The sequence below is a fragment of the Bacillus cereus group sp. BfR-BA-01453 genome (genome assembly GCF_022662915.1).
GTDB classification, from domain to species: Bacteria; Bacillota; Bacilli; order Bacillales; family Bacillaceae_G; genus Bacillus_A; species Bacillus_A paranthracis.
In genome coordinates, this window is record NZ_JAKUEN010000004.1 from 172190 (window position 1) to 229860 (window position 57671).

Consider the following 57671-nt stretch of genomic DNA (forward strand, 5'->3'; position numbering starts at 1 on the left):
AGAAATACAAAGGAAACTGATAGCGAATGAATTAGAAGATGTAAAAGAAGAACTGGATCGTGCGTTTGCAATGTATCAAAGGGACCCTGAATTATTACGTATGCAAGGTATTTATTATTTACGTATAGACAATAAGGAGAAGGCATTACAAGCATTTAGCAATATTCTGTTAATTGATAAAGACGACCCAGATGCATTATTATATCGTGCCCGTATTCAGCATAATCTTGGGCAATTTCACGATGCTATCAAAGATTGTGAACATCTTCTTTCTGTCTACCCAGAGCATATGGATGCGATGTTCATGATGACAAAATGCTTAGAAAAAGCGGGAGAAGTAGAGAAAGCTGAAAAAATAGTGCAGGATGCTTTTCAAATAAATAGGAACCATGTTGAGTTTCTATCATATTTCAATTCGTTTTTGGCACAAAGCGGAAAGAAACCAAATAAACCAGGGGTTACAATGGCTTATGTATTTGGTTGGATATTGATGTATATTGGCATGTTTTTAAGACGTACTTGGGTGTATATTTTATTTTTTATTCTTGCTATTATTACGCGATTACCTTTCAAATATATCCTTCTTCTTCCGGTTGTTTGGGAAGCGTGGAAGTTTTATAGACTGAAAATCAAAATGTAAGGAGGAGCTTAGGTGTTCGTTTCAAGAAAGAAAAAACAGGTAAAACAATATTTACGAAGCATGTCTACTATATGTATGGGTACTTATTTTCTTATTCATTATTTTACAAAATATGAATTTACATTTATAAGAGACCGTATACTTGGGAAAAAGTTTTTGAAGAAACAATTACAAAGATTTGATTGTAACGAACCAGCACAATTGAAAGAAATGATTGAGTGGTTATTAACAGAAGGATCACGTCAAGAATTTCAAACGATGTACAATCAATTAACCCCTCTTTCAGAAGCACAGCGAAAGCTATTACTTCCAAGACAATCAAACGATGAAAAAATGTACGTTGTGAATTACTCATTGCACATGTTACCTGATGCTGGGATTGCTGCATTTGATTATGCATGGTGTATTTGTTTAAGTCGAATTGGTAAAAGATTAGGTTATTTATCTAAAAAAGAAGCGGAACATTATATGATACAAGCGGCAAAACTTGCTCAAAACTCCTATTCAGATTGGCATGAGTACTTTCTTGCTTTTCATATCGGTAGTCACTTTAATAAATTGGACATAGAGTTCATAAGCAAAGATAAATACAATATTTTTTACACACTAGGTATGTTTAGAGTTAAAGATTCTTATGTGCATACAATTGCATGGAAAAATGACCTCCTTACAGATATGAGGGAAGGATAATGTTTGAGAGGAAAGCCTTACAATTGGACTGTATGATATTAAGATTGATGATAAATACTACTTCACCAGATGAAGAAGTAGTAATATGGTCGTTTGAAAATCTAAATGTAGTTCCATAACAGTGTTTTATGTTAAAGCAATAGAGAAATGAGAAGGTGTTTCAAAGAGTCTTCGGTTAGAGTTGATACTTCTTATTTCGTATAAAAATAGTACGTTATCCTATTTACGAGAACCATAGTAAGGATAACGTACTATTTTTTCTATTATGTAAATACATTCAGATACAATGATTTGATTGTTAAGGAACTACAAGTATATTATCTACAAGATAGGAAAAGAGGGGACTGAGATAATAGAAGGATGAAGCGTTTAATAGAAAGCAGTTCATCTCCATTTACTATTCGATAACTTTTAAATTTTGTTATGGGAAAGAAGGGAATGTTATATTAATCAAAAAAACTTGATTAATAAGTTGCATAAAGACTGAATCAACGTATATACTATAAATATCAAAAAAAATTGATGAAGGGAGAGTGAACTACAGTGGCGCAAAATTTCCAGCTCTATGAGAAAAAATTCAAAGCATTAGCGGATCAAAAGCGTTTAGAAATCATGTATGAACTTTGTCAGCGAGGCCAAACGTGTGTATGTGATTTAACAGAGATTTTTGAAATGACACAATCTAAGTTGTCCTATCATTTAAAGATTTTATTAGATGCAGGTTTGATTGTAAAAGAAAAAAAAGGTACGTGGAGTTATTATGATTTAAATGATGCGGAAGTGAATAATTTATTATCAGAAGAATTGTGCTGTATCTTTAGAAAAACAGGGAAAGGTAGTTGCTGTTAAAATTTTGAGTTATTAATCAAAAAAAATTGATTAATGATATGTAAAGAGGAGGAATAAGGTATGAGATATGTTCACGTCGGTATAAACGTTACGAATTTAGAGAAGTCTATTGAATTTTATGAAAAAGTATTTGGTGTATCACCAGTTAAAGTGAAAACGGATTATGCAAAATTTTTATTAGAGACGCCAGGACTTAATTTTACGCTGAACGTACGAGATGAGGTGAAGGGAAATCAGGTAAATCATTTCGGTTTCCAAGTGGATACAGCTGAAGAAATTACATTACATAAAGAAAGATTAGAAAAAGAAGGTTTCTTTGCGCGTGATGAAATGGATACGACTTGTTGCTATGCAGTTCAAGATAAGTTTTGGATAACGGATCCTGATGGAAATGAGTGGGAATTCTTTTATACGAAAGCACATAGTGATGTTCACAAAATTGAAGAGTCATCATGTTGCACGACTGCAAATGAGGTAGCTAAAAATTCTTGTTGTTAATAGGAGATGGAAAATAAAATGAAACGCTTATCTTTTCTAGACCGATATTTAACACTATGGATTTTTCTAGCGATGGCTGTTGGGATTGGTTTAGGGTTTGTATTCCCTAGTGTAGTAGACGGACTGAATACATTACAAGTTGGAACGACGTCTATTCCACTTGCTGTTGGTTTAATTGTCATGATGTATCCACCATTAGCAAAAGTTCGCTATGAGGAAATGGGCCGAGTATTTAAAGATGTAAAAGTGTTAGTTCTATCTTTAGTACAAAACTGGATTATTGGTCCGGTACTTATGTTTGTGTTAGCAATTATTTTTCTTCCTGATAAACCAGAATATATGGTCGGTCTCATTATGATTGGATTAGCACGTTGCATTGCAATGGTAATTGTTTGGAACGATCTAGCTGATGGTGATAAAGAATATGCGGCAGGTTTAGTTGCTTTTAATTCGGTATTCCAAATGCTCTTTTTCTCAGTTTATGCATACGTGTTTGTAACCGTAATTCCAGAATGGTTAGGAATTGAAGGTGCTATTGTCGATATTACAATGATAGAAGTAGCAAAATCAGTATGTATCTATTTAGGAATTCCTTTTATAGCAGGTATGTTGACACGCTTTGTACTCGTTAAGTTAAAAGGAAGACAGTGGTATGAAAAGGTGTTTATACCGAAGATTAGTCCACTTACACTACTTGCATTGCTATTTACAATTATCGTTATGTTCTCTTTAAAAGGAGAGATGATTGTTAGCGTGCCATTAGATGTAGTAAGAATAGCGATTCCGTTATTAATCTATTTTATTGTAATGTTTTTTGTTTCTTTCTTTATGGGAAGAAAAATTGGTGCAAACTATCCGGTAACAACAACGTTAGCATTTACAGCAGGTAGTAATAACTTTGAATTAGCGATTGCTGTAGCAGTTGGTGTGTTTGGTATTCATTCAGGCGCAGCATTTGCTGCTGTGATCGGTCCTTTAGTTGAAGTCCCTGTCATGATTGCACTTGTAAACGTCGCTTTTTGGTTTAAGCGTAAATATTTTAATGATCAACCAGTATAATTTAAAAACAAAGGCGGAAAACAACATGGAAAATAAAAAGAAAATCTATTTCTTATGTACAGGAAATTCATGCAGAAGCCAAATGGCAGAAGCATGGGGGAAACAATATTTAGGGGATAAGTGGAATGTGTATTCTGCGGGAATCGAAGCACATGGAGTGAATCCAAACGCAATTAAAGCAATGAACGAAGTAAATATCGACATAACAAATCAAACATCAGATATAATTGATGCAAATATTTTAAATCGTGCTGATTTAGTCGTTACGCTTTGTAGTCATGCGGATTCTGTTTGTCCTTCGACACCTCCGCATGTGAAGCGTGTTCACTGGGGATTTGATGATCCAGCAGGAAAAGAATGGTCTGAGTTTCAACGTGTTCGTGATGAAATAGGAGAACGTATAAAGCGATTTTCTGAAACAGGAGAGTAAAATAAAGAGTCAATCTTCTATCGTATAGGAGATTGGCTCTTTTTTATTGATTTAAAGCAACTATTAAAATGAATAGAGAATATTCTGTCATGATGGTAAAGTTAGAATAGAGCAGTTTCAGGGAGGGGCGTAACGTATGATTTTTGAATTGAAAAAGGATGATTATTATAAATGTAACAGTTTACTAAATGAAAAAGGGCAATTAGAAGTAAAGGCTGTAATTGCAGGAGTGAATCCTGGTCGTATATTTGTAGATAGCATCTATTCTCCTAATTCAGGACTTATTTGGTTAGGGAATAACGATGGCTTCTTTTTTATAGGAAGTGCAGTAAATGAAAAGTTTAATAATGAAATGAATCGTTTTATTGATAATGTGATAGAACCTGAGGCGAGAAAGGCTGGATTAAATTGCTTTGAAGCAATTGGTAATCATTCAAAGTGGAATAAAACAATCGAAAAAATATTTCAATATCGTAAATTAAAGAGTTGGAATCAAAGAGTGTATACGCTAAAGGAAGAGGATTATGAGGGGAATCATGAACCTAAAATTGAACAAGGGTATACAGTGCTAAAAATGAGTAAAGCTCTCTATGAAAATCAAGGGAATGTATTGAAGAATATTGAGTTTTTACAATCAAAAATTTTAGAGTTTTGGTCCTCACCTGATGAATTTTTTAACGAGGGAATAGGCTATTGCATAGTTTTTGAAAACATGATTGTAAGTGTTTGTTTTTCGGGGTTCGTCTTTGACAATATACATTGCATAGATATTGAAACGATAGAAGATCACCAAGGGAGAAAATTAGCTCAAACGATAGCTCATAGTTTCGTAAAAGAATGTTTGGAGAATAATATTATTCCATATTGGGACTGCATGGAAATAAATAAGCCTTCTGTGGCCGTTGTAGAAAATGTAGGTTTTACAAATGTTTTTAATTATGTAGGTTATTATTTTCCTTTTGAGTAAATGAAGTGTATGTTAAAAAACTATCATCGAGGGTTTTCACAAGAAAGGAAAATAGTATGAAACAAATAATAAAAAACATATTAATAAACTACTTTAAAGAAATTCATACATTACTAGTGGAAGAAGAACTACATAAGAATAGTTGGCATACAGATTTGCATTATAAAATCATCGTAAATGGAGATCGATATTCCGCACGATTTATAAATAGCGATCGAACAATCAATCCGGCCTTTGGGACGTTATCAAATGAACAATTGAAAGAGCAAGTACGGTTTACGTATTATTTACGAGAGCATGGAATTCCATTTATGCAGATTAAGGAGAATAGGGCGGGGGATTCATTTACATTAGTCACTTGCAATGAGGAACAGTACCGATTTGTATTGTCTACTTGGATGGAAGGGGAACATATTACTCATTGTACAGAAACGATGGCAGAGGTCTTTGGAAAGGAAGCAAGAAAGATACATGATATTTCTAGTACATTTCAAAGTTCGACTTTTCAAAAGAGATCTCATTTAGATGGATATGGTGAATTTATAAAGCTATTAGACAATAAAGGTGGTACATGCAAGGAATTGCGGGGGTATATAGAGCTCGCTAAGTATCATATAGAATGCGCACATACGAGCGATTTAGAGTTTATTGTACAAACCGATTTAAATCCTTTAAATGTCATTTGGGATTCAAATCAATCTGTAAAAGGAATTATAGATTTTGAATCCATTGCATATGTTGATCGTATGGAAGGTTTAGCCTTTTTAATAAAGTGGTATTCCCGGACAGAAGGAATACAGTCACATGTAGTATGTCCGAAAGTTACTAAAGCATTTTTAAAAGGGTATGGAGCTAATAACATTTTAACTTCAAATGAGTATGAAAGACTTTCTTCGTTGCTATGGTTATCCGGTAGTTTAAATTGGAACTTTGTTAAAAAGACGATGAGTCTATTAGGTGACGAGAGAAAAGTAGAGGAACATTTGAGAGTTTATAAAATAAGAGGAGAAAATCTATCTGTATTAGTAAATAGAGAAAGAGCCAACTCACACGAGTAGGCTCTTTCTTTTTATGTACTACGAATCTTCGTAATAGAACGATGTTGCGGCATTCCTTTCATAGAATATAAGTGTGAAAAACGCACATTTCATCATAAAAAAATGATCTTTTTCACGCTTTACAGGTTATCTGATGTATAGTCGTATTTTTTATAAAAAAATGTTTTTAAAAAGTGTTGAAATATTTAGAAAATTAAATTATTATTTTCCATGTAAACTACTAAGTAATCGTTTACATGGATGAAATAAGGGTTTAAACAAAACTGAAGTAAACGATTTCTTGAAAATTTAGAAAGAGTGATGATATGGCTAAGTCTACAATTAAAGATGTTGCATTGGAAGCGAATGTGTCTACAGCTACAGTATCTCGTGTGTTAAACGAAAGTGGATTTGTAAGTGACGACATTAAAGATCGTGTTCATTTAGCTGTGAAAAAATTGAATTATCAACCAAATGCGATTGCTAGAAGTTTAAAGCAAGATAAAACATACACGATTGGTGTTGTGATTCCAGATATTACAAACCATTATTACATGACAATTTCAAAGGCGATTGAAGATATTGTGCAGCAAAAGGGCTATAACCTTATTTTTTGTAGTAGTCATGAAAATCCTAAAAAAGAGGATAAATTGTTGCAGCTACTAGTGGAACAACGGGTAGATGCGATTGTGTTGGCGACTGCTGGCGGTTGTGAAGAAAGAGTAAGGAGTATTCATCAGGCCGGTGTACCGATTGTTTTAGTTGACCGGACTGTTGAGATTGGGGATTCGAAATTAGATTCGGTTATAGAAAGTAATTTTGAAAGTGCTTATACATTAACGAGCTATCTTTTAAAACAGGGTCATAAATCGATTGGTCTTGTGAATGGATTGTTGAACGTTAGTACAGGTAAAGAGCGCTATGAAGGATTTCAGAAAGCTTTAGAAGAGTTTGGGATTCAAGAAGATGAAAACTATACGTTTAATAGCACTTTCACAAGAGAAGGTGGTATGAAAGCGGTTGATTATTTTCTGAATTTTACTGAGAAACCGTCAGCTATTCTATCTTTGAACAATGAAATGGCATTTGGTGTTCTTCTTGAATTAACGAGGAGGGGTTACTCTGTACCAGAGGACATTGTGATCGCTTCTTTTGGTGATGTGGAGGCAGCACAATTATTACGAGCACCTGGTATTATATCAGTCGCTCACAAACCATATGAAATGGGAGAAAGGGTAGGTGATATATTATTGAAACGTTTAAATAATGAAGAAGGTCCCTTTCATGAAATATTTACACCAAAGTTATTAATAGATGCACAAAGTGTAAGTAGTTGAAACGTATTTTCGTTAAGTTAAAAATCGGAAGGGAGATAAAAATGCTAAAAGGAATACCGAAAATAATTAGTCCAGATTTAATGAAAGTTCTTTTAGAAATGGGGCATGGGGATGAGATTGTTTTAGCGGATGGCAATTTCCCTGCTGCCTCTTGCGGGAGGAAGCTCATTCGATGTGAAGGTCATGGGGTTCTTGAAGTACTACAGGCAATTTTACAATTCTTCCCGCTCGATACGTATAGTGATCATTCCGTTTCATTAATGAAGGTTGTAAAAGGGGACTCTACCAAGCCCGTCATTTGGGAAACGTATGATGCGGCGATCAAACAATACGATACACATTTTGATAGTTTTGAGATGATTGATCGCTTTGCGTTTTATGAGAGGGCAAAGAAGGCGTATGCGATTGTTGCAACGAGTGAAAGTGCTCTCTATGCCAATATGATTTTAAAAAAGGGCGTTGTCACCGATTAACGCCGTAGTTACTATTTGGTGGATTAAAAAATTGATAAGGTTGTAGGTGATAGGATGAGTGAATTGCTACTGAAAATGGATGGAATTGGTAAAGTGTTCCCTGGAGTGCAAGCGCTTTCTAATGTGCAGTTTGAATTGAAAAAAGGCGAAGTTCACGCACTTTTGGGAGAGAATGGAGCCGGAAAATCTACATTAATGAAAATTTTAACAGGGATTTATCAAAGGGATACTGGAACAATTGCATACGAAGGAAGAGAAATCGAGGTTCCCGATACAAAAGCAGCACAAAGACTTGGAATCAGTATAATCCATCAGGAACTTAATTTAGCTCCGCATTTAACAGTTGCCCAAAATATTTTTATAGGAAGAGAACCTAAAGGGCTATTTAATCTTTTTTTGGATGAAAAAGAACTAAATAACAGAGCAAAAAAACTATTTGAAAGGTTAAACATTCATCTAGATCCTAAAGAATTGGTAGGTGATTTGACAGTTGCGAAACAACAAATGGTTGAGATTTCCAAAGCTCTTTCCTTTGATTCGAAAATATTAATTATGGATGAGCCAACCGCAGCTTTAACGGATACGGAAATTGATGCATTGTTTGTTATGATTCGAAAATTACGACAAGATGGTGTGGGAATTGTATATATCTCTCACCGCATGGAGGAGCTTAAGAAAATTACGGACCGTGTATCGATTATGCGAGATGGTACATACGTAGGAACGATGAACACGAAGGATGCAACGATTGAACAAATTATCTCGATGATGGTTGGAAGGAAAATTGATAACAATCAAAAACCAGAAATGAAAGAGAGAACGAGAGAAAAAGTGTTTGAAGTAAAAAATTTAAAGAGAGGGAAAACGATAAAGGATGTAAGCTTTGAACTGTATAAAGGGGAAATCGTTGGCTTTGCTGGATTGATGGGAGCTGGAAGAACAGAAGTAGCCCGTGCTATATTCGGGGCAGATCCACTTGATTCAGGGGAGATTTTTATTAAAGGAAAAAGACAGAATATTAAAAATCCTTCTGATGCAGTGCAACATGGAATTGGATATTTATCTGAGGATCGAAAGCAGTTTGGACTTCTAGTTGGGATGGATGTCAAAACAAATATTGCAATGGCATCGATGAAAGATTATGTGAAACCTTTTGGCTGGATGCATGTATCTAAAGTGGATCAACAATCTGAGGAATTAATTAAGAGGTTAAAAATAAAAACACCATCAGGTAATCAATTAGTGAAAAATCTTTCAGGAGGGAATCAGCAAAAAGTTGTTATAGGCAAGTGGTTGACTAGAGATTCAGACATTTTAATCTTTGATGAGCCTACTCGTGGTATTGATATTGGGGCAAAAGATGAAATTTATAAGTTACTACACGATTTAGCACAGCAAGGAAAATCTATTATTATGATTTCCTCAGAACTTCCTGAAATTTTAAGAATCAGCCACCGCGTAATTGTTATGTGTGAAGGCAAAATAACAGGAGAATTGAAAAATGATGAAAAAGCATCACAAGAAGCGATTATGACGCTTGCAACAAAACGAATTATGTAATGAATAGTAACGGATGATAAAGGAGTGAACAGGAATGGAAATGCCAAAAGCAGTAGAGTTTCCGGTTGAAGGGAAGATGAGGAAAGGGATGAATTCAAACGCCCTTCAGCAGCTTCTAGCATTTGCAAGTTTAATCGTACTTGTTTTTATTTTTTCAATTGCTTCAGCTAATTTTCTACAATTTGATAACATTATAGGAATCTTTTTATCGACAGCTGTTACAGGCATACTTGCTTTAGGAGCAACGATGATTATCGTTACAAGTGGAATTGATTTATCGTGTGGAACCGTACTGACGTTGTCTTCGGTTATGACAGGTGTTTTTGCTGTCAACTTAGGTTTACCGGTTTGGGTAGCTGTTATAGGAGGCATTTTAATAGGCGCCGTAGTAGGTTTGATTTCGGGAGCTGCGATTGCAAAATTGAAGATTCCGCCATTTATTGCAACGTTAGCTATGATGATGATCGCGAAAGGATTGGCACTTGTTATTTCGAAAGCCACTCCAATCTATTTCACTTCTATACCAAGTTTTAACAAAATTGCGATGGGTTCTATTATTCCTGGGTTTGCTATTCCAAATGCTGTTTTCATCTTTTTTGGAATGGCTATTTTCGCAAGCTTAATTTTAAATAAAACGATTATCGGAAGGTATACATTTGCACTAGGAAGCAATGAAGAAGCGACCAGGCTTTCTGGAGTGAATGTTGATAAGTGGAAAATCATTATCTACATGCTTGCAGGTGTTTTTACTGGTGTTGCAGGGATTATCATGGCATCTCGTCTAAATTCTGCCCAGCCAGCTTTAGGTGCAGGATATGAATTAGAAGCAATCGCAGCAGTCGTTATCGGAGGAACTTCTTTAAGTGGTGGTAAAGGAACAATTCTTGGTACTGTTATCGGTGCATTGATTATGAGTGTGTTAACAAATGGTCTTCAAATCCTTTCCGTACCGCAAGAGTGGCAAACAGTAGTTGTTGGAGCGGTTATCTTATTGGCAGTTTACGCAGATGTGTTACGAAACAAAAAAGCAAAGAATTAACTGCGATACTGTTTTTAAAATAAAACAATATATAGGGGGAGTTTTGGATGAAGAAAGCAAAAAAGGGCATCGTTTTATCATCAATTCTTGCAATTTCAATGTTTATGGGAGCGTGTTCTTCAAACAATGCAAGCACGGGAAGTAAGGATAGTGATGCTCCTGCAAAAGATGACGGGAAACGTTATGTGGCTATCATTTCAAAAGGGTTCCAGCATCAGTTCTGGCAGGCTGTTAAAAAAGGAGCTGAGCAAGCAGCAGATGAATATAAGGTGAATATTACATTTGTAGGTCCTGAAACGGAAGCGCAGGTTGATAAGCAAGTTGAAATGCTCCGTAGCACACTTGATAAAAAACCAGATGCGATTGGTTTTGCGGCATTAGATTCTAAGGCTGCTCTTCCATTATTAGAACAAGCAAAAAACAAAAAAATTCCGGTTGTTGCGTTTGACTCAGGTGTTGAGGGAGATATACCTGTGGCAACAGCAGCAACAGATAATAAAGCGGCGGCAGCTCTTGCAGCTGAGAAAATGGCTGGATTAATTGGTGAAAAAGGAGAAGTAGCAGTAGTTGCTCACGACCAGACAAGTAAAACAGGTGTTGAACGACGAGATGGCTTTGTAAATACAATCAAATCAAAGTATCCGAACATTAAACTTGTCGATATTCAATATGGTAGCGGCGATCAATTAAAATCGACTGACGCTGCTAAGGCAATTATGCAAGCGCACCCAAATGTAAAAGGTATTTTCGGTACAAATGAAGGTTCTGCGATAGGGGTAGTAAATGCTGTTAAAGAATTGAACAAAAAGAGTGTAGTAGTAGTTGGCTTTGACTCTGGAAAACTACAAATTGATGCGATTAAGAGCGGAGTAATGGCAGGTGCGATTACGCAAAATCCAATTGGAATCGGTTATGAAACTGTGAAAGCAGCTGTTGAGAACCTAGATGGGAAACAAGTATCCAAAACAATTGACACTGGTTTCTATTGGTACGATAAAAAGAACATTGATGATCCAAAGATTAAGGAAGTTCTATATCAATAAAATCTAAAACGAAACTAGCGGTGCAAATAAGAGAGAAACTGAGGTGCATACTATTGCTGAGTGTAATAAATGATTTGAAATTATATGCAAATAAGATTGTCCAAACGGGTCTTGTAGTAGGAGCAGGTGGAAATTTAAGTATGAGAGACGGAAATATGATGTATATCTCTCCTAGCGGTTTTGATTTGCAAGAGATAGAAGACCACGAGTGGGTACGTGTCAATATTGAAACGGGTGAGATATTGGATGATTTAAAACCATCTTCTGAAATATTAATGCATCTGGAATGTTTTCGTAAACGTCCTGATATAACAGCTGTTTTACATGCTCATCCAAGTTATTCGGTAGGTGTATCATGTACTGGTCATACCATTCCGAGTCTATTCCCAGATTTTCCAGCAATGATCAAAAGCGTATCTTATCTTGAATATATGATTCCGACTACAGAAGTATTGGCTAACGCTGTATCAAATGTGATTGAAGAAAATGATGTAGTCGTAATGAGGAATCACGGGGTACTTACGGTTGGTAAAACAATGAAAGAAGCATATTTTCTAATGCAAATTCTAGAAGAAGCGGCCAAAGTATATACGATTGCATCGACGGTGGGCGTGCCAAGAATTTTGACAGAGGAAGAATGTCACGAATTAAGAAATCTATCTTCTGAGAAATATAGATTACAACTATTAAAAGATGCGGAGTAATTGAAGTGTTTCCGAGGGGTGTGAAGGAATGGAAAAAGTTTGGGCTTTTGATTTAGGTGCATCTAATGGGCGTTTAATGGTAAGTGGATTTGATGGGAAACGCCTTTATCTTGAAGAAGTTCACCGGTTCTCCAATCGCCCTATTTACGCAACTGGTCATTACTATTGGGATATTTTAAGGATCTTCCAAGAAATGAAGAATGGAATAGGGAAAAGTATTCAAAACGGTCATAAGTCGATCGAAAGTTTATCTATCGATACGTGGGGCGTTGATTTCGGACTTCTTTCTGCAACAGGAGAATTGCTTAGCAATCCTTATTCTTATAGAGATCCGCATACAAATGATAGTTTAAAAGAAATCACGGAAGTCATTCCGAGGGATGTTTTGTTCTCTCGAACAGGAGTCACGCCAGCAACAATTAATACGATCTGCCAGCTTTATACGATAAAAAAGAATAACCCAGATTTGATAGAAAAGGCAAAAACTCTATTATTAACACCAAACTTATTGAGTTATTTATTTTCCGGCGAAAAGGCGAATGAATATACGATTAGTACAACGACATCATTATTTCACATTCATGAGCATAATTGGGATACCGCCCTTATGACTAAGTTAAAGCTACCTAAAGAAATCATGGGAAATATTGTGATGCCAGGAACAACTCTCGGTCCGACACTTTCTTCTATTCATAATGAATTTGGCATGAAGCCTGTTAAAGTTATTGCTGGTGCAGGACATGATACAGCCTGTGCTCTTGCCGCATTGCCTATAAAGTCAGAATATTCCGCTTTTATGAGTTGTGGTACATGGATCTTAATGGGAGTTCAAGTGAAGGATCCAGTCATTAATGAACAGGCTTTGGAATGGGGCTTTACAAATGAAGGAACGGCAGATGGCGAGTTTCGGCTACTTAAAAATATTATGGGGTTATGGCTCATGCAAGAATGTAGGGGGACTTGGGCAAAAGAAGGCAAGCTTTTTACTTACGAAGAAGAAGAAACGTTGATTCGAAATACAAAGCCATTTGCACATTCCATAGATCCAGATGATCCTTCTTTCTTCAATCCGGAAAATATGCTAAAACAAATCCGAGATTTCTGTATAAAGAGTGGTCAACAGCCCCCTGAAACGGAAGGGAGTTTCCTCCGCTGTATTTTGGAGAGTCTTTCATTCAAGTACAGATGGGTGTTAGAGAAGCTGGAAGTGTTAACTGGTAAGTCAATAGAAGTCATCCACATGGGCGGCGGTGGCATTCAGAATGATCTTTTTTGTCAATTTACCGCAAATGCGACTAACCGCCCTGTTGTAGCGGGGCCAGTTGAAGCGAGTGCGATTGGAAATTCATTATCGCAATGGATCGCGCTAGGAAAAATAAAGGATTTAAAGGAAGGTAGAGAGATTGTTGAAAACTCGTTTCCTGTTAAACATTATCAACCTCAAAATCAATTAGAATGGCAGGAAGCATACGGCCGTTTTCTTGAAATAATCGATAACAATGTAGTAAGAAGGGAGCTTTAAAATGAAAACAGTTCATAATAGATTTTACAATAAATTACCAAAAATCGGAATTAGACCAACGATTGATGGCAGAAGAAATGGTGTACGTGAATCTCTTGAAGATATGACGATGAATCTTGCAAAATCGGTAGCAAATTTATTAACTGAAAATTTACGTCATTACAATGGCGAGGCAGTAGAATGTGTCATCGCTGATACATGTATTGGCGGTGTGGCGGAAGCGGCCAAAGCGGCTGAAAAATTTGCGGTAGAGGGAGTTGGTGTTTCTATTACTGTTACACCATGCTGGTGCTATGGTTCTGAAACGATGGATATGAATCCAGACATTCCAAAAGCAGTATGGGGGTTTAATGGAACAGAACGTCCAGGGGCAGTGTATCTTGCAGCTGTCTTAGCTGCCCACAATCAAAAGGGTATTCCGGCTTTCGGTATATACGGGAAAGATGTGCAAGATTTAAGTGATACATCTATTCCTGAAGATGTGCAGGGAAAATTACTTCAATTTGCAAAGTCTGGTCTTGTCGTTGCTACTTTAAAAGGAAAATCGTATCTTTCGATGGGATCTGTATCTATGGGGATTGCCGGTAGTACCGTTAACCCCGAGTTTTTCCAAGATTATTTAGGAATGAGAAATGAATATATTGATATGACCGAATTTGTCAGAAGAATAGATGAGGAGATTTATGATAAGGAAGAATATGAAAGAGCTTTAAACTGGGTGAAGGAGTATTGCCCAGAAGGTCCAGATAATAATGCGGAAGAGATGCAACGATCAAGGGAGCAAAAGAATAAAGACTGGGAAACGAGCGTGAAAATGACATTAATTGCAAGAGATCTTATGGTTGGAAATCCGAAACTAGAGGAACTTGGTTATGGTGAAGAAGCGCTAGGGCATAACGCGATTTCTGCAGGTTTTCAAGGCCAGCGTCAATGGACGGATCATTTCCCGAATGGAGATTTTATGGAGACGATTTTAAATTCTTCCTTTGATTGGAACGGAATTCGCCCGCCATACATTATGGCTACTGAAAATGATAGTTTAAATGGGGTTACGATGTTATTTGGCCATTTGTTAACAAATACGGCTCAAGTTTTTGCAGATGTAAGAACGTATTGGAGCCCGGAGGCGGTAGAACGCGTGACAGGACATAAACCGGAAGGATTGGCGGCAAATGGATTTATTCATATGATTAATTCCGGTTCCGCTGCGCTTGATGGTACAGGACAACAAACGAAAGATGGAAAGCCTGCTATAAAACCATTTTGGGAAATTACGGAGGAAGAAGCGCAAAAATGTTTGGCAGCTACTTCCTGGCGACCAGCTTCAACAGGATATTTCCGCGGGGGCGGGTTCTCGAGCGATTTCTTAACGAAAGGAAATATGCCTGTAACAGCAGCTCGTCTCAACCTCGTGAAAGGATTAGGACCTGTTTTACAAATTGCAGAAGGTTACACAGTTGAAATACCAGAAGAGGTTCACGACGTATTGGATGGGAGAACAGATCCAACTTGGCCAACAACTTGGTTTGTACCAAATTTAACAGGAGAAGGTGCCTTTAAGGACGTTTACACCGTGATGAATAATTGGGGTGCCAACCATTGTGTAATTAGCTATGGACACATTGGCGCTGATTTAATTACTCTTGCTTCCATGCTCCGAATTCCTGTAAATATGCATAACGTCAAAGAAGAGAACATCTTCAGACCGAGTGCATGGGGCATGTTCGGAACGAAAGACCCAGAAGCAGCAGATTACCGCGCCTGCCAAAACTTTGGCCCATTATACCATTAATGATAAGATCCCCTGATTACATATCGGGGGATTACTATAGGGCATTGGAATACAAGTGTAATAGGAAACTCTTAAACATACGGATACACACTATTTTCGTATCCGAAATAATAGAACAATAAAAAATAACGGGGGTAAGAATATGGTTAATAGTTTATGGAACGAAACGAAGGCAACACAATTATCGCAAGGAGTAGACGAATTAGTGTATCGATCGAATTTAATTGGAACTGACCGTGCAGTATGTAATTGGGGCGGCGGAAACACATCGGTAAAGACATTTGAAAAAGATTTTCGTGGTCGTGATATAGAGGTCATGTGGGTGAAAGGAAGCGGATCTGATTTAGCGACTATGAAAGCGCAAAACTTTACTGGTTTAAGAATGGAAGATATTCGTTTATTAATGGAGCGCGAAGAAATGCCAGACGAAGAAATGGTAGAGTACTTAGCGCATTGTATGATTGACAGCAAGCATCCGCGTGCGTCCATCGAAACTTTATTGCATGCTTTCTTACCTTTTAAACATGTGGATCATACACATCCAGATGCCATTATTAGTCTTTGCTGCGCACATAATGGAAGACAAATTGCGGAGGAGATTTACGGTAATCGATTCGTTTGGGTTCCGTACGTGCGCCCTGGGTTTACGTTATCTAAAATGATTGCAGAAGGCGTGAAAAATAATCCAAATGCTGAACTCGTGTTAATGGAAAAACACGGCTTAGTCGTTTGGGGAGATACGGCGAAGGAAAGTTATGAAAAAACGATTGCGGTTATTAATGAGGCAGAACAATATATCAATGAGCGAGTGAATGAAAGTACTGTATTCGGAGGGCAAAAATACGAAGCACTTTCAGTAGAAGAGCGTAGAAGTATTCTTGCAAAAGTAATGCCGATTATTCGCGGGGCAGTTAGCGATGAAAAGAAAATGCTCTTAACTTATGACGATACAGATGAAGTACTTCAATTTGTAAACAGCTACAATGCACGAGAGCTTTCGCAAGTTGGGGCAGCTTGTCCTGATCATTTAGTTCATACGAAGCGCAGTCCCCTTTATATCAATTGGGATCCGCAAACGAAAGACGTGGACGGATTAATAGAGAAAGTGAAAACTGGTGTGGAAAGCTTTAAAGAAGAGTATAAAGCTTACTTTGAACGTAACAAATACGAAGGAGACAACATGTTCGAATCTGCACCTCGCGTTATTTTAATTCCGGGTATCGGTATGGTGAATACCGGTAAAAATGTGGCAATGTCAAAAGTAAGTGGTGCGCTGTATCATAGGGCGATTTCGGTAATGAAAGGTGCTACAACGCTCGGACGTTTCGTTTCTTTAAATGAAAATGAATCTTACAATGTGGAGTACTGGCCGCTAGAGCTGTATAAATTATCGTTAGCACCGGCTGAAGCGGAATTTTCTCGCAAAGTTGCGTTTATTACAGGCGGTGCTGGCGGAATTGGAAGTGAAACGGGACGCTGCCTCGTTTCAGAAGGTGCGCATGTCGTGCTTGCTGACTTGAATTTTGAAGGGGCAGAAAAAGTTGCGGCTGAAATTAACGAGAAGTACGGCGAAGGTCGTGCTACTGTTGTGAAAATGGATGTAACAAAAGAAGAAGAAGTAAAGGCGGCATTTGAAAAGGCAGCTCTTACTTATGGAGGCATTGATTGTATCGTGAATAATGCAGGACTTGCGACGTCTAGTCCATTTGATGAAACGACACTTCAAGAATGGAATTTAAATATGAACGTACTTGGAACAGGCTACTTTTTAGTGGCGCGTGAAGCGTTCAAGCAAATGAAACAGCAAGGAATTGGCGGGAATATGGTATTTGTCGGCTCGAAAAATTCTGTGTATGCCGGGAAAAATGCTTCGGCATACAGTTCTGTAAAAGCACTCGAAACGCATTTAGCGAGATGTATTGCAGCTGAAGGCGGTGAGTATGGCATACGTGTAAATTCAGTTCTTCCCGATGCGGTGTTGCAAGGGTCAGCTATTTGGGGTTCAAAGTGGCGCGAAGAACGTGCCGCAGCATATGGTATCGAACCTGATCAATTAGAGGAACATTACCGTAAACGTACAACATTATTAGTTAATATTTATTCGAGAGACATTGCTGAATCAATTGCTTTCTTTGCCTCCTCAAAGGCAGATAAAACAACGGGATGTATGATTACAGTGGATGGTGGTGTAACAGCAGCATTTACTAGATAATCATGTCGCGTATATAACAAGAAGTATAATGGGCAAATGTTTTTTGCCTATTATACTTTCATATAAAAGAATAGCGAATTTCATGGGGAGAATAGAATAAGTCAATGTGCAGAAGGGGACATTTTACATTCGCTTTTCAAAAGGGGATGGAAATTTGAAACTTAAAAACGTATTAACAGGAGGATTGCTTTTTGGTACTCTATTATTCTCTTTAGGAAGCACAGGAGAGTTTAATAAAGTCGAGGCAACATCACCTATTACAATTGAAACTCCAAAACCAGAGGAAAAGAAATTAACACTTTGGTACAATGAGCCGGCAAAAGATTGGGAAAAACAAGCATTGCCAATTGGTAATGGTTATATGGGCGGAATGGTCTTTGGCGGCGTCCAGCAAGAGCGTATTCAGTTTAATGAAAAAACGCTTTGGACTGGCGGACCAAACAGTACGAGTGAGTATACGTACGGAAATCGTGATGGAGCAGCGAGTCACTTAGGTAGTATTAGAGAAAAGTTAGCAAAAGGTGATAAGTCAGGAGCAGAAAGGGAGTCTTCACAATTTCTGACAGGTCTTCAAAAAGGTTTTGGTTCCTATCAAAATTTTGGAGATATATACTTAGATTTTAATATGCCAGATGCGTCTGCATTTTCTAATTATCGCCGAGAATTAAATTTAAATGAGGGAATTGCTACGGTTTCCTATAACTATAAAGATGTTCAATACAATAGAGAATATTTCACAAGTTATCCTGATCGCGTTATGGTCATGCGTTTAACAGCTAGTGAAGCGAAAAAGATTTCATTAGATGTTAGACCAACGAGCGCACAGGGAGGGCAAGTAACGTCTGTAGATAATAAAATCACGATGAAAGGGCAAATAACGAATAATGGAATGAAATATGAATCGGAATTTAAAGTACTGAATGAAGGCGGTACATTAACAGCAGAGAATGGGAAAATTAAAGTAGCAAATGCAGATCGTTTAACAATTATTATGACTGCAGCTACTGATTATGAAAATAAGTACCCGAGTTATAAGGGGGAAGATCCACATCAAAAGGTTGAAAAAATTATGTCCGCTATTTCTAACAAGAGTTATGAGGTTTTAAAATATACACATATAAAAGACTATTACTCTTTATTTAATCGTGTTTCTTTAAATTTAGGAGGAGAAAAACCATCCGTTCCAACAAATGAATTACTAGCATCTTACAGTAAAGAAAACAGTAAGTATTTAGAAGAACTATTCTTCCAATATGGAAGGTATTTGCTCATTTCTTCTTCAAGACCAGGAACGCTTCCTGCAAATTTACAAGGGGTATGGAATAATTCGAACACACCACCGTGGGAAAGTGATTATCATTTTAATATTAATCTCCAAATGAATTATTGGCCTGCAGAAGTGACAAATCTGTCTGAAACAGCTGAGCCATTAATGGATTATGTTGATTCATTGAGAGAACCGGGAAGGGTTTCAGCAGAAAAACATTTTGGTGTTACAGGCGGCGGATGGATCGTTAACACGATGAATAATCCATTTGGATTTACTGCGCCTGGATGGGGATTAGGCTGGGGATGGGCACCTAGTGCGAATGCCTTTATTGGTCAAAACCTTTGGGAGCATTACAAATTTACGGATGATAAACAATACTTACAAGAAAAGATTTATCCGATACTGAAAGAAGCGGCAGAGTTTCATAGTAAGTTTTTAGTAGAAGATCAAAATAAGAAGTTAGTTGTTTCTCCGTGCTGGTCTCCAGAGCTTGGTGGAATTTCTAATGGATGTGCCTTTGACCAACAGTTAGTATATGAATTGTTCTCTAATGTAATTGAAGCGAGTGAAGTTTTACAGGTTGATAATGTATTTCGGGATGAGTTAAAGGCGAAAAGGGATAAATTATTCCCGCCAATTCAAATTGGTAGATATGGTCAGGTGCAAGAGTGGAAGGACGATATAGATGATCCTGGTGAAACGCATAGGCATATATCCCAGTTAGTTGCGCTATATCCAGGAAGTATGATTAATCACAATACACCAGAATGGCTAGAGGCAGCTAAAGTTACTTTAAACCATCGTGGTGACGAGGGAACAGGCTGGAGTAAAGCGAATAAAATTAACCTATGGGCACGTTTGTTAGATGGTGACCATGCGTATAAAATCCTGCAAGGTCAACTGACAGGAAGTACGCTCAGCAACTTATTTGATACGCATCCACCGTTTCAAATTGATGGGAATTTTGGCGCAACATCAGGAATTGCTGAAATGTTAATTCAAAGCCATACCGACTCCATTCAACTATTGCCTGCACTTCCGAAAGCTTGGAAGGACGGTTCTTATAAAGGATTAAGAGCACGCGGTGCTTTTACAATTAATGCAGACTGGAAAAACGGTGTTCCTACAGTCATTCAGGTGACTTCGGATCATGGAAATGATGTAAAGTTAAAAAGTCCGATGTTTAATACACCATTTACTGTGACAAGAGTTGGAACAAATACACCGGTACAATATACGAAGGATGGCGATACGATTTCATTTAAAACGGAACAAGGTAAATCTTATAAAATTGAATCTATGCTTAGTTTCGATTTAGAATCTGCGAACAGTGTAACGGCAGGAAATACAGTGAAGGTAAAAGCCCATGTATCAAACTTCGGTACATTGAAATCTTCTTCAGGTGAAGTGGTTATAAAGGGGCCTGAGAGCTGGAATGTAAAACCGATTACAGTAGCTTTTGAGGGTATTGAACCAGGAGGATCTAAAACAATCGAGGCGGATTTACCTGTTCCTATCGATATAGTTGCTAACAAGTACGCCATTGAAGCGGAAGTGAATACAGATAGTGGAACAGTTCGTAAATCGAATCAAATAGAAGTAACTCCAGCAGTAAAGCTCATTTCGGCAAAGGTAGAACCAAATCCAATTGTTGTTGAAGGTGGCTCTACTACATTAAAAGTAAAAGTTCAAAATGAGATAAAGGAAAAAGTGACACCTGGAAAAATTGAATTGCAATTACCAGAAGGATGGAATGCACAACCATCTACAACAGACTTTCAATTACCGGCAGGAGGAGAAGAAACCTATTCGTTTGTTATCACTCCGCCAACTCAGTTTAAAGGAATGAAAGAAGTTGGTGTCTCTGTAAAATTGGGGAATGCGGTGGTAACTTCAACGAAAGTGCAAGTCGCTTCTGGTGGTATGTATCTGAGTGATATCTCGTGGGTAAAAGCAACTGCTGGATGGGCAACCGTTCAAAAAGATAAAAGTACTGACGGAAACCCAATTTCATTACTTGGAACGACAGGACCGATTACGTATAAAAAAGGAATCGGAACGCATTCGAAGTCAGAAATTACCTATGATATATCAAATGCAACTTACAAACGATTTAATTCATATGTAGGAATTGATCAAGAGCCTGGTGGTAAAGGCGGTTCGGTCGTGTTTAAAGTACTGCTTGATGGAGTAGAAGCATTTAATAGCGGTACAATGTACTATAATACGCCAGCAAAATTTGTTGATGTTGATCTTACTGGCAAGAAAGAATTAAAATTAGTCGTTGATGATGCAGGTAACGGTAATGGAAATGATCATGCGGACTGGGCGGATGCTTGGTTGAGTTTTAAATAAGGATGATGTAATAATAGTTACTCTTTTTCGTCATACCGATTATATGTTCCCAACTATACCCTCACATGTTTATTTGGGATTTGATAATCTGGTAGGAAAAAGAGTAGTCTGAGCTTCAATGTATGAAACAATTTTTATACATAGACTACATTGATTTACAAAAAACACTAAATTAAATAGAGAATATTCTGACGTAATGATAAAGTTAGAATAGATTGGTTTAGGAAAGGTGGTTTAACTTATGATTTCTGAATTAAGCAAGAATGATTTTTATAAATGTAGTAGTTTAATAAATGAACAAGGTCAGTTAGAAGTCAAAGCTGTAATTACGGGAGTGAATCCTGGTCGAATATTTGTAGATAACGAGACTTCTCCTAATTCGGGACTCATTTGGTTAGGTAATAATGATGGCTTCTTCTTTATTGGAGATGCTGAAAATGAAGAGTTTAATAAAGAAATGAATCGTTTTATTAATCATGTAATAGTACCTGAGGCGAGGAAAGCAGGACTAGATTGCTTTGAAGGAATCGGGAATCATTCGAAGTGGAATAAAACAATCGAAAGAATATTTCAGCACCGTAACTTAAAGAGTTGGAATCAAAGAGTGTATATGCTAAGAAAAGAGGATTATGAAAATCATCATGAGCCTAAATTTGAACAGGGATATACTGTGCTAAAAATGAGTAAAGCTCTCTATGAAAATAATAATAACACATTTAAGAACATTGATTTTTTACAATCAAAAATTTTAGAGTTTTGGTCTTCACCAGATTGTTTTTTCAATGAAGGAATCGGTTATTGCATTGTGTATGGTGATCTAATTGTGAGTGTTTGTTTTTCAGGATTTGTATTTGAAAATATACACTGTATAGATATTGAAACAATAGAAGAGCACCAGGGGAGAAAATTAGCTCAAACGATAGCTCATAGTTTTGTGAAAGATTGTTTGGAGAATGACATTACTCCATATTGGGACTGTATGGAATTGAACAAGTCTTCTATCGCAGTTGTGGAAAATGTAGGGTTTACAAATGTGTTTAATTACGTAGGATATTATTTTCCTTTTGAGTAAATTAAGTGTATTTTACAAACCTATCATCGAGGATTTTTACATGTAAGGAGAATAGGATGAAACACATAATAAAAGACGTATTAATAAATTATTTTAAAGAAATTCATACATTAGCAGTGGAAGAAGAATTACATAAGAACAGTTGGCATACAGATTTACACTATAAAATCATCGTAAATGGAAAGCGATATTCCGCAAGATTTATAAATAGCAAGCGAACAATCAACCCAGCTTTTGGAGCGTTATCAAACGAACAACTGATAGAGCAAGTATGGTTTACGTATTATGTACGCGAACATGGAATTCCTTTTATGCAGATAAATAAGAATAGGGCAGGAGAGCCATTTACACTTGTCGCTTGGAATGAGGAACAATACAGATTTGTCTTGTCTAATTGGATTGAGGGAGAACATATTACACATTGTACAGAAGCTATCGCAAAAGCCTTTGGAAAGGAATCAAGAAAGATTCATGACATATCTTGCGCATTTCAAAGCTCGATTTTTCAAAAGAAATCACATTTGGATGGGTATGCCCAGTTTATTCATATGTTAGAAAGTAAGGCAAGCGCATGCAAAGAATTACGGGAGTATATAAAGCTAGCTACATATCATATAGAGTGTGCATATACGAGTGAATTAAAGTTTATCGTACAGACAGATTTAAATCCTTTGAATGTTTTATGGGACTCAAGTGAGCAGGTAAAAGGAATTGTAGATGTTGAATCGATTGGATATGTTGATCGTATTGAAGGACTAGCCTTTTTACTAAAGTGGTATTCTCGAACAGAAGGAATACATTCTCATGAAGTATGTTCAAGTGTTGCTAGTGCATTTTTAGAAGGGTATAAGGCTCATAATATTGTAACATCAAATGATTACAAAAGACTTTCTTCGTTACTATGGCTATCCGGTAGTTTGAATTGGAATTTTGTGAAGAAAGCGCTAAGTGTATTAAGTGATGAGAGGGAATTAGAAGAACATTTGGAAGTTTATAGAGTGAGGGGAGAAAGGTTGTCTTCATTAATAAGTAGAGAAGAAAGAGCCAACTCGTTTGAGTAGGCTCTTTAACGATAAGTAGGTTGAATATAACCTAATTTTATCCCTTTAGTGACAGCTTCTAAAGAAGATGAAACATTTAATTTATCAAATACGTGCTGAATATGATTGGAAATTGTACGTTCGCTAGCGTATAACATAGAAGCAATTTCTTTGCGCTTATAGCCATCACACAGTAATTGTAAAATTTGTTTTTCACTATGAGTCAATTCTTCAATTGTTTCTATAGGGGGTGGAAAATGAGATGCGCCTTTATTAATATCGTGTAGTACTTTCACCAATACTTCAGGTAAAATATTTTTATTAATAAAACCACTTACACCTAGTTTTTGAGCTTCATACTGGTAAACAGGTAAATCATAACCGGTTAATATAACAATTTTTGTATCACATTTACTATCCAATATTATTTTTGCTATTTCTAAACCATCTTCACTACTTATATTGCTTAAATTAATATCTAATAAAATAATATCTGGTTTAAACTGGTTGATAGTTGTAACGACATTTTCAACATTTTGTAATGAACGGAATTCATCTATTTCAGGATAATCTTCTAAGGCTATTTCCAAGCTTTTAGCAAACAAAGCATGATCATCTATTAATAAAATGTTTATAGGAATCGTCTCCTTTCATAGGAATGATAATAGTAATGCATAAACCAGAAGGGTTACTATTTGAAATGGTCATTTTACCATTTAATAAAAATAGCTGTTCTTTAATCGAATTCAATCCTTTATGACCATTCAAAATATCTGCTTCGGTAGTTGTTAAACCTTTGCCATTATCTTTCACAACAAGTTTTATTTCCCCATCTTCTTGTACTAAATGTAAATGTAACTTTGAACAATTTGAATGTTTGAATGCATTTGTTACTAGTTCTTTTAATATTCGATATACGACAAGGTGATAAGGTTCTACTAAAAACAAGTCGTCGTTACACGTAAAGGATATATTAACATGTTTCGTTTCATATTTTTTTTGTATCATTTTAAGTAAATTACGATAATTTTCTTTTAATGTAAGTGTTTTTAATAGAGTTGGATGATACTCTTGCATTTCAATGCGTATTGTATGACTTAAGTTATCCAGTGTCGCTACGATCATATTATGAATTTGTTTTTTGTTAGATTTGTTCATCATATTTTTAACAGCTAATATGTCTTGTAGTATTTCATCATGTAAATAATTAGAAAAATCACTTTTTAATTGTTCTTCTTTTACGATTTGTACTAAGCTATGAACATACGAACTGTCTGGCAAATTTTTTAATTTTTTTGTATTCAAATTGGAGATAGTGTTTTTTGTGTCTTGAAATAATAATGTGAAATAAAGCTGAACGAACCAAATAATTGTATGTATAAAAATGAAATAAGTAATCATATTAAATTGAAATAGTACTCCAAGTGAACTCATAAAAATAAAAATGCATACAAACATAAAAGCAATTGCACTTTTTTTTAAGTGGAAATATTGTTTCATAGATATATGATTTTTAAAAGCTATTGCATGAATACTAAATAGGGGGAACAGAATTATTGTGTACCATCCTAAATTATTTACATATTCGGGACTCTTCCCAAATAACGTAACATATACGATAAAGGGGAAGATAAGAATTGCAGTAGATGTAAGTAAATGCTTTTTTTCACTTTTAAAAACAAATTTAATTCGTTTGTTATGTTTCAGGAATAGAAAAATAATCCCACTAACACTGATAAGCCATTGAAATGAAAATAGAACAGAAAATATTCTATCGTTTATTAAATATGCACCTAATGTAAGTAAACATGTAACTCGTAAAATCCAATCTTTTTCTTTTTTATAACTATAAATAGAATCTTGGAAAAAGAATAGGAGTATAAATTGCACGATTTTATATAGAATGAATACACTTAGTAGTGTACTGAATGCACGAAAAATTGGTTCATCGTTCAGTGTAAGTAAAAACTGCCAAGAAGTAAAAAGTAGTAAACTAGAAAACTGTGATAATAGAGTATTGTTTTTTAAGTTGATAAAACTAAGATATGATCCATAAATGGCTATGATCGTTATAAGCAGTAAAGGGAGTAATTTTGCTGTTCCTATAATATTGTCTATCGAAAATTCGTAGCATAGAAAAATAATCATACAAAGTTGGTTAATTAAAATTAAAATTTGTTTTTGCTCATAGTACTTTTTCATAAAATCACTTACCTTTGTTAGATTACATACAGATAAAGCTGATGTTTTTTTATCCGGCTTTAATGGGCAGTAAGACCCCCACCTCAAAATTCAGCGAAAGCAAAGAATTTAGGTGGAGGATCAACTGCCCATAAAAGTCCGATTGGTGAGGGATGATAATCAGTGGGGGATGAAGAAAAAACCCACTGATTAAAGTTTCACTTTATTTATCATCAGCTTTATTTATAGTTTTTTACTTTTTATTGTTAAATATAATTTTATAACATGCTCTTTTTGTTAACAAATAATAAACGATATATACAACAGTAAAAATAAATATTGCAAAAAGAATCGGTAATATAAACGCACTACTTTTTCCTAATAGGTCATCCATTAAAGCAGTCTTATAAGCTATTAATGCAAAGATACTATGTGCTAATCCTATTATGTAAGGAATGCTAAACAAGGTGAAAATTTCTTTACTTATTATTCTTTTTATCTTCTTTTTGTTATAGCCTATTCTATTTAAAATAATAAATTCATTTTTATTTGCCATCATACTTGAAAGGTTATGGAAATAGAGAATACTGCCTGTTGCAATAAAGAAGATGATAGTAACAAAACTAATGAGCAAGAATGTTGAGCTATTTTGCTGAATAATATAATCATTTTTCTGGTAACTGCTTGTAAAATAACTATTATTTTTAAATAGTGGAGCTAAGTTTTCATAAACTGCTTTATTATTCCTCATATCTAATCCATTAAAACTCACTATCGTTTTTTCGGGTAATTCTAAAGCTTTTATTTCTTTATAAAGTTGATCTGAGATAATAAGTGTTGCGACACTATTTGCAAATCCAATTGAATTAAGTAATGTAGTGTCTTTTACTTTAATATCTATATTAGTTGTAGGCGTTAAATTTAAAGTATATATTTTCCCTTTATCTAGATTTTCTTTTTCAGGTCGATATTTTACTAGGATGCTTTCATTTTTAGCTAGATGATTAAATTCTACATTTTTATCTTGAATATGTATTAACTTTCTGTAATCTGACTCAGAGATAAGGTCAAATCCGTGTTCTTTTTTTATACGATATTCTTTCGGTAAATTATCAGAATTAGATTTCCCGTTAATAATGGTTGTTTCTGTATATCTTGTATTTTCTTTACCGACAGTATTTTGTACAGTTTGTAGTGCTTTATTGGTTACGTCCTTATCGTCTAAAGGAAACTCGATAGCTGAAGGTACGATCCGTTCTGTAGCGGCAACAGGATAGTAAAGAGTCAGTAGAGTAGAACTGAATATAGCTAAAGTTCCTGCGGTTAATAAGGTTAATAAAATGAAAGTTTTTGCTTTTGAACGAATTTTAAATATAAAGTTTGGGATGACGATAATATTGGATTCTTTATAAAACCATATTTTATTTTTCTTTAGCTGTTGAATCGCATATGGTAAAAATGAATGAATAAAGAAGATCGTCCCTAATATTACACTGAACATCGTTAAGAGAGCGATTGGAGAAAAGCCAATTGTTTTCCACAAAGAGTTCGTGCCCCTTGTAATATCGATTGCTAAGAAATAGCCAATTAAAATGAAAAATAATCCTAGTAGTGAAAAAACTGTATTGATTTTTATCTTTTTATCTTCTTTTTGTTCCATACGTACTAAAGTTAGTAAGGAACTTTTTCGAAGAATAATCCAATTTGATAAAGATAAAACAAAAAGAACAGCAAAGATAAAAGCAAAGGTAAATAGTACTGCATCAAGGTTAATAAATGGTACTTTAGAAGTATCGATTTGTAATTTTAATATTTTGATTATAGCTCCTACAATTCCTTTATGAGCAATGGCACCAAAAATAATTCCTACAAATAGGGCAGCAAAGCAAATGATAATATTTTCAAAAGTTAACAGTTTTAGCATCGTTGATTTTCTATATCCTAAAAGGGAGTAAATGCCGAGTTCGTTCATTCTTTTTTTCATAAAAAATGTATTAGAGTATGACATATAGAATAGTACAAATGCCATAACAAAGATCGCCACTGTTTTTGACATTGTTTCTACTCTACCATCAGACGAAATCTTTTCCATGACAATGTCGTTCATGGAAAAAGAGATAAAGGAAAAAAATACCATCAGTACAAAAGCTACTGAAATAAAATAGAATGAATAGAAGGAGAAGTTATTTTTTAAATTCTTTTTTGCGATTGTAAATAATCCCACAGTTCAATCTTCCTTTCGTATTTCTAGTTATATCGATTTTCATCAATTTTAGAGATTTCTTTTAATATTTCTTCGAAAAATTCTTTTCTATTTTGTTTATTTTTCTTTAATTCTTTTATAATGTTTCCGTCTTTGAATATTAAAATTCTACTAGAAAAACTGGCTGCATAGGCATCATGAGTTACCATTAAAATGGTAGTTTGAAGTTCCTCGTTTACCTCTTTTAATTTTTGAAGTAGTTCTGTTGCAGAATTTGAATCTAACGCGCCTGTAGGTTCATCTGCAAATAAAATACTAGGCTGCTTTGCAAGGGCTCTTGCAGCTGCAACTCTTTGTTTTTGTCCACCCGACAGTTGACTAGGATACTTGCTTAATTGCTCAAATATTCCAAAACGCCTTGCTAAACTTTCTATTGTTGATTCAATTTCCTTTGGTAATTTTTTTAACAGAGTAAGGGGAACTGCAATATTTTCCTTTACTGTTAAGCTATTAAGTAAAAAATACTCCTGAAAAATAAAACCTAAATAATCTTTCCTAAAATCAGCAGATTTATTATTGTTAAGTGTTTGGATATTGACCCCGTTTATAAAAACATCGCCATCTGTAGGTGTGTCGATAGTGGATAAAATATTTAATAAAGTCGTTTTTCCAGATCCAGAGGCCCCCATGATACCTACAAATTCTCCCGCTTTAATATCAAATGACACTTTATTAAGTCCAGGTAATTGGTTTTTGTTATAAATCTTTGTTACATTCTTTGCAGATACTAATGCATTCATTTTATTTACTCCTTTTCATCTATTTATATATGAAGTGTATCTTTTGATATATATAAAAGCATGAGTAAAAAGCGCAACTTTGTATTATGAAATGGTGTAACTGATAAGAAAAGGAGAAAAATAATTTTGTTTTTTCTTTTATGAATTTGTATAAGTAATAAAAAATGATAGATACATCATGGTAAGGATATGAACAAAAGAAGTATGGTCATTAGCATGTGAAAAGAGGGGAGTGCAACATAATGGACATAAATGTTGCTTATACATGTAAAGTAAGATGTCATAAAAATGAATAAAGACTGCTAATTTTCGTGCACTTTGATTATGTAGAAATAGGGGAGATGACATGAAAGATAATACGCCTAAGAAAATCTTATTTATTCAATCAGGCATTCCTTTTTATTACCCAATGATCGAAGAAGCAATTTTGAATAGTTTACAAAAGGTAAACAGTAATACAATTATGGTAAACCCGGAACGAGCGATAGAAACCGCATTAAAAATGAAACCGGATTTTATTTTGGTACTCGGTGGTTTAAACGAGGGGATTATTAGTGTCATACCAGTACTAAAGAGTGCGGGTTTTACTACTGGACTTTGGCTGACAGATGATCCGTATTATACGGATGTAACACAACATCTTGTGCCGTATTATGATTACATATTTACGCAAGATTTAAATTGTATCAAGTTTTATAGAGGGTTAGGATGTAAGAATGTGTTTCATCTTCCGTTAGCAGCAAATCAAAATGTGTTTAAGCCTTCTCAGAAAGAAGATACATATAAATATGATCTTAGTTTTATAGGCACAGCATTTGAAAATAGAATTAACTTTGTTGATGCTATTTCAGAGTATTTAGCAGAAAAAGACATAAAAATTGTGGGGTTCGGTTGGGAGAAGTTAAAGAATTATGAACGATTAAAGGATAAAATACAAGTCTTGCCACTTGCGAAGTATGAGGATGCATTGCAATATTACGTATCGACTAAAATCAATATAAATTTACACCGTTCACCAAATGATCAGGAATTGAATTGTAATGCTGCAAATATCCAAGCATATTCAGTAAATAATAGGACGTTTGAAATTAATGCTGTAGGCTCTTTTCAATTAACTGATATACGACTAGATGTGGCGAAACATTACATACCAAGTGTTGAAATAGAAACTTTTAATAGTGCACGGGAGTTTATACAAAAAGCAGAGTATTATTTGGAACATGTACAAGAAAGAAAACAAATAGCAAAAAATGGACTGGAACGAACTTTGAGAAATCACACATACGATAAACGTATTGTACAATTATTACACTATATTAATTTCATAGGCGTGAAGATGTAGTCTAACCATTAACTTAAATGATAAGCGCTTAGTATTTTCTAACTTTCGTAGTCTATAAAGACCATTTACGAAAAAGGGATTTGGATAATTTTGTTGAAGTTATTTATTATGAAAAAATAATTTTACATTCAAACTAATTTATATCTAACAATTAGAGGAGATTAAAAATGAATCACTTTTTTGTAGAATTTGGTGAATATGAAGCAAGTGTTTGTGAATGGGGAGATAAAAGTAATCCTCAAATCATTTGTTTACATGGTCTAGGAAGTACAAAATTAAGTTTTATAGAAATAGCGGAACTTTTAAAAGATAAATTTCATATTGTATCGTTTGATCTACCTGGACATGGGAAAACACCAAGTTTCGGGAAGGATGAAGATTACGGTGCATCTCATTTAACAAAATGGGTAGTAGCATTACTTGAGCAGCTAGGAAAAGAAACATTTCATATAGTAGCACATTCATGGGGAGCAAGTGTTGCGCTCCATTATGCAGCAGAATGCCCAGAAAAAGTGAATAAAATGGTATTGTTAGATGGTGGTTATCATCATGGCAAAATGAACGCGGATTATTTTGCGAATCTATATAAAGGTGCGAAAGAAGGAGAGTGCCCACCTCGGTCATTAGAAGAAGAAATCACCCATTACGAAAAAGATTTTGATGAATATATTTTTGATAGTAAAGAAGCATTCATCCAATCAGAAAAAATGGTTTACACTAGATGGTCGCCATTAATAGAACGTGCGGTTTATGATTTAATGAGAGAAGAAGATAATAAAGTGAAATGGCATGCTACTGGCGATACCGCTAGAGGTGTAATTAAGTTTCAATATACGGTGTATAAAACGTTGAAATCGCATGAAATTAAAAGCGATATTTTATTATTATATTGTGATCTTCCACATGATTATTTAGAAATAAGAGAATTGCAGATTGCGGAATTTAGTAAGCATATTGATATTAAGACTAAGCTTTATACAGATACAGGGCACCTAATGCATTGGGATAGACCGGAAGCGATTGCCGAGGATGTTTTACATTGGTTCAAATAAAGAAGGTCCGTTGTTCGCATTTGAGCAACGGATTTTCTTTTGAAAAATTGAATGTAGTTGTCATAACCAGTAAGCTTAATGCTCAAAACTGAATCAGGGTTCTTGATATAAATGTGTGTATTCAGCTTCAACCGCGAGATGTAGTAGCTCCGTTATCATGAATAGTTTGTAAGTCTCCTAAAATGAAGTAACCAAGATCACATAAACACAAATCGTCTGCTTCTACTGGATTAGGTTTCTTGCGAATTTTAAATTAAAGGTCTTATCCAAAGTTGAGAAAAATCCACATACCCAAAATATTTCATCTTAATATTCGTTAAATCTGATGAAAAAGGAATTTGACGTGTATCATAGTATAAGGGAATCATAATAGAGGATTCTATCAGTTCTTTTTCAAGATTCTTATTTAATAAAGGCCACTCTTCAAAATGTGTATGTTTGTATTTAGATAGTTGGTTTCTTAGTGATTTATTTGTTTTTAAAACTTTAGCTAATGGTGAATATCTAGCTGTTAAAAAATAATAAAATGATATCTCTTGATTCATCTCGAATACTTCACCATGAATAAAAAGGTCGACTTGTTCATTAAGTTTTTCATCCCTAAGATAGTTTTCAAATGGAACCCATTTAACTTGAAAAGGTATATTTTCTTTTTCTAAGATATTCATTAACCATTTTGTGGTTGTTTCTGTATACTGAGTAGCTTTTACAATAAGTGGTTCTTTAAATTCAGGACGTTTTCTTTTTGGGATATTGATTTGATGATCTATGTCTTTTAAACAGCTTTTAATATTTGGGATTTTTTGAGAATCATATTCATGAATATGATTTATATTGTTAGCGATAATAGAATGTAAGTAATTACGAACATCTATGTGCTGAATGGAAGAATCGCGCCAAGCATTCATAATTATAACGCCAAAACCGGAATTCCTTTCTACTTGAAAAGTAGAATTACATTTATGGTGTTTGGAAGATTGATAAATAGTATCAAATTCCAGAGGGACCTGAATGAATTCTACTGTATCTAGCAAAGGTCTTTCTTGAAAATAATCATGAAATGCTATCAATGATGTTTTCTCCGGGCTATTCTCTCCTATATAAAAACCACCGCTTCCTATGATTTGACCGTTATTTTCTTTATAAATACTTGTATTTATCATACATAACATTTGTAAACAATAACTACACCCCTTTGGGTAATGTATATCAATAATTAATGGTGATATAACTTCTATTTTTTCTATGGGTGCCCATAAGTCTTTATAGTATGTATGACTGCGTAATTTTGAGAGACATAATTTCACATCAGACGCTGTTAAAATGGATCCATCATGAAATTTTATAGACTTTTTCAAATATAGTCTAAGCGTAGATTGAGTTAAATCCCAACTGTGAGCTATTTCAGGGAATATGTTCCCCTTTTCATCCATATAAACAAGTCGATTAAAAACATTCGCAACAATATGTGCACTATGTACATCGGCAGCTTCGAGCGGATGTGTTGTTAAAAAGGGCCTCCTTCTAGGAATAATTAATTTGTCATCTGAATTATGTATATAGCCAAATTTTGAATGAAACTTAGTCATTAAGCGGAGTTTACTGTTTGGAGACCAATTATATAGTAAATATTTACTACTTTTTTCAACAGGCTGTTGGTCCATAATTTCCATTACTTGTGACTCATAGATTTGTTCTACATTTTTCAACCATTGAAGAGAGGAGGGGTTTCCTCTACCTTTTCCAGAAATGAAAGTTAGCCAACCTTCATCCATCCATTTATGTAAGTAACGTACTGTTTGCTTTGTACTTAAATTTAAAAAATCTGCTAGGTCTTGTATTTTTATATTTCCAGAAGAAAATGATTGCCATAGATTCAGTAAAGTTTTATCCATTTTCCTATCTCCTTTTATAAGTGGACATGTTTTTCTGAAGGTGTCCATTTTTAATTTGATAAGTCTAGTTTAATATAACATTAGACAAGGGGAGGAGATACGATGAATTGGAAAGAATTTGAACAAAATATAAAAGTACGTTTAATTACATCATTTTTTTATCGTGCTGTTACATCAGCAGTAATGCCTTTTATGGCATTGTTTTTTGCTCAAGAGATAAATAAAGTATGGGCTGGCTTATTTTTAATCTTAACGGTTATGTTAAGTTTTTTTTCAAATTTAATTGGAGGTTACATTTCAGATCGATTTCAACGAAAGAAAATCTTATTGTTAACTTCTTTTTCTAGTACTTTGATGTTTTTATTCATGACTTTAAGCTTATATCCGACAGATAAGATGATTTGGTTATTTGCAATCGCTTATGTAGGTTTTATAATAACTAGCAGTCTTGGGCGTCCATCCATGCAGGCTATCATCATAGACTCAACTACACCGGAAAATCGAAAGGCTGTCTATACAATTGACTATTGGCTTATGAATCTTTCTATGGCAATTGGTGCAGCATTAGGTGGTTTTTTATACATTAATCATCAACAAGAGCTGTTTATACTACTGACTTGTGTTTCTGCTACAGTACCGATTGCTTATAAAATTTGGCTAGTTACAGAAGTTAAAGAATGCTTAGAAAAAAGGCAGGGAAATATAGTACTTGACCTAATTCAAAATTATAAAATTGCTATTCAAGATAGAGCATTTTTAAGAGTTGTAATAGGGTCTACCTGCATATTTGCGGCAGAGTTTTCGTTAAACAGTTATATTGGTGTACGACTTTCAGAAACATTCAATCCAATAAGCATTGGGGACTTTGAAATAGTAGGAGTGAGGATGCTAAGTATTCTTAACATACAAAATATGCTCTTAGTAGTATGTTTAACATTTATTATAAATAAATTTACAGATCATATAAGTGGGAAAAAAGCGTTACTTTTAGGTCTTGTGCTCTATGGGATAGGCTATGTGGCAGTAACATCTTCAAACACTTGGTACGTACTAATTATTTTTAACTTTATTGCTACTGTTGGTGAACTTGTCTACTCACCAATCAGAAATGCAGAACAAGCTAATATGATTCCGGCTGACAAGAGAGGATCATATTCAGCCTTTGCGGGCCTATCAGATATTGGGGCGGACCTAATTGCAAGAATGACTATTATCGTCGGTGCATTCTTAATTCCTACAATGATGTCTGTTTATATTGGTATGATTGTAATAATAGGGGCATTTTTCCTATATAACGGTCTGTTTGTTAGAACTAGTAGTAGTCCATCACAGGAAAGATTGAATAAAATTTCAATATAATATAATGCCTAAAATGAAATATACACTATTCTTTCTATAGAATCGTAGGATAGGTGTGTAACGAGGGATTATACAACCTTGGAGGAATTATCATGGTAAAATATATTTCAATTCTTGGCTCAACTGGCTCAATTGGTACGTCTGCATTAGATGTAGTCACTTCTCATCGAGAACATTTTAAAATTATTGGTTTAACAGCAAATCACAATATTGACCTTCTCGAACAACAAATACATACATTTCACCCTCAGATTGTAAGCGTAAGCACAAAAGATTTAGCAGATGCACTTCGGAAGCGAATTTCTACGGACACAAAAGTCACATATGGAACAGATGGATTAATTGAAGTTGCAACTTACCCTGATTCTAATCTTGTATTATCTTCAGTTGTCGGTGTCTCTGGTCTCCTTCCAACAATTGAAGCATTAAAAGCGAAAAAAGATATAGCAATTGCGAACAAAGAAACATTAGTTGCAGCAGGGCATATTGTGACAGATTTGGCGAAACGAAACGGCTGCCGCTTAATTCCAGTAGATAGTGAGCACTCTGCCATTTTTCAATGTTTAAATGGGGAAAATACTAAAGAAATTGAGAGGCTTATTGTTACTGCTTCAGGCGGTGCATTTCGAGATAAAACACGTGAGGAAATGGAAATCTTACAAGCTAAAGATGCCTTAAAGCATCCCAACTGGTTAATGGGAGCAAAACTAACCATTGATTCAGCTACATTAATGAACAAAGGCTTTGAAGTTATGGAAGCACGTTGGTTATTTAATATCCCGTATGAGAAAATTGATGTTTTAATTCATAAAGAAAGTGTTATTCATTCTTTAGTTGAATTTATAGACGGATCCATCATGGCACAGCTCGGTGCCCCTGACATGAGAATGCCGATTCAATATGCATTTCATTATCCAACTAGATTACAATCAAACTATAAAAAATTAAATCTACTAGAGATAGCTAGCCTGCACTTTGAAAAACCAAATTTCAAAAAATTCCCTTGCTTACATTATGCGTATGAATCAGGGAAAATTGGTGGTACAACACCAGCTGTCTTAAATGCAGCAAATGAAATTGCAAATGTGCTATATTTACAAAATAAAATTTCATTTTTTGATATTGAAAAAACAATTTATTCTACTCTTGAAGCTCATCATAGCATTGCAAATCCAGATTTGGAAACAGTATTAGACGCCGATCATTGGGCTCGTGAATATGCAAACGAATTATTAATTAGAAAATGAAATACGAGCTAGAACAGAACTCGTATTTTTTAGCTCTCCATTTTACGTGTTCTTTTGTTTTCATACATTTACATTCACGGAATTGTAAATGTATGTATTTAAGATATCGCATGCAGAAGGATTTATAGTAATTATTAGTTATGGTCATTGGGAAAGTTCTTTTTAATTAATATAAGCTATATACAGAATAAAGAAACCTAAAAAAACTGGAGGTAATTATGAAAACTTTCATATATATGGTTAGACACGGAGATTCACCAAAGTTTGGAAAAGAAGCATCAAGAGGATTAACCGAAAAAGGGAAATTAGATGTTCAACGAATAACAGATATATTACAAGGTGAGGGAATCGACGTTGTTATCTCGAGTCCATACAATCGTTCAATTCTAACTGTTCAGCAGTTAGCGAAGCAAATAGGACAAGAAGTTTTAGTATTTGAAGACTTAAAAGAGAGAATTTTTATTGCTGAAGAGGAACGAATGTCGGATAAAGAATTATTTCCTTTGATAGAAAAGTCATTTTTCGAACCCGACTTTGCTTTAACGGGAGGAGAGTCTAATGTCGACTGTCAGAAACGTGCTATAAAAGTCTTAAAAGAATTATTAAACACCTATCGAGGACAGAAAGTAGTAGTAGGCACTCATGGAGCTGTTATGACGTTGATGATGGGGTATTATGACAGTAAGTATGATTTGAATTTTTTACTACAGACATCAAAGCCAGATATATATAGAATGGAATTCAATGGACAGGAATTGGTGGAGGTTAAAAGATTGTGGGAAATTTCATAGAATGACTTTATTCATCCATAGCTTTTCCTAGTGACGTGTATTATAAGCAATTGGGTTACTGCGGTAACTCTTTTTCTTATGGCACTGACGGGGGACGGATTTCAAAATCTAAAAAATTCGGTTTCTTAGCATACAAAATTCACGTTTTGTTCTTGTTATCCCGAGGTGAAATGGGAGGGAATGTTTTTGAACAGGATATCTTTAAAGCTATTTTTTAAATCAATCCTATTTCTTTTCATGTGCGGTATTGTTGTTTATTCTATATTTCAGATTATTTTTGTCTGGAGTGTTTCGACAGGGTTAGGAAGGGATGATATAGTCGGATTTTCTGATAATAAGTATGTAATTGGACGTCCACCTGTTAGCTATAATTTATATAAAAAAGATAGTGGAAAAACTATATTAGATAATGTTATTGGTTATAAAAAGGGAAAAACTAAAAGCTATGTTCGAAATGAAGTTGAATTTGTAGTGATAGATGAGATAAAGGGTAGCTATGAACTGTATAAAATAGAAAACGCTTCAGAAAAGGAGATAGCATGGCTGAAAGAAATGAAGAAATTAGAATAATAGAGACTATCTGAAAGGTAAAGAAGCACACTTGTTATTGTTAAATCTAAAAAATGGTTTAGGCTAATAATGGAGTTTTATTTCATGAAAAGAGTCATTATTAAAATAAAGTATTAGGGGGGCAGTCTCATCGCCATCAAGCTAATATTTTGAAGCACCACCAAAACAAAAATTTTACCTCTCGACAGTTATATCTGAGAATTAAGCTCATTTCTTCGTTTTGGGGTGAATCTATTTTCTTAAGTTGATGAGTATGCGTCTGTACCCCATATTAGAAAAACGATATTTAAATGCAAAGTTATCGTGCAAGCAAGAGCATTAAAGTTCTATCGCCAATTCTTTTTTTGCTATAATAGATGCGTGGCAGGAAATAGATAAAAAGAAACTGCTAGTAATTTATACTTAAAGTAGGGAGATTGAACAGAGTTATGGGGACAGAAAAAGAAATTAGTTCCGCTAAATTAATATGGAAGATGACGCGCCCGCATACGTTAACGGCGACGTTTTCTCCTGTAATTTTAGGAACAGTGGCATCACTTTATGTTGCCAAAATTGATTGGCTGTTATTTATTGCGATGATGGTTGCATGTTTAGCATTGCAAATAGCGACGAATTTATTTAATGAGTACTATGATTTCAAACGTGGATTAGATACCGCTGATTCTGTTGGGATTGGTGGCGGAATTGTCCGTCACGGATTGAAACCAAAAAATGTGTTGACAGTTGCACTTTTATTGTATGTAGTAGCAGCAATTATTGGAGTTTATATTTGTATGAATAGTAGCTGGTGGTTAGTCGTCATCGGTTTAATTGGGATGGCGGTTGGCTATTTATATACAGGTGGTCCATTACCAATTGCGTACACTCCGTTTGGAGAATTAGTTTCGGGATTGTTAATGGGGACATGTTTTGTACTCATCGCTTTCTTTATTCAAACGAATACGATAACGACTGAAAGTGTATTGATTTCCATTCCAATTGGAATTTTAGTCGGTGCAATCAACATGTCGAATAACATCCGAGATATCGAAGAAGATATTAAAGGTGGAAGAAAGACATTAGTAATCCTCCTTGGGAGAGAAAAAGCAATAGTAACACTAGCGGTAGCCTTTTTCATTGCTTATTTATGGATTGCAGTAATTGTATTGATGGGTTATATAAGCCCTTGGGCATTAGTTATGTTCCTAGGTTTGAGAAAACCAATTTCTGCCGTTCAAAGTTTCCGAAGAGGAGCAAAGGATCCCGGGTATATGCGTATTGCAATGAAATCAACAGCGATGACAAATACGATTTTCGGCTTCTTATTATCAGCAGGCTTATTAATTAGTTATTTGTTTTAAATAAAAATATTGTTAAGTGACTTAACCCTAATTTCTCAATTTTTATATAGAGATTGGGGTTTTTATTTTGACTAAGTTTAACGTTAAGAGTCGAAATGCAAATACTAATAAATTACAACTTCATCACTTGTCATATCTAAGCCTTTATAAACAAGAAAATCAAATCTACCAATTACAAATTTGTATTTTACATAAATTAACAAAATTATTTACAATATGCAGAATATTTAGTATTTTTAAGGAGAAGGCTTTAAAACACATCTCTTTAATTTTATTTTTAGATACTAATATCGATATATCAACTACACTAGTTTACAAAACTAATAAATTGGGAGAATAAAGGTTTTCTTGTTAGGATTTTTTGATTAAAGGAGAGGGTTAGATGGATATATTGAAGGCGGTTAAAAATAATATTGCTCAGATTATTGTTGGAAATGACGCTGCAATTGAACTAGTCATGATTGCTTTGGTAGCAAACGGACATATCCTTTTAGAGGATGTTCCTGGAACAGGAAAAACATCATTGGCAAAAAGTTTAGCAAGAAGTATAGATGGTAAGTTCCAACGTTTACAATTTACATCTGATACATTACCAGGTGATGTCATTGGTCTCGAATACTTTGATATGAAAGAATCTGATTTTAAAACTCGAATGGGTCCTGTTTTCGCAAATATCGCACTTGTAGATGAGATTAATCGTGCGGTACCTCGTACACAATCGGCCTTATTAGAAGTAATGGAGGAGCGTACTGTAACTATTTCTGGTCATACTTACAAATTGCCGAGCCCGTTTTTAGTATTAGCTACACAAAATCCTTTGGAATCATCTGGTACATTTCCACTCCCAGATGCACAATTGGATCGTTTTTTATTAACTGTTCGACAAGGGTATCCAAATAGGGAACATGAAAGAGAAATGCTACGTAGATTTCGTCTAGGGAATCCAATGGAATCTTTACAAAGTGTTTTATCATGTGAAGAGATTCTAGATTTACAACAACAAGCTCAGAATATTTTAATCCACGAAGAAGTAGAAAACTATCTATTAGATATTGTTAAGGCTACTCGTGAACATAATTTGGTAGAAATTGGTGTTAGTCCACGAGGTTCTTTAGCTTTTATGCGTGCCGCCCAGTCAAGAGCATTATTAAATGGACGTAGTTATTGTACACCAGAAGATTTTCGATTTCTTGCAAAATCAGTTTGCTCACATCGATTAACCCTAACGATTGAAGGAGAAATGAAAACAACTAAGACACAAGTTATACAAGAAATTTTAGAAACTGTATCAGCTCCAGTGGAGTCAATATGATAGAGACTATCGTTATAAAACATCGTATAGCAGAGTTATCTAGTATTATAGTATTTATAATTATAACTGTTATTCTTTGGTTAATTTATCAAAATTTCGTTGTATTTCTTTTGTTGTTTTCTTATTTTTTATTAATTGGATTTGCCCATTGGTATGTTAGTAAAATCTCTAAAGTAAAATGGAGAATTGTACAGTATCATGAGCGGCTTTTTATTGATGAAAAGGGACATTGTAAAATATATATTCAAAATGATATGAAAATGCCTATTCCCTTTCTCAATTTTTGCTTTCGTTCACAAAGAGGGATAGACTGGCATATAAAAGAAAACTGGGTAAAGCATGGAAACTTTTATAGTATTCCATTATCTCTTTCGAAAAATGAGGAGATTGTCATTGATTTGTATGCGCAAGCTAAGCAACGTGGTAAATGGAAATGGGATCATATAGAAATTGTAATGAGTGATCCTTTTCGCCTCGTTACTTTACATTATACATACAAATATAAACAAGTGCCTTTATTTCATGTTTATCCAAGGATCGCGAAGGTAACTATCCCAGAAACGAAGCGATGGCAACAAGGGTACCGTACAGCAACGGTTTCGCCTTTATATAACGAAACAAAAATTATAGGTGTAAAACCATATGAAGGAGAAGCGTTTCGATCTATTCATTGGGGAGCAACTGCAAGAACAGGAGTATTAAGTGCTAAAAAATACGAACCTTCGCAAGGGGACCGTTATGCGGTTTATCTCAATCTTGTTGGTAAGAATTCTTATACATGGCGTACAGATATAGAATGGCTAATTGAGGTAACGACTGGGGTGTGTAAGCAGTTACTTGTACAAGATTGCTCTTTTGAACTATGGGTAAATAGTGTACATAATAACGGTATTTTACAAATCCGTTCGGGAGGAAATCGCTCACAATTATATAAGGCTTTACAATTGTTGTCTACAATTACGGAAAATGACCAGCCTGTGTCCTCAGAGGTATTTTATAAAACCGGTTTCCGAAAGCAAGAACCGGGTGCTATCCCACTTATAATTGGATATCCACCAAAGCAGCAAACAAACTGGTTGCAGGTTGTAAAATAGAAAGGAGATAGTATGGACAAGTGGATGGTTGCTAGGTTTCGCTTAATTGTATTTTGTATTACTATAATTGTTGCCTTTTTTCTAACACAAGGAGCCCTATATTCACGCGAAATATTTCAGGAATGGATGATTAATAACACAAAATTTTATCTTATAGATGGTTTTGCAGAAACGTTGACCGGTGGAAAGGGTAAGGAAGACTTTTATGGTGAAGCGAATAATAAATCGGATGACGAAAAGGGCGGGAAATTATGGATTGATGAACCTAGAGAACCGGGGGATGAAAGTTCACACATTCCTCTTTTAAAGGGAGAAATTACATCTAAGAATAATATAATAATTTACTCTTGTATTATCATATTATTTATTGTTGGACTCATTTATAAGTCCAGAAGAAATAAAAAACAATTGCTACAAGATAAGATAGATGAAAACCCCCTCCCGTACCAAATAGATCAATCTCCTATTGGAAAGAAAAAAATAAATGCATTGCCTCATAATCCTATACGTGCTGAATTAGTGAAATGGGAACGGAATTTGCCATTATCTAAACAAAGACGTTCCTATGAAACGATTCAACAATGGTTAACACGTATCGGTTGTTCACATGAAATTGTAGAAGTGTACGAGAAAATTCGTTATGGGGATCTAGCCTTTACTCCAGGTGAAAAACAATTTATACATGAATGGATACAAAAACATATATAAGCTGTAGAATGATATAATCGCATCAACTTAAGTCAGAAAAAAGATGGGAACAGATCGTATACCATCTTTTGGGGAGTACAACCTTTAGTGATACAGTTGATTCAACAGTAGCAGAGCTATTAAAAAGAGAAAGAGTCTACTCATCAGAGTAGGCTCTTTCGTTTGTGTATTATGTCACAATAGTGTCCTTTTGGAAATCTATACAATAGATCCTTTATTGTAAGAGTATCTTGTTGGGAATGATCAGAAATTCCATATTGTAATATAAAAAATCACTATGATATGAAAGGATACCTTGCAACAATCCCAATAAATTCTTCTCCATAATTGAAAATAAAATCAATCCAGATTATTATATTGTTATTGTAAATTTATTTTATTAAAGGAGGATACATAAATGAAATACTCAAAAGGCTCTATTGAATCAGAGATAAGCAAAGCAATTACGCACTGGGAAAAGGACTACCTAGGACGCGGGTCTATATCCGTTAAGACAGATATATTACGAGATATGATTATCGTAAATTTACAAGGTATTTTAACACCGGCTGAATATACTGTTTGCGAAACGAAAGACGGTATGCTAACGATAAAGAAAAATCGTTCGGAGCTAGTTGAATCTGGAATTGACGATTTGAAAGAGATCATACTAGAATTAACTGGAGAGAAAGTGAAAAGTTTTCATACGGATATAAGCTCGCGTACAGGTGAACGAGTAATGATTTTTAAATTGTTTCATAATCTTGAGGAAAAGTTTTAAAATAAAAAAACAACTTAGGGTTAGTGGAAGATAAATTAAAAATGCAGTGAGATAATTAAGACACCTACAAGTTGTGCACTTTATTTGATTTTATTAGTATGGTGATAATTAGAAAATGAGAAAACTTGAAATTATTTATGTATAATGAATTTTGATTCGGAAAACGGATAAATAAATTGACAAACTGCTTAATATGGTTTATCTTATAATTGTTTTAAAAATTAATAGATGCTTATTTTAACTGTTTGCTATAATTAAGGCTTTAGCATTTTTTTAATATGTAATATTGACTAAATGAAAAAGTTTCTTAATTAAAAGATAGCGCATAACATAAATTGATATATTGATTGCATAATCTAGGAGATCAGAGATATACTGTTATTTTTCATAGGAGTAATACATACATTATTATCCTCTATAAAATGGGAGCTCTTCAAAAAACTTTATTGAAGTTAGTTGAAGTGAAACCGACAATCTCCATAATTCAATGATGATATAAAATCATTGAATTATGGAAGTTGTCGGTTTTTTTTATGGAAAAACGATGTACGAAAAAGAGTGAATAAAAATTGAAATTAAAAAAACTATCGTAATGAAAAGGAATTTTTATAGGTTATTTTCGTTTGGAAGGGAGTATTTTACATGTTAATTTCGCTAAGTTCATCAACACTGTTAACATTATTTTTTATCGCGCTTAGTGCTTCTTGGCTAAGTGGATTATTGTTTTTACATGCAAGGATGCCTTTACGTTTTGTTCATATCCATATTGGTATCGCTGCTTTGCCTTCATTGGTTTCTTTACTTGCACTTGTTAATCACAATGGAGATAGAGTTGTGGGGCCTTGGCATCTAGATAATTTAGCTTGGTTCATGGCTTTCTTCGTTCTTACAATTGGTTTAATCATTCAGCGATTTTCTGTACGTTACTTAATGGGAGATCGCTCATACCGAAAATACTTTGCACTTTTTACATTTACAACAGGTGTATCTTCAGTTGCATGGTTAAGTGATGATCTTCGCTTCATGATTATGTGTTGGGGAGCAACTCTTATAGGATTGGTTCTACTCATCGGGCTAAATAAAGGGTGGAAGGTAGTTAGTGAAGCAACAAAAATCTCAGGCTATTTATTTACAATAAGTTGGATTGCCTTACTAGCAGCTATCATTTGGTTGTTTCAAATAACTGGACAGTGGCAGTTAACATCAGTTTTAACGAATGAAAATGTAGCTCAATTTGGAACATTGGAGAAAACAGGAATTAACTTATTGATTATAGTAGCTGTGATGATTCCAGCAGCACAATGGCCTTTTCAAAGATGGTTAATTGAATCAGCTGTTGCTCCAACTCCTGTTTCTGCTATTATGCATGCGGGTTTAGTAAATGCTGGCGGTATCATGTTAACTAGATTTTCACCTCTTTTTTATGATGATATTGCACAAATCATTTTACTCATTTTCTCTAGTATTTCTGTCTTAATAGGTACAGGAATTAGTTTAGTCCAAGTTGATTATAAACGTCAGCTAGTGGGATCAACTATTGCACAAATGGGGTTTATGCTGATTCAATGTGCATTAGGCGCTTATTTAGCAGCTGTTATTCATTTAATTTTACACGGTTTATTTAAAGCCACTCTGTTTTTACAAGCTGGTTCTTCCGTACAACGTTTTGGGGTAGTGAAGCAATCTAATGAAAAGGTGTCTAATTTATGGACTATGGTTGGGCGCGTTTTCGGATTATTTATAGCGATTGCTTTTTGGTTTATGACTTCTGGAGAAGGATATCAATTCGTTAGTGCGTTCATTTTAGGATGGTCATTATACTTTTCATGGAAACAGCTTGTTGTTTTTGGAGAGGGAAGAATGGGACGAATTGTTGGCGTATTTATTTTAGCTGGATTTTCTCTCATTTACTTTGCCGTTCATAATTCTCTTTATAAATGGTTGCATACTGACATGTATCAAAATGTTCAACCTTCAGCTTCAGCCGTTATCTTTGTTATATGTATCTTACTATTTAGTAGTGTTATTTGTACTTTCGTTACTCGTAATCAATCTTCTACTTTATCCGCTGTACTTTATCTTTGGTCAGTTCGGGTAGGTGAGGCGAGACGAAAGTCAGTAGAAAGTCATCCAAACTATCTGAAACATGATGTATCAAAGGGAGGTAATTCGTGATGAGCATACCGTCAATATTAAGGAAAGAGACTTTAAAAAAGAAACATAAAAATATTGATCTACAAGAAAATAATATAAATGATTTAGTTGAATCTGCTAGCCGAGTGATTGCACCACTTTGGCCGATCGCTACATTTGCAGCTCATCACCCTTGGATGGGGCTTGAAAAACAATCATTTGAACAAGTTGCAGATTGCTTAAAAGAAATTCGTAATGTGGATATATATCCGAGTGCTTCTATGATTCATTCGGCAAAGGCAAAAGGGGAGATTGAGGAATCATTTTTACAAAGTGGCTTGTCTCGTTGGCTTGATTCACAATCTTTTCATATCCTGCGAGCGAAGGCGGAGCGTTTTTGCCAAGAAGCTTTAAAGTTAGAAAGATTACCTTCTAGTTTATTATCATCGCCAGAATTAAATAAATTAGCAGAAGAAATAAGTTATATAAATACAGGGAGTATGAAAGACTCTTCTTTGCAATTAATCAGTTCACTTATAGAGAATCAAAAGGGTGAAAACCTATCTGATATTCTTAATTATCACATCATTAAATGGTGTAAATTATATTTGGATGACTCCGGGGCAAGCTGGACGATGCCAAACCGAGAGAAAGGCTTGTATCGTGCATGGCACCACCTTATTACATTTGATCCAGCGCTCAGTAAAAATGAGCGTAAAGTTTTAAAAGATTGGCCACAAGATGCCCAGGGAGCTTTAACAAAAGCATTATCTGAACTAGGAATTTCTGAATCTAACAAGCAAGCTTACCTTGAAGGACACTTGCTTGCTTTGCCTGGATGGGCAGGAATGATACGATGGCGTTCCCAACAATCAATTCAGGAACAGGAACTTATGATTGAATATTTAGCAGTTCGAATTTCTATGGAGCTAGCCATTGTAAAACCTTATTTACCTATAAAAAATCAAAAGGTTGAGAAAAAAGTTGAGGTTGTCCCACTTATAGCTTCTTGGATCTATTGGGGGGATATTTCAACACGGGAATGGTTACAAATGTCTGCCACTGAACAAAGCGAATTATTAGCATTCGCTTATCGATTTGATGAAAATACTCGCAAGAAACTTTGGCTAGAAGCTTGGGAACAGACGCATGCAGAGCAATTAAGGGAGAAGATTGCTTCTAAACAACGTGCAACTCATGATAAAAAGCGTGTAGTAGCTCAATTAGCATTTTGTATTGATGTACGTTCAGAACCGTTTCGTCGCCACCTTGAAAAATTAGGTCCGTTCGAAACGTTTGGAATAGCTGGTTTCTTTGGGTTACCAATTGCGACTACTGAACTAGGTAGTAATGACAGCCATCCTTCTTTGCCAGTTATATTAAAACCGAAACATCAAATAAAAGAGCTCACAGATGAAAATGAATGTAAATCTTATGAACAACGTAAGATGGTAGGCAGTTCGGTACGTTATACATTTAAAACGATGAAACAGAACGTACTGACAAGTATGTTGCTACCTGAAGTAAGTGGTCCTTTACTTGGTTTACAAATGGTGACAAGGAGTTTTGTGCCAAGAAGAGTAGGTGGCTTCATTCGTAACCTTCGTAAAAATATGTTGCAAAAGCCTGATACAACTTTCTCGCTTAATCATGTTCATGATACAAACTGTGAGATACCGATCGGTTTTACGAAAGAAGAAAAAGTGAACTATGTGCGTCAAGCTTTAAAAATGGTGGGATTAACAGAAGGTTTCGCTCCTTTAGTTGTAATGTGCGGCCACAGTAGTCAAAGTACGAACAATCCTTATGCTGCAGCGCTTGAGTGTGGTGCGTGTGGCGGAGCAGCAGGAGGATTTAATGCAAGAGTTTTCGCTACTTTATGTAATCTTCCAGAAGTGAGAGAGGCGTTGTCTGCTGAAGGTATTAACATTCCTGAGGACACCATTTTTGCAGCAGCTGAACATAAAACAACAGTGGACGAATTGGAATGGATTTACGTCCCAAAACTTTCGGAAGCTGCGCAAGAAGCATTTGATCGTATTGAGTCGGTTATGCCAAATGTGAGCCAACATGCAAACAGAGAGCGTTTAACACAATTACCTAATTTTAAAACGAAAATAAAAAATCCGAGTAAAGAGGCACATCGATTTGCAGAAGATTGGAGTGAAATACGTCCGGAATGGGGATTAGCTCGTAATGCATCTTTTATTATCGGGCAGCGTGAATTGACTCAGGATTGTGACTTAGAAGGTAGGGCTTTCCTTCATAATTATGATTGGAAACAGGATGAAAATGGCGATATATTAGCTAGCATCATAGCGGGACCAGGAACAGTAGCGCAGTGGATCAATCTACAATATTACGCTTCAACTGTAGCTCCTCATTATTATGGTAGTGGAAACAAAACAACACAAACCGTTACGGCAGGTCTCGGTGTTATGCAGGGAAATGCAAGTGATTTGTTATCAGGCTTACCTTGGCAATCCGTTATGCAGTCAGATAGTGAGACGTATCACTCACCACTTCGTTTACTCATTGTAATTCAAGCGCCTATTGAATATATAGAACGCTTGCTAAATAAGGATTTCACATTTCGAGAAAAAGTTCAAAATGGATGGGTCAGACTTGCAAGTATTGATCCAGAGGGACGCTGGAAAAACTGGTGAAAATCATGTAATGAATCATTGTTACTAGCTTAAAAGTTTCATAAATACAATCATGAAGAAGGAGTGCTATATATGAATGCAAAGCATAAAAAGGTTTTATTGTTAACAGACATTGAACAAGGAATAGAGCCTATTATCCAACAAGTAACTAACATTCAACAAGAAAATATGTTGACTATACACAGCTGCGATTCTGTAATTGTACATCCTTTTGGAGATATAATGAGGTCTATTATTATCGCTATTTATCAAGAAAATGTGGAAGAGATTTTTGTTGTCGGAATAGAGGATAAAGAACCTAATGTAGTTAATCTACAAATTCAACGTGATTCCATAAAAAATAACAAGGAACTAGACTATCTCTTTGAAAATTGTATGCCTGAATTTTCAAATGGTAGCCTTGAGGAATGGCTAAGTGGAAAAGAAAATGTTAGTGAAAATATTGAGAAGAGTATAGATATGATTCGTCATCATCCATTAGTGCCTTCTAATGTTAAAGTTCATGGCTTCATAATTGATAAAACAGGTGGAAAAGAAACGATTGTTAAAGTTTCTGCTGATAAAATAGTTGAAACAGTTAATTAATTTATTAAAGACAAATAAATTCTTATGTATGAATTGCTGTTGTATAATAAATTTTATTATGTTTTAAGAATCAGAAGAGGTAGCCATGCAAAATAAAATTATTGTGATGTTTCAAAAAGATTTTCGTTTATATGATAACCTGGCTCTATTTGAAGCTGCTCAGTCCGGTGAGGTTGTTCCGGTATATGTACATGATGAAACTTTTTCAATAGGAAGTGCGTCAAAGTGGTGGCTACACCATACTATAATAGATGTAAAGAGGCAACTTGAGGCATTGGGATCTACTTTAATAATCCGCAAAGGAAATATACTGGAAGAAATACTTTCTCTCATAAAACAGTTAGGTATAACGGCTGTATATTGGAATATTTGTTATGATCCGGAAAGATTACAATTTAATCAAAAAATGAAAATGATGTTAGAAGACAAAGGTATTACCTGTAAGGAATTTAATTCGCATTTATTATTAGAACCGTGGATTATTAAAAAGAAAGATAACACTGAATATAAGGTTTTTACGCCTTTTTATAATGCATTTCAAAAGCAGGTAATATCTAAACCTATTAGTAAAGTGCAGAGTATAAAATGGGGAAGTTCTTTACCAGCAAGTTTATCTGTTTCAGAATTACATTTGCTTCCGACTATACGGTGGACATCTCATATGGAATCAATATGGGAGCCTACAGAAGAAGGGGCATACAAAACATTCAAGAAATTTTTCTCTAGCAAATTAGTCTCTTATAGTGAAGGAAGAGATTTTCCAAATGAAAATGCTCATTCGATGTTGGCACCTTATCTTTCATTTGGTCAAATATCAGTGAGATGGATGTATCATTACTTAATCAATAAAAGTACCGAAAGACAATGTAGTCTTTTTGAAAAACAAGTGAATAGTTTTATCCGTCAATTGATTTGGCGAGAGTTTTCTTATTATTTACTATATCATTACCCATTTACAGTATATAAACCGCTTAATAAAAACTTTGAACATTTTCCGTGGAATAATGAAGAGGAGTTATTAAGAGTATGGCAGAAGGGTGAAACTGGTTATCCGTTTATTGATGCGGGAATGCGAGAACTATGGCAAACCGGTTTTATGCATAATCGGGCAAGAATGGCTGTAGCCTCTTTTCTTGTAAAGCATTTGTTAATTCCGTGGCAAGAAGGTGCAAAATGGTTTATGGATACACTACTAGATGCTGATATTGCAAATAATACAATGGGATGGCAATGGGTTGCTGGGAGTGGAGCAGATGCATCACCGTACTTTCGTATTTTTAATCCTATCACACAAGGAGAAAAGTTTGATAAAAATGGAGAGTATATAAGAAAATGGGTACCAGAATTAAGAGATATACCGAATAAGTATATACATAAACCTTGGGAAGCACCTGAGCATATTTTACAAAAGGCCAATATTAAGCTTGGTCATACATATCCTTTGCCAGTTGTTGACCATAAGGCAGCACGAGAGAGAGCGCTTTGTGCATATAAAAGTATGAAAGAGTTCGCATAAAATAGATTAAACAATATGTATTTGAAATTTAAATATTAGAATGTTACCCATTAAAGGGACTGAATAATCATATAGAGTTTCTAAAACCTTCTATTGAAAAAGGAGAATGTTTATGAAAAAATCTAGTATTCTAGTATTTTTACTAACATATGGTTTGTTTTATGTTTCTAGTATTTTATTTCCTATTGATCGTATGTGGTACGATGCACTAGAAAAGCCGTCTTGGACACCTTCTGGTATGATAATCGGAATAGTTTGGGCTGTACTATATGGACTTATTGCATTGTCGGTTACAATTATTTACAACAAATATGGAGGTAAGCCAAAAACATTTTGGTTCGTATTCCTTTTAAATTATATTTGCAATCAAGCGTTCAGCTATTTTCAATTTAGTCAAAAAAATTTATTTTTAGCAACAGTAGATTGTTTACTTGTCGCTATTACTACGTTACTTCTCATAGTAGTTTCTTCAAATTTATCTAAAGTATCGACATGGTTGCTAATTCCATATTTTTTATGGGCTACATTTGCTACATATTTATCTTGGACAATTTATAGTATAAATTAAAGACGTAAATGAAAACTTGAGCATAATAAAAATGCTCGAGTTTTTATGTTGATTAATGATAATCTAAAATATAGAATATATACATCTTAGGGAGGTCACCTTTGTGAAGAAATGGATAAAAATTACGCTGTACTCTTTACTAGGTATTTTACTTATAGGAAGTATTAGTTTTTTTGTTTGGTCCCAGTTTACTTATAAACCGACGAAAGAGGCGTTGTCGTTAGTAGGTGATAAAAAAGATGAAAATCATATCGTTTTTGGAGAGAAAGATGCTAAAGTAGGGGTTATTTTTTATCAAGGAGCTAAAGTAGAAGCTGAGGCTTATAGTTACTTAGGAGAAGCTCTTGCAAGAGATGGACACTTTGTAGTAATGCCTAAGTTGCCATTAAATTTAGCGATATTTGGAATCAATGCAGTAGACAGTGTAATGGAACAGTATCCTGAAGTTCAAAAATGGTATGTTGCAGGGCATTCAATGGGCGGAGCTATGATTTCTAAGTATGCCTTTCAGAATGAAGAAAAGGTAGATGGAATCATTTTCTTAGGCTCGTACCCTGCAGATGACTTCTCTACGAAATCGATTCCAATGTTATCAATTTATGGGGAAGTAGATGCTTTAGCAACTGTAGAAAAAATAGAGAACAATAAAAAGTTGATGTCAAAGAATACAACTATGCACATGATAAAAGGTGGAAACCATGCTCATTTTGGCATGTATGGTGAGCAAAAAGGTGATAATGCGAGCTTAATTACGCCAAAAGCACAACGAGATGAAACAGTGAAAGTAATTGAAGAATGGTTATTAAAACAAAGATAACAAACTTAATAAATCGATCAAAAAAGACTCTTACTATATAAGAGTCTTTTTTGAGTCTGGTTGGAAAATATATAAATAGCTAGTAGAAAAAATCAATTTTTCATTAAGCTGCCATTTAAACTTCTGTTTTTTGTAATGCTCGTTTTAATGCACCGATATATTCTTTCTCAGCCCTTTGGCTAATTTCAGCATGAGGCACTATTAATTCGAATCCGTGGTAGCCACCAGGATAAACATGAAATTCCGTTGGTACTCCAGCTTGCATTAATCTATTCGCGTATTCAATTGTTTCGTCGCGGAATGGGTCTATTTCACCCACCATCGTATACGTTGGGGGAAGTCCTGTAAGATCAGTTGCACGAGCTGGTGCAGCGTGTGGAGAGACCTCTTCACCGTAAGCTGAACCTAAATACATTTTCCATCCAATAATATTAGCTTCTCTGTTCCATACTTTTGGATCCGTTATCTCAAAAGTAGAAGGTGTAATATTACGGTCATCAATCATTGGGCATAGCGGCATTTGGAATATGATTGAAGGTCCCTTTCTATCTCTTGCTAAAAGAGCAAGGGCTGCTGTAAGTCCACCGCCTGCACTCATGCCGGCAATTGCAATTCGAGAAGAATCAATCCCGATATCTTCTGCATGATCAGAAACCCACTGTAAAGCTGTATAGCAGTCTTCAAGTGGTGCAGGGAATGGATTTTCCGGTGGTAATCGATAGTCAACTGAAACCACTATACAATTAGCTTCCAATACGAACTTTTCACAAAGTTTGTCATCCATTTCGGGTGATCCCACTTGGTATCCACCACCGTGTATCCAAAGGACCCCAGGTAAAGCTTTTGTTTTTTTAGTTGGCTCATAAATGCGAACTCTAACTTCAGGCGCTCCTTCAGGTCCAGGTATAAATCGATTAGATACGGTAACTTCATCATTCGATGATAGAATTGTTGCAGTAAAAGATTCTTTAATCCATTTTCTATACTGTTGGAAATTTTCCGGGCTATTATCTATCTCTGGTAATAAACAAAACATTTCTCTTAATTCTGGATGAACTCTATTCTTCATTATAAATCCTCCTTTATTTTGAAAGCTTTTGTCACTACTTTAGTTATTTTTTTGCCAAACCAGTCTTAACTGCTCGTACATAATCATTCCAAGCGTGAATAGTTATATCGGCATCTGAAGGTAACATTTCAAACCCATGATAAGCTCCAGGGTATAAATGGAATTCAACATCAACACCAGCTTCTGTAAGTTTCGTTACATAGGTTAATGTTTCACTACGGAATGCGTCTAATTGACCAACGCATGTATAGGTGCGTGGTAAATTACGATAATCTTCTGCTCTAGCAGCGGCTGCATAAGCAGGAATATGATCCGTTCCATGTAATTCTCCTAAATACATTTTCCATCCAGCTTCATTTGTCTTTTGATTCCAAGTAAATCCTTCTTTAATTTCATTCGCAGAAGGCGTATTATTACGATCATCAATCATTGGATAAAGCGGCATTTGGAAACAAATAGAAGGATATTGTCGATCACGAGCTAATAATGTTAATGCTGCTGTAAGTCCGCCACCAGCGCTCGCTCCGGCAACTCCAATTCGATTTGAATCAATGCTTAAAGCTTCTGCGTTATCAGCCATCCATTTTAGTGCTGCATAACAATCTTCAATTGGAGCTGGATAAGGATGTTCAGGAGCTAAACGGTAATCTACATTAATGACCATACAGTTTGCTTCTTTTGCAAATCTCACACAAAGGATATCATTCTCATCTGCAGACCCTAAGATATAACCGCCACCATGTATCCATAACAGGGCAGGTAAGGATTGATCATTTGATTTTGGACGATAAATTTTTAAGCGCAATGGATTCGCATCAGGCCCCTCAATGATTTCCTCTGTTATCGAAAGTGATTCATCACCAATAATATCTGGTAAGATTAGTGCGGCTTGTTCTCTCATTGCTGGCAAGTTCTCTGGATGTAAATCAAAATCTGGAATCATTTCTAACGCTGGTAATAACTTTGGATGTACTCGATTCTTCATTTTAAAAACTCCTTTTTATAATGTTTTGTCTGAAAGGTGAAATATTATTTTTTAGCTAGCTATGTTTAGCAATTTATCATAGGCACTAGAGGAAAACGATAATCAAAAATGTGTATGTGTTTCAAAATGAGACAAAACTCTCAAATTGGCTCATTTCTTAATAAATTTCTAGCGGTATGTAGCAAAATTAGTAATCAAATTTATTCATGACTCTTGTCTTTATACACGTATTTTAGTGCGTATTTATTAACTAACTAATGAGGGGAGTAAGGGGCTTAAAATGGATTGATGTACGATTTATCCCACTTTAATGGGCAGTAAGACCCCCACCTCAAAATACAGTGAAAGCAAAGAATTTAGGTGGGGGATCAACTGCCCATAAAAGTCCGATTGGTTCAACTAATAATCAGTGGGGGATGAAGAAAACCCCCGCTGATTAAAGTTTCACTTTATATGTTGTAATATAAAAAAGAAAAAGCATCAGCCTTCTTTCCTGTAGTAGAAAGAAAGTTGCTGCTTTTTCTTTTAGTTCAGCTGCTTTAGCGCCTTGAAAAAATAAACCAGACTTAAATATAAAACATAGGGCAAGAGAGCATAGAGTTTGAATGAAATTTATGGTTTTAAAGACTTCAGTGCTAATTTCATATAAGTATCCATTCTCTGCTCTAAAGAGTATGCTCCCTCTAAAATACACCAATCTAATATAAGCCCTCTAGCGAATGTAAAAAGATACGTTGTTATTTCTTCTACACTCATATCATTTGTTAATTCCTTTTCGAGTTGTCCTTTATAAACAAAATTATTTAGAGCTTTGTAAATTAATGAAGGCTCATATATAAATGATCTTTTGTTTAAATCATTAAGAAGATTTATATGTAACTCTAATTTAGTTGTATATTCAGCTATGCATTGGAAGAAATTTAAAATAGTCGTTTGCACTGTTGTATGTTGATCAATATTTCCTAATTCAACATGTAGGTTTTCGTCAATTTGCTGAAATATTTTTTTGTAAATATCCTCTTTGGAAGAGAAATAATGATAAAAAGTTCCTACTGAGACATTTGCTTTTTTACAAATATCTTCAATTGTTATATTCTCAATTTTTTTTTCTTTCGTTAAATTCAAAAACACATGAGATATATTGCTTTGTGTTAGTAGAGCTTGTTGTTTTCTTTTGGTCAGATTTTTTTTACACAAGGTTTATTCCTCCTTAATTATATATTAACTGATATCTTAAAAATGAAAAAGTAGTTTGAAAATATGTTTTGTTGTTATATAATCTTCAATACACCGAATGGTATTCGGTGAATATTATTCGGTGTAATACAAATGATTTTTTGAGGGGAGATTGTATATATGAAAACACCTTATGAATCAATTATTATGATTCCTACAAATAAGCTGATAGGAAAAAAGGCCTTGGAAGATCCATATGATCCATTTGCATGGTATAAAGAAATGCGAGAGGAAGAACCTATTTGTTTTAATCCTCAGGTTGACATGTGGAATGTTTTTTTGTACGACGATGTAAAAAGAGTTTTAGAGGATAAAGAGTATTTTTCTAATATTATGCCCGAAAAGAAGAAGCCTCCATTTCCCCAAAGTATCCTTGGAATGGATCAACCAAAGCATACGCAAATTCGCTCTATCGTAAATCGTTCTTTCACTCCTAAAGCATTAGAGGTATGGGAGCCTAGAATCCAAGAAATCACAGAACATATCCTTACTCAATTATCTAATCGTGAAAATTTTGATATTGTCCATGAGTTGTTTTATCCTTTACCGGTTATAGTAATTGCGGAGATGTTAGGTGTTTCTACTAATGATATGGACAGATTCAAGAATTGGTCTGATATTATCGTAAGTTCACCCAGTCATGATGATCCGGATTATTTAAAAGAATTTTTTCATACACGTTTACAAGCAGAAAATGAATTAGAGAATTTTTTTGAAGAAATCCTACAACTCAATCGAGGAAATGCCAATAAAGATTCAAATGATATTATCTCTTTATTAGTACAAAGTGAAGTAGACGAAAAAATTTCAGGAAAAGAAATAGTATCATTTTGTAAACTACTATTAGTAGCAGGAAATGAAACAACAACCAACTTGCTCGGCAACTTATTATATTGTTTAATTGAACATCCAGATGTTTATAAACAAATACAACAGGATACAGCTCTTATTCCAAAAGCAATTGAAGAAGTATTACGTTATCGTTCACCGGCTCAAAGAGTTGTACGCAGAGTAAAAAAAGAGATGCAATTAAATGGCCAAACTTTACAAGTAGATCAAATCATCTCAGCTTGGGTGGGATCAGCTAATCGAGATTCTAATTATTTCAAAGATGCTGATAGTTTCAACATACACCGTAAGCGCAATCCCCATCTTGCATTTGGTCATGGAATCCACTTTTGCTTAGGTGCTCGACTAGCTAGGTTAGAAGCTAGAATTGTTTTGACGGAATTAATTAAAAAATATAAATCATTTTCGTTCATTGATACTAATCTTCCAATCCCTATCTCAAATAGTAGTTCTGTATATGGATTAAAATCTTTTCCGGTGAAAAGTGAAATGATCCAAATAAAATAAATAGTAAAGCCCTGGTGCAGGTGCATCAGGGCTTTACTTCAAATGTACATCCTAAAATAATAATGTATCTTTCTATAGTTAGTTGAATCATTTTTGGGATTTGGGTACAACATTATTTTTAGCTTGATGGTGAAATAAAACATCCCGTATGACTACTACGAAATAAAACAGGCTATTCAATTAGTATGAATGAACCGAAACGCTCCCTGAGTTGTGCAAATATTAATGGGAAAAAATAATCCTTATCAGTGGAGAAATTAAAATATTACGAAGTCTTAGAGGCATGCAACCTCGAAAATATTTTATTTCGGTGGTCAACTCAAGGTGTAGTTGCATTCATATATAGGTAAATTCACCTTTAATCAAAAGTGTATGAATTGCTAACGGATATAGGGGATGGGGACTATATTGGAAAAATGACTATAAATTTAAACAATGTTAAGAATTTGATATAGGAGGGTATTTAATTTGAGCAATTTTACACGTTTACGCACACAAAACATAATAAAAGATGCGTTCATGGAATTATTAAAAGAAAAAACATTTTCATCCATCACAATTAATCATATATGTGAAAAGGCAATGGTTCATAGAAGCACATTTTACCGTCATTACGAAGATAAATATGAGCTATTTAGTGATGTGTCAAATTCCATCGCAATAAACCTCTTTGAACAAACAAAGCAAGGTTCCGATTTAGAACGTACATTGTTTGAGGAAATAATCGAATACATAGATGTTAATCGTACATTGTTTTTTAATATTACGAGTAAAAATAATAGCCTTGAGTTATACAAGAAATTGATTCAGTTTGGTGCAGAAAATTTATATGAAAATTCAATGGAATATAATGATCCACTTTCCAAACGAATCAAAAACTCCGATTACCCAATGATATTATGTGATTTCTACTGTAGTGGTTTTTTTGAGATTATAAAAAAATGGTTAAACAATGAATATTCATATACAAAAGAAGAATTAATTCAAATTTCTAAGAATTTATAGATAAATGAACCACTTCATCACATATGTCTCACTTTGAGACATATGTGATTTTTTGCTCATCGAATTCCTCCAAAGCCTATGATAGATTAATGAACATAGCAAAGGGGGAAAGGACTTAGGAGGAAGATTAAAGAGGAAAAGAAACTTGCTTTCATGCTTTAAAAAAGGATTACAATCCAATATTCAACAAAAAATTTATATATAATATTTTAATTATTTAAAGGAGGATTTTTTATGAAAGCTGCAGTGTGGTATGGCGAAAGAGATATTCGTATTGAGGAAAGAGAAGTGAAAGAATTACAACCTAATGATGTAAAAGTTAAAGTAGCATGGGCTGGTATTTGTGGGTCTGATTTACACGCATATTTGCATCCAGATTCAGTACCGATGAATAAGAATATGATAATTGGACATGAATTTTCTGGTGAAATTGCAGAGGTTGGTTCTCATGTAACAAAATTTAAAGAAGGTGACAGAGTGTGTATCTATCCAATGATGCTTAAAGATCCTTCGAATGCTGAAACGGAACGTTTCATCACTTTAGATGCGGTTGGTGCACATACTGATGGAGGGTTTGCTGAATACGTGACACTTCCACAAAAAACGATTTTTAAAATTTCAGATAATTTACCACTAGAAGTAGCAGCAATGGTTGAACCAGCAGCTGTATCTTTCCAATCAATTAAGGATTCAAATGTAAAAGAAGGTGATACTGTTGTTGTCTATGGAGCGGGTCCAATTGGGTTATTTGCTGTATTAGGTGCAAAAGCTGCAGGCGCTTCTAATATTATTGTTGTCGATTTATTGGATAGTCGACTCGATAAAGCAACTGAAATGGGTGCAACACAAGTCTTTAATGCTAAAGAAGTGAATCCCGTCGAAGAAATTCGTAAATTATTCCCAGATGGAGCAGATGTTACAGTTGAAGCTGCAGGTGTTGAGTCAACATTTAATCAAACTATTCAATCAACTAAAGTTCGTGGCACAATGATGGTTATCAGCTTCCACACGCAAGATATCCAGTTTAATGCTCCTGCTTCACTAATTTTTAGTGGTGTAAAATTAATGGGGTCTGTAGGATACAGTAATGAAACTTACAATGAGGTCATTGAATTACTTGCTAATGGAGGATTACCGGTGCAATCAATTATTACAAGTAAAGTTGATATAGATAATATCGCTGAACAAGGCTTTGAGGCATTAATTAATGATCAGTCTCAAGCAAAAATCCTAGTTAAATTAAGTGGCGCACATTAATTATATTGCAAATAAATGAACTTGCGACGCGTAAAAAATGAATTAGAGTTAAACAGTAATGATAGGTCGTATCCATATAAAGAAAGAGCCAGCTCATCCGAGTAGGCTCTTTTATTTAACTTTTATCTCCAATTTCCCTTTTATTATTTCTGGAATATCTTTTTCAGAAATAATATCGTAAGAATACACATACTTTCCTTTCACATGAATTTTCAAGTAAGTTTTTTTTATAAAA

General features: G+C 34.7%; 49 protein-coding genes and 1 pseudogene (2 of these 50 running past the window's edge). 40 read left to right on the top strand and 10 right to left on the bottom strand.

Going from position 1 to position 57671, the window contains the following annotated elements; genetic code table 11:
• The 20 genes from MR070_RS11025 to MR070_RS11120 all read left to right on the top strand — a co-directional run.
• A protein-coding gene (locus MR070_RS11025) for a J domain-containing protein (protein ID WP_242261261.1) crosses the window boundary here: on the top strand, window positions 1-640 show its 3' end. It extends 641 nt beyond the left edge of the window; only the last 640 of its 1281 coding nucleotides appear in the window; its start codon lies beyond the left edge, outside the window; it ends in the stop codon at window positions 638-640.
• Between the two features lie 12 nt (window positions 641-652).
• Entirely contained in the window at window positions 653-1330 is a 678-nt protein-coding gene (locus MR070_RS11030) for a DUF1266 domain-containing protein (protein WP_000498142.1), read from the top strand.
• Window positions 1331-1873: 543 nt separating this feature from the next.
• Window positions 1874-2179, top strand: a complete 306-nt coding sequence (arsR, locus tag MR070_RS11035; protein WP_000068187.1) for an arsenical resistance operon transcriptional regulator ArsR — start codon at window positions 1874-1876, stop codon at window positions 2177-2179.
• 60 nt (window positions 2180-2239) lie between these two features.
• The gene (locus MR070_RS11040; protein WP_001271010.1) at window positions 2240-2677 is read left to right on the top strand and encodes an ArsI/CadI family heavy metal resistance metalloenzyme; all 438 of its coding nucleotides are present in this window, start codon (window positions 2240-2242) and stop codon (window positions 2675-2677) included.
• Window positions 2678-2695: 18 nt separating this feature from the next.
• The gene (arsB, locus tag MR070_RS11045) at window positions 2696-3736 is read left to right on the top strand and encodes an ACR3 family arsenite efflux transporter (protein ID WP_000826561.1); all 1041 of its coding nucleotides are present in this window, start codon (window positions 2696-2698) and stop codon (window positions 3734-3736) included.
• A 25-nt stretch (window positions 3737-3761) separates the two neighbouring features.
• Window positions 3762-4166 carry an arsenate reductase (thioredoxin) gene (gene arsC, locus MR070_RS11050; protein ID WP_000428256.1) on the top strand — a complete coding sequence of 135 codons (405 nt, stop codon included), beginning with the start codon at window positions 3762-3764 and terminating at the stop codon, window positions 4164-4166.
• A 136-nt stretch (window positions 4167-4302) separates the two neighbouring features.
• Complete coding sequence (locus tag MR070_RS11055; RefSeq protein WP_000575727.1) at window positions 4303-5133, top strand: GNAT family N-acetyltransferase; 831 nt, start codon at window positions 4303-4305, stop codon at window positions 5131-5133.
• 56 nt (window positions 5134-5189) lie between these two features.
• Entirely contained in the window at window positions 5190-6191 is a 1002-nt protein-coding gene (locus tag MR070_RS11060) for a phosphotransferase enzyme family protein (RefSeq protein ID WP_000809422.1), read from the top strand.
• Window positions 6192-6496: 305 nt separating this feature from the next.
• A complete protein-coding gene (locus MR070_RS11065) occupies window positions 6497-7507 on the top strand; it encodes a LacI family DNA-binding transcriptional regulator (RefSeq protein WP_242261262.1) in 1011 nt (336 codons plus the stop codon).
• Between the two features lie 41 nt (window positions 7508-7548).
• Window positions 7549-7980: an L-fucose mutarotase gene (gene fucU, locus MR070_RS11070; RefSeq protein ID WP_242261263.1), complete on the top strand. Its 432-nt coding sequence runs from the start codon at window positions 7549-7551 to the stop codon at window positions 7978-7980.
• 54 nt (window positions 7981-8034) lie between these two features.
• Window positions 8035-9540 carry a sugar ABC transporter ATP-binding protein gene (locus MR070_RS11075; RefSeq protein WP_242261264.1) on the top strand — a complete coding sequence of 502 codons (1506 nt, stop codon included), beginning with the start codon at window positions 8035-8037 and terminating at the stop codon, window positions 9538-9540.
• Window positions 9541-9574: 34 nt separating this feature from the next.
• Window positions 9575-10579 carry an ABC transporter permease gene (locus tag MR070_RS11080; protein WP_179192336.1) on the top strand — a complete coding sequence of 335 codons (1005 nt, stop codon included), beginning with the start codon at window positions 9575-9577 and terminating at the stop codon, window positions 10577-10579.
• 47 nt (window positions 10580-10626) lie between these two features.
• Window positions 10627-11622: an ABC transporter substrate-binding protein gene (locus tag MR070_RS11085; protein WP_000709393.1), complete on the top strand. Its 996-nt coding sequence runs from the start codon at window positions 10627-10629 to the stop codon at window positions 11620-11622.
• A 53-nt stretch (window positions 11623-11675) separates the two neighbouring features.
• Complete coding sequence (locus MR070_RS11090; RefSeq protein ID WP_000953728.1) at window positions 11676-12326, top strand: class II aldolase/adducin family protein; 651 nt, start codon at window positions 11676-11678, stop codon at window positions 12324-12326.
• Window positions 12327-12354: 28 nt separating this feature from the next.
• Entirely contained in the window at window positions 12355-13848 is a 1494-nt protein-coding gene (locus MR070_RS11095; RefSeq protein ID WP_000416987.1) for a rhamnulokinase, read from the top strand.
• Between the two features lies 1 nt (window position 13849).
• Window positions 13850-15640 carry an L-fucose isomerase gene (locus tag MR070_RS11100; protein WP_138321646.1) on the top strand — a complete coding sequence of 597 codons (1791 nt, stop codon included), beginning with the start codon at window positions 13850-13852 and terminating at the stop codon, window positions 15638-15640.
• Between the two features lie 142 nt (window positions 15641-15782).
• Entirely contained in the window at window positions 15783-17852 is a 2070-nt protein-coding gene (locus MR070_RS11105) for a bifunctional aldolase/short-chain dehydrogenase (protein WP_242261265.1), read from the top strand.
• Between the two features lie 154 nt (window positions 17853-18006).
• The gene (locus MR070_RS11110; RefSeq protein ID WP_242261267.1) at window positions 18007-21477 is read left to right on the top strand and encodes a glycosyl hydrolase family 95 catalytic domain-containing protein; all 3471 of its coding nucleotides are present in this window, start codon (window positions 18007-18009) and stop codon (window positions 21475-21477) included.
• A gap of 241 nt (window positions 21478-21718) precedes the next feature.
• Window positions 21719-22549, top strand: a complete 831-nt coding sequence (locus tag MR070_RS11115; RefSeq protein WP_000622594.1) for a GNAT family N-acetyltransferase — start codon at window positions 21719-21721, stop codon at window positions 22547-22549.
• A gap of 56 nt (window positions 22550-22605) precedes the next feature.
• Window positions 22606-23610 (top strand): phosphotransferase, encoded by a 1005-nt coding sequence (locus tag MR070_RS11120; RefSeq protein WP_242261268.1) that lies wholly within the window; start codon window positions 22606-22608, stop codon window positions 23608-23610.
• A 5-nt stretch (window positions 23611-23615) separates the two neighbouring features.
• Here MR070_RS11120 and MR070_RS11125 read toward each other — a convergent pair whose 3' ends face one another.
• From MR070_RS11125 to MR070_RS11140, 4 genes are all read right to left on the bottom strand, one after another.
• Window positions 23616-24224 (bottom strand): response regulator transcription factor, encoded by a 609-nt coding sequence (locus MR070_RS11125; protein WP_139895214.1) that lies wholly within the window; start codon window positions 24222-24224, stop codon window positions 23616-23618.
• Window positions 24202-25791, bottom strand: a complete 1590-nt coding sequence (locus MR070_RS11130) for an ATP-binding protein (RefSeq protein WP_242261270.1) — start codon at window positions 25789-25791, stop codon at window positions 24202-24204. The genes MR070_RS11125 and MR070_RS11130 overlap by 23 nt, the downstream gene beginning before the upstream one ends.
• A gap of 232 nt (window positions 25792-26023) precedes the next feature.
• The gene (locus MR070_RS11135) at window positions 26024-27994 is read right to left on the bottom strand and encodes an FtsX-like permease family protein (RefSeq protein WP_242261271.1); all 1971 of its coding nucleotides are present in this window, start codon (window positions 27992-27994) and stop codon (window positions 26024-26026) included.
• 23 nt (window positions 27995-28017) lie between these two features.
• Complete coding sequence (locus MR070_RS11140; RefSeq protein WP_139895217.1) at window positions 28018-28773, bottom strand: ABC transporter ATP-binding protein; 756 nt, start codon at window positions 28771-28773, stop codon at window positions 28018-28020.
• Between the two features lie 346 nt (window positions 28774-29119).
• Here MR070_RS11140 and MR070_RS11145 point away from each other — a divergent pair, with 346 nt between their 5' ends.
• Together MR070_RS11145 and MR070_RS11150 are read left to right on the top strand one after the other, a co-directional pair.
• Window positions 29120-30115 carry a CgeB family protein gene (locus MR070_RS11145; RefSeq protein WP_242261272.1) on the top strand — a complete coding sequence of 332 codons (996 nt, stop codon included), beginning with the start codon at window positions 29120-29122 and terminating at the stop codon, window positions 30113-30115.
• 167 nt (window positions 30116-30282) lie between these two features.
• Window positions 30283-31167 carry an alpha/beta fold hydrolase gene (locus MR070_RS11150; protein WP_242261273.1) on the top strand — a complete coding sequence of 295 codons (885 nt, stop codon included), beginning with the start codon at window positions 30283-30285 and terminating at the stop codon, window positions 31165-31167.
• 248 nt (window positions 31168-31415) lie between these two features.
• On the opposite strand, the gene MR070_RS11160 is transcribed toward MR070_RS11150, so the two are convergent.
• Window positions 31416-33062 (bottom strand): ABC transporter substrate-binding protein, encoded by a 1647-nt coding sequence (locus MR070_RS11160; protein WP_242261274.1) that lies wholly within the window; start codon window positions 33060-33062, stop codon window positions 31416-31418.
• A 102-nt stretch (window positions 33063-33164) separates the two neighbouring features.
• Between MR070_RS11160 and MR070_RS11165 the strand changes: the two genes are divergently transcribed.
• From MR070_RS11165 to menA, 5 genes are all read left to right on the top strand, one after another.
• Window positions 33165-34421: an MDR family MFS transporter gene (locus MR070_RS11165; RefSeq protein ID WP_242261275.1), complete on the top strand. Its 1257-nt coding sequence runs from the start codon at window positions 33165-33167 to the stop codon at window positions 34419-34421.
• Between the two features lie 92 nt (window positions 34422-34513).
• On the top strand, window positions 34514-35668 hold the full coding sequence (locus MR070_RS11170; protein WP_242261276.1) for a 1-deoxy-D-xylulose-5-phosphate reductoisomerase: 1155 nt from the start codon (window positions 34514-34516) through the stop codon (window positions 35666-35668).
• 218 nt (window positions 35669-35886) lie between these two features.
• A complete protein-coding gene (locus MR070_RS11175; protein ID WP_098270449.1) occupies window positions 35887-36459 on the top strand; it encodes a histidine phosphatase family protein in 573 nt (190 codons plus the stop codon).
• Between the two features lie 186 nt (window positions 36460-36645).
• Window positions 36646-37029 carry a hypothetical protein gene (locus tag MR070_RS11180; RefSeq protein ID WP_098670269.1) on the top strand — a complete coding sequence of 128 codons (384 nt, stop codon included), beginning with the start codon at window positions 36646-36648 and terminating at the stop codon, window positions 37027-37029.
• A gap of 428 nt (window positions 37030-37457) precedes the next feature.
• The gene (gene menA, locus MR070_RS11185) at window positions 37458-38369 is read left to right on the top strand and encodes a 1,4-dihydroxy-2-naphthoate polyprenyltransferase (RefSeq protein ID WP_070806458.1); all 912 of its coding nucleotides are present in this window, start codon (window positions 37458-37460) and stop codon (window positions 38367-38369) included.
• Window positions 38370-38473: 104 nt separating this feature from the next.
• Here menA and MR070_RS11190 read toward each other — a convergent pair.
• Window positions 38474-38563, bottom strand: a pseudogene (locus tag MR070_RS11190) (GNAT family N-acetyltransferase); the annotation flags it as partial.
• Window positions 38564-38751: 188 nt separating this feature from the next.
• Between MR070_RS11190 and MR070_RS11195 the strand changes: the two are divergent.
• The 10 genes from MR070_RS11195 (at window position 38752) to MR070_RS11240 (ending at window position 50528) form a co-directional block, all read left to right on the top strand.
• The gene (locus MR070_RS11195; protein ID WP_139895219.1) at window positions 38752-39681 is read left to right on the top strand and encodes an AAA family ATPase; all 930 of its coding nucleotides are present in this window, start codon (window positions 38752-38754) and stop codon (window positions 39679-39681) included.
• Window positions 39678-40775: a DUF58 domain-containing protein gene (locus MR070_RS11200; protein WP_000573342.1), complete on the top strand. Its 1098-nt coding sequence runs from the start codon at window positions 39678-39680 to the stop codon at window positions 40773-40775. Before MR070_RS11195 ends, MR070_RS11200 begins: the two co-directional genes overlap by 4 nt.
• A gap of 12 nt (window positions 40776-40787) precedes the next feature.
• Window positions 40788-41483 carry a hypothetical protein gene (locus MR070_RS11205; RefSeq protein ID WP_061678347.1) on the top strand — a complete coding sequence of 232 codons (696 nt, stop codon included), beginning with the start codon at window positions 40788-40790 and terminating at the stop codon, window positions 41481-41483.
• Window positions 41484-41880: 397 nt separating this feature from the next.
• Window positions 41881-42243, top strand: coding sequence for a Na-translocating system protein MpsC family protein (locus tag MR070_RS11210; protein ID WP_242261278.1), 363 nt, complete (start codon window positions 41881-41883; stop codon window positions 42241-42243).
• Window positions 42244-42885: 642 nt separating this feature from the next.
• Window positions 42886-44418 carry an NADH dehydrogenase subunit 5 gene (locus MR070_RS11215; RefSeq protein WP_242261279.1) on the top strand — a complete coding sequence of 511 codons (1533 nt, stop codon included), beginning with the start codon at window positions 42886-42888 and terminating at the stop codon, window positions 44416-44418.
• The gene (locus MR070_RS11220; protein WP_242261408.1) at window positions 44418-47042 is read left to right on the top strand and encodes a DUF2309 domain-containing protein; all 2625 of its coding nucleotides are present in this window, start codon (window positions 44418-44420) and stop codon (window positions 47040-47042) included. Before MR070_RS11215 ends, MR070_RS11220 begins: the two co-directional genes overlap by 1 nt.
• Before the next feature lie 72 nt (window positions 47043-47114).
• On the top strand, window positions 47115-47627 hold the full coding sequence (locus MR070_RS11225) for a carbonic anhydrase (protein ID WP_242261280.1): 513 nt from the start codon (window positions 47115-47117) through the stop codon (window positions 47625-47627).
• Between the two features lie 85 nt (window positions 47628-47712).
• Window positions 47713-49143, top strand: a complete 1431-nt coding sequence (locus tag MR070_RS11230; protein WP_242261281.1) for a cryptochrome/photolyase family protein — start codon at window positions 47713-47715, stop codon at window positions 49141-49143.
• Between the two features lie 112 nt (window positions 49144-49255).
• On the top strand, window positions 49256-49711 hold the full coding sequence (locus MR070_RS11235; RefSeq protein WP_242261282.1) for a TspO/MBR family protein: 456 nt from the start codon (window positions 49256-49258) through the stop codon (window positions 49709-49711).
• A 103-nt stretch (window positions 49712-49814) separates the two neighbouring features.
• The gene (locus MR070_RS11240) at window positions 49815-50528 is read left to right on the top strand and encodes an alpha/beta hydrolase (protein WP_242261283.1); all 714 of its coding nucleotides are present in this window, start codon (window positions 49815-49817) and stop codon (window positions 50526-50528) included.
• A gap of 115 nt (window positions 50529-50643) precedes the next feature.
• On the opposite strand, the gene MR070_RS11245 is transcribed toward MR070_RS11240, so the two are convergent.
• From MR070_RS11245 to MR070_RS11255, 3 genes are all read right to left on the bottom strand, one after another.
• Window positions 50644-51597 (bottom strand): alpha/beta hydrolase, encoded by a 954-nt coding sequence (locus MR070_RS11245; RefSeq protein ID WP_000797631.1) that lies wholly within the window; start codon window positions 51595-51597, stop codon window positions 50644-50646.
• A gap of 43 nt (window positions 51598-51640) precedes the next feature.
• Window positions 51641-52582, bottom strand: a complete 942-nt coding sequence (locus MR070_RS11250; RefSeq protein ID WP_000797640.1) for an alpha/beta hydrolase — start codon at window positions 52580-52582, stop codon at window positions 51641-51643.
• Window positions 52583-53194: 612 nt separating this feature from the next.
• The gene (locus tag MR070_RS11255; protein ID WP_000335149.1) at window positions 53195-53779 is read right to left on the bottom strand and encodes a TetR/AcrR family transcriptional regulator; all 585 of its coding nucleotides are present in this window, start codon (window positions 53777-53779) and stop codon (window positions 53195-53197) included.
• A 159-nt stretch (window positions 53780-53938) separates the two neighbouring features.
• On the opposite strand from MR070_RS11255, the gene MR070_RS11260 reads away from it, so the two are divergent.
• The 3 genes from MR070_RS11260 (at window position 53939) to MR070_RS11270 (ending at window position 57436) form a co-directional block, all read left to right on the top strand.
• On the top strand, window positions 53939-55174 hold the full coding sequence (locus MR070_RS11260; protein WP_242261284.1) for a cytochrome P450: 1236 nt from the start codon (window positions 53939-53941) through the stop codon (window positions 55172-55174).
• Between the two features lie 468 nt (window positions 55175-55642).
• Window positions 55643-56179, top strand: coding sequence for a TetR/AcrR family transcriptional regulator (locus MR070_RS11265; protein WP_000064557.1), 537 nt, complete (start codon window positions 55643-55645; stop codon window positions 56177-56179).
• A gap of 234 nt (window positions 56180-56413) precedes the next feature.
• Window positions 56414-57436, top strand: a complete 1023-nt coding sequence (locus MR070_RS11270; RefSeq protein WP_242261285.1) for a 2,3-butanediol dehydrogenase — start codon at window positions 56414-56416, stop codon at window positions 57434-57436.
• Window positions 57437-57547: 111 nt separating this feature from the next.
• Here the strand turns inward: MR070_RS11270 and MR070_RS11275 are convergent, their stop codons facing one another.
• Window positions 57548-57671 carry the 3' end of a YxeA family protein gene (locus MR070_RS11275; RefSeq protein ID WP_242261286.1) on the bottom strand. Its footprint extends 242 nt past the window's final position, so the window shows 124 of its 366 coding nt (coding positions 243-366); its start codon lies off the right edge, out of view; it ends in the stop codon at window positions 57548-57550.

Coding starts and splice junctions, on each gene's coding strand:
- MR070_RS11040 (WP_001271010.1), top strand. CDS start 2,240: ATGAGATATGTTCACGTCGGTATAAACGTTACGAATTTAGAGAAGTCT.
- arsB (WP_000826561.1), top strand. CDS start 2,696: ATGAAACGCTTATCTTTTCTAGACCGATATTTAACACTATGGATTTTT.
- arsC (WP_000428256.1), top strand. CDS start 3,762: ATGGAAAATAAAAAGAAAATCTATTTCTTATGTACAGGAAATTCATGC.
- MR070_RS11055 (WP_000575727.1), top strand. CDS start 4,303: ATGATTTTTGAATTGAAAAAGGATGATTATTATAAATGTAACAGTTTA.
- MR070_RS11060 (WP_000809422.1), top strand. CDS start 5,190: ATGAAACAAATAATAAAAAACATATTAATAAACTACTTTAAAGAAATT.
- MR070_RS11065 (WP_242261262.1), top strand. CDS start 6,497: ATGGCTAAGTCTACAATTAAAGATGTTGCATTGGAAGCGAATGTGTCT.
- fucU (WP_242261263.1), top strand. CDS start 7,549: ATGCTAAAAGGAATACCGAAAATAATTAGTCCAGATTTAATGAAAGTT.
- MR070_RS11075 (WP_242261264.1), top strand. CDS start 8,035: ATGAGTGAATTGCTACTGAAAATGGATGGAATTGGTAAAGTGTTCCCT.
- MR070_RS11080 (WP_179192336.1), top strand. CDS start 9,575: ATGGAAATGCCAAAAGCAGTAGAGTTTCCGGTTGAAGGGAAGATGAGG.
- MR070_RS11085 (WP_000709393.1), top strand. CDS start 10,627: ATGAAGAAAGCAAAAAAGGGCATCGTTTTATCATCAATTCTTGCAATT.
- MR070_RS11095 (WP_000416987.1), top strand. CDS start 12,355: ATGGAAAAAGTTTGGGCTTTTGATTTAGGTGCATCTAATGGGCGTTTA.
- MR070_RS11100 (WP_138321646.1), top strand. CDS start 13,850: ATGAAAACAGTTCATAATAGATTTTACAATAAATTACCAAAAATCGGA.
- MR070_RS11105 (WP_242261265.1), top strand. CDS start 15,783: ATGGTTAATAGTTTATGGAACGAAACGAAGGCAACACAATTATCGCAA.
- MR070_RS11115 (WP_000622594.1), top strand. CDS start 21,719: ATGATTTCTGAATTAAGCAAGAATGATTTTTATAAATGTAGTAGTTTA.
- MR070_RS11120 (WP_242261268.1), top strand. CDS start 22,606: ATGAAACACATAATAAAAGACGTATTAATAAATTATTTTAAAGAAATT.
- MR070_RS11130 (WP_242261270.1), bottom strand. CDS start 25,791: ATGAAAAAGTACTATGAGCAAAAACAAATTTTAATTTTAATTAACCAA.
- MR070_RS11140 (WP_139895217.1), bottom strand. CDS start 28,773: ATGAATGCATTAGTATCTGCAAAGAATGTAACAAAGATTTATAACAAA.
- MR070_RS11145 (WP_242261272.1), top strand. CDS start 29,120: ATGAAAGATAATACGCCTAAGAAAATCTTATTTATTCAATCAGGCATT.
- MR070_RS11150 (WP_242261273.1), top strand. CDS start 30,283: ATGAATCACTTTTTTGTAGAATTTGGTGAATATGAAGCAAGTGTTTGT.
- MR070_RS11160 (WP_242261274.1), bottom strand. CDS start 33,062: ATGGATAAAACTTTACTGAATCTATGGCAATCATTTTCTTCTGGAAAT.
- MR070_RS11165 (WP_242261275.1), top strand. CDS start 33,165: ATGAATTGGAAAGAATTTGAACAAAATATAAAAGTACGTTTAATTACA.
- MR070_RS11170 (WP_242261276.1), top strand. CDS start 34,514: ATGGTAAAATATATTTCAATTCTTGGCTCAACTGGCTCAATTGGTACG.
- MR070_RS11175 (WP_098270449.1), top strand. CDS start 35,887: ATGAAAACTTTCATATATATGGTTAGACACGGAGATTCACCAAAGTTT.
- menA (WP_070806458.1), top strand. CDS start 37,458: ATGGGGACAGAAAAAGAAATTAGTTCCGCTAAATTAATATGGAAGATG.
- MR070_RS11195 (WP_139895219.1), top strand. CDS start 38,752: ATGGATATATTGAAGGCGGTTAAAAATAATATTGCTCAGATTATTGTT.
- MR070_RS11200 (WP_000573342.1), top strand. CDS start 39,678: ATGATAGAGACTATCGTTATAAAACATCGTATAGCAGAGTTATCTAGT.
- MR070_RS11205 (WP_061678347.1), top strand. CDS start 40,788: ATGGACAAGTGGATGGTTGCTAGGTTTCGCTTAATTGTATTTTGTATT.
- MR070_RS11210 (WP_242261278.1), top strand. CDS start 41,881: ATGAAATACTCAAAAGGCTCTATTGAATCAGAGATAAGCAAAGCAATT.
- MR070_RS11215 (WP_242261279.1), top strand. CDS start 42,886: ATGTTAATTTCGCTAAGTTCATCAACACTGTTAACATTATTTTTTATC.
- MR070_RS11220 (WP_242261408.1), top strand. CDS start 44,418: ATGAGCATACCGTCAATATTAAGGAAAGAGACTTTAAAAAAGAAACAT.
- MR070_RS11225 (WP_242261280.1), top strand. CDS start 47,115: ATGAATGCAAAGCATAAAAAGGTTTTATTGTTAACAGACATTGAACAA.
- MR070_RS11230 (WP_242261281.1), top strand. CDS start 47,713: ATGCAAAATAAAATTATTGTGATGTTTCAAAAAGATTTTCGTTTATAT.
- MR070_RS11235 (WP_242261282.1), top strand. CDS start 49,256: ATGAAAAAATCTAGTATTCTAGTATTTTTACTAACATATGGTTTGTTT.
- MR070_RS11245 (WP_000797631.1), bottom strand. CDS start 51,597: ATGAAGAATAGAGTTCATCCAGAATTAAGAGAAATGTTTTGTTTATTA.
- MR070_RS11250 (WP_000797640.1), bottom strand. CDS start 52,582: ATGAAGAATCGAGTACATCCAAAGTTATTACCAGCGTTAGAAATGATT.
- MR070_RS11260 (WP_242261284.1), top strand. CDS start 53,939: ATGAAAACACCTTATGAATCAATTATTATGATTCCTACAAATAAGCTG.
- MR070_RS11270 (WP_242261285.1), top strand. CDS start 56,414: ATGAAAGCTGCAGTGTGGTATGGCGAAAGAGATATTCGTATTGAGGAA.